Origin of the sequence: Bacillus sp. 166amftsu, from assembly GCF_900107445.1 — a bacterium.
GTDB lineage: Bacteria > Bacillota > Bacilli > Bacillales > Bacillaceae_G > Bacillus_A > Bacillus_A arachidis.
In genome coordinates this window covers 272,210-329,880 of sequence record NZ_FNQA01000001.1, presented here as the reverse complement: position 1 = coordinate 329,880, position 57,671 = coordinate 272,210, and the positions used below count along the sequence as shown (strand labels likewise).

Below are 57,671 nucleotides of genomic sequence, written 5' to 3'. Positions count from 1 at the left end.
AACAAGCAACGATGTCATCAAACTTATCATCAGAAGCATCAAGAATGGCACAGTCTACACAAAATGTTGATAGTAGCCAAAATATAATAAATATCAATAATCCAGTGGTAAGAAATGACCGCGATGTTGATAATATGTTCGAAAAAGCTGATAACTGGCTAGCGCAAAGAGGTAGAAACTTAAACTTAGGCATAGGGAGGGGATAGCATTGCTTGATATAAGAATAGATGATTATTTTGCGAGTGATTTTAATATGTGCATGGTAGAACGTCCTAAAATCCCAACCGCTAAAAGGGAAGTTGAATACATCAAAGTGCCAGGCAGACACGGATCACTCACAAAAAAAGGGGCGTTTGAAGACGTCCCTTTAACTATTAAATTTAACTTACTTGAAGATGAGAATGCCAAACCTTTAATTAGACGTATTAAATCATGGCTTTTAAATGGAAAAGTACTTCACTTTGATGATGATGTTGTTTATAGGAAGATTAAAAACGTAGAAATAGATGATATCGAAAACCAAATTGAAGAATATGGAGGATTTGAAGCAACGTTTACATTTGATCCTTTTGAATATGTGGAAGATGAAACAATTATTTTAACCACTCCAGGTGTTCTATATAATCCAGGAACAGAAAAATCAGATCCGAAAATCGTGATTGCTGGAAGCGGCACAGTGAATATAACTATAAATGATGTCACTTTTCAAGTTAAAGATATTGTAGATTCTGTAATTATTGATTCAGAGTTATTAGAAGCGTATAAAGGGACAACAAACATGAACAATAAAATGATCGGTAACTTCCCTGTCTTTGATGTTGAAAATAATTCGATAACATGGACTGGTACCGTTCAATCATTAACCATTACACCGAGGTGGCGATATATATGATTATTTTATATAAACCAAATGAAACAGATTTTACACATAATGGTATCGGTGTGTTAGATGCAAATATTTATGAAGCTGAAGTTGAAGAAATATTAAATGGTTTATATTCATTGACGTTTAGTTATCCGCTATTCGCTCCACACGGTTTAGAAATACAAGGGATGTGCATTGTTAAAGCACCAACTCCTGATGGTGACCAATTATTTAGGGTTTCTACACCAACAGTTAGCATGGGAGAAATAAAAGTACAATGCTATCACATTTTTTACGATTTAACTGAGAATTTGATTGAGGATATTTATATCAATCTACAGTCTGGAATTGTAGCTATGAGTAAGATTTCAAGTGGTTGCCAATATGCACATCAATTCAATTTCTCATCAGATATTCGAAGTGTTGCCAGTGCGCGACTTGTACGAAAAAATCCCGTTGAGGCTATTTTAGATACAAGCCAGGATAATTCCTTCTTGAATCGTTGGGGAGGAGAATTAAAAAGAGATAATTTCGATGTAAAGATGTTAGTTAATCGTGGGATAGATCGTGGAGTTGTCATTCAACATAAGAAAGACCTATTGGGGTATGAAGGTAATGTTGACTGGAAAAGTCCAGTTACTCGTATTATGCCACAAGGATTTGACGGATTATTTTTACCAGAGAAATATGTGGATAGCCCTCTAATTAATAAGTATCCGCACCCTAAAATTAGAGTTGTGGAATTTAAGCATATAAAGGCAGCTATTGGCGATAATGCAAAGGATCCCGATGCGGTACCGCTTGAAGAAGCGTATAAATTATTACGTCAAGCAGCTAAAGAAATGTTTGATGTACAACATGTGGACCAACCAAAAGGGACATATAAGGTGGAATTTCAAGAGCTTTCACAAACCGAAGAGTATAAAGATTATGCTATTTTGCAACATGTGTGGATGGGTGACATTGTTACTGTTAAACACATTGAAGACGGAATTAATGTTCAAGCGAAAGTTATAGCATATAAATATGATCCAATAAAGAAAGAGTACAAGAATATTACAATAGGAAATTACAAAGCGTCATTTACTGATATAGCAGGTAAAGTTGACCAAATACAAAATGATATATCTGATATGCCCACTTCTATACTTGAAGCAGCAAAAGAACATGCAACGAGCCTTATAAATAGTGGCTTTGGTGGTCATGTACGTAATTATCCAGATCGAATTTTAATCATGGATACAGAAGACGAGATGACAGCAAAAAAAGTATGGCAATGGAACATAAATGGATTGGGTTATTCTTCCACAGGGATTAATGGTCCATACGGAACCGCAATTACTATGGATGGACGTATTGTTGCTGATTTTATTACAGCTGGAACACTTAATGCTAACTTGTTAAACGGACAGTTAATAAAAGGGGTAACGATCCAAACATCAAATTCTAAAACTTTTGTTAGCATCGACGATCAATTTATACGACTTTATGAGGGTGGACTTGTTAGGGCGTTTTTTGGATACCACAAAACATTAGCTGGAAATATAGAAGCTAAATATATTTTTGGTGGGGATAATACAGCTGAAGGTGTGCTAGGTTCTTTATATGTATCACATAGTCACTTTTCTAACAATGATTCATTTGGCAGGTTCGGAATTGTAGATAGCGTTAAATACCAACCAAATGATCCCACTCCATATGTAGTGTATAGTTCGTATTTAGAAATGTATCGAAAGAAAAGAATATGTACATTGCACGGGGACGAATATGCAGTATTACAGTCTAAAACAGGTAAGATTAGGTTTATGAAGGGTGATGAATCAGCAGCTTCTATGTCATTAGGAGTCACTGGTTATGACAATTATACAGATCTTGAGTTACCTACTGTAATATTGAGGAATTCTTTACTTGCTAATCAATCTGGAATCTTTCAAGTGTTAGATAAGGGCGTTGGTTTTGGTTCAGTCCAAGCTCATATAATAAGTCCATCACTAAGAGAATACAAATCGAATATTCGTGATGTTCCATTTTCAGCTTTAGAGAAGATTAGAAATGCAAAAGTGAGAGAGTTTAATTACAAAAGTGATGTAAATGAATTATATGAAATGAGAGAGAATAAAGCTCCTAATGATCCGCCACTTACAAAACGAGATATAAAACAATATTATGGTTTTGTTGTTGATGAATGTGATGATGTGTTTGTAGATAAGGCTGGAACAGGAACTCATTTATATTCCACAGCTTTACTAACCGTAAAGGCTGTACAAGAGCTTGAAGAAAAACATGATGCGGAAATAGAAAAGTTACAAGAAAGAAATGCTGAGCAAGAACGTGTAATCCATGAGCTACAACAAAAAAACAATGATTTAGAAGAGAGAGTACTAGTGTTAGAAAGGATGGTTACACAGTGAGATCAAAAACGTTAACAATTGATATAGCAGATCCTCACTTTACAAAGGTTATTACTTCAAGAATTAATGATAAAAATGGTCTGAAATTAACTGTATCACTTAAAGATAAAGGTTATCCTTATAATCTATCAGGTTATACGATTAAGTACGAAGCCGGAAACAATTTAGGAAGTTTCATCCGTGATGATTGCAAAATTATAGATGCTTCAAACGGTGTTTTTGAATATACATTTTCGGCAGCGGCTGTTTCTGCGAATGTCTGGGTTGCTTATTTTGCTTTTGAAAAAGGTGAAGAGCGTTTTACTACACAAGATATGAAAGTGTTGCTAAGTGTGGATGTAAAGCAAGGAAAAATAAAAATGGAGAATTATATTTCCGATTTTGACAAAGCTCTTGAAGCTGTAGCTGGTTATCGAAAAGAAATTGATGCAACGAATGCGGAGATTATAAAATTGAAACAGCAAATTGCTGCAAATAATGTACAAGTTCCGAAAATCACGCTTGATGATGGCGGACAAACCATTTCAGTTAGTGATGTTTCCAAGAATATTTTAAATGAAATTGTGGTAAAAGGGAAAGGTATGAACACTATTTATTGTGCAACTGGGGTGCAAGGTCAAACACCTAATAATAAATCTTGGAGAGGAGTCTCTTACTTAAATTCTATTAATCATGGATTTGTATGGGCTAAAGATTATCAAGGAAAATTTTTCACAAATTACTTAGATAATGGAAATTGGCTTGGGTGGGTAGAACATGCAACTACTGCACAAGTGGATGCAGGTGATGCGAAACAGGTTTCAAAAACAGGCGATACGATGACGGGTGACTTAAAAACTTCAGGATCGGCAATGTTTGACTCGTTAGGGTCAGGTATCATTCAAGGTGGTGGCGCATCAAGTTTACGTTGGCGAATGTACCAATCTAGTAATGGAGAGTGTACATTTGTACCTAGTGCAACTGTTGGTGGTAGTGATTGGGATTTTACTAAGGCATTTCGAATTAAACCGGACGGTACCATTAAACAAACGTCTGATACAAACTGGGTTCCATTGACTTTGTTAAATGGTGTACAACAGCAGAGTACTCAACCTCAATCAGCTGTGAAGAGATCCGGAGAAGTAGTTTGTATCGAGTGTGCTATTACTGGCTTTAAAAACAAACAGATAATTGCGAATATTCCAGAGTTATTCCGTCCAGGCAGAGAAATGTTCTTTACATGCAGTTACTTTGTAGGACTGGCATTAAAAGAAGGTTATGTGATTGTAAAGCCTAATGGTGATGTCTATATTGAGAATATTGAGGATACGGTTTCGCTATGGAGATTCACACTTACTTACATCATTTAAGATAGGAGGTGATGATTTTTGAAAATTGTACACGTATATGACATAGAAACAGGAGCTTATATAGAAGATAGACTTTTCTACCCTATATACGAAGATGTGGTAAATGGCGATGGTGAAGTTATTGGTTTGAATGAGATATACAAGGATATTCCTGAAAACTCAACAGAGCTACCATTACCGCAACCGAATTGGAAACCTGTTTTTCAAGATGGAAAGTGGGTTGAAACCATAACTCAAGAAGAATTAGATGAATTGAACAAACCGAAACCACAAGAGCCGACTGAACTTGAAAAATTACGAGATCAAGTTGAATTCTTAGCAAAACAAGTAGCTGATCTAGAATTAGGAAAAACAGAATGAGGTGAACGTAATGCCGAGCAAATACTATGAAAAATGGAAGATGTTTTGGTTTTGTGGTGTTACTGTAAATCAAATGTTAAGAGCTGTAAGAGTAAAATATATAACTATTGCTGAGTTTGAAGAGATTACAAAATTAAATTTCTATGAAGAACTCGAAAAAGACGGAACCGTTATTATTGATTGGTTGTAAAGCGTACAGAAGTAGGCTTTTTTATTTTGCCTAAAAGGGGTGGTCAATGTGGAGGGATTACAAGAAATTAAACAAGATGTACTGGAAATGAAGCAAGAAATTAAAGAAATAAAGTTTGATATTAAAAGTTTAGAAATGCGTACAACAGGTAACGAAAAGGACATTGATAATATCAATAAACAACTAGATAAAATCAGTGCTAACACTACCTGGATTCTACGTCTTATTGTGGGTGGAATTATTGGAACAGCTCTCACTTTCTTATTGAAAGGAGGTGGTATGTAATGATTGAAATAAGCGTAATGATTGCCATTGTAGTGGGTCTTTCGCAGATTGCAAAAACAATAGGGTTACAAACAAAATATATTCCGTTATTAAATTTAACGCTTGGCATTGCGCTAGGCGTTTTATTTTTGCCACAAGATTTGAAAATGAATGTATTTCAAGGAATCATCATCGGACTGTCAGCAAGTGGATTATTTGACCACACAAAAATTTTAAAAAAGGATGCTGATGCAAAATGAGAAAAACATTTAAAGGGTTCTCATCAGTTTTATTAGCCATTGTTTTAGTATTATCCATTACAACAAGTGCTTTTGCTGACAGAACGCTTATTATTCCAGATTTACCAAAACAACCTTATCGTTATGGTGTAGGTGCTTATGAGGGTGTTGTGGCACATAGTACAGCAACTCCAGAAGCTCCAGCTATTAATATCCAAAAGTATGAAACTCGTACATGGCGTTCAGCTTTCGTTCATTACGCAGTAGATTGGAATGAAACAATCCAAATTGCTGATACAAAATACATTGCCTATGGTGCTGGACCAGGTGCGAATAAACGTTTTGTACATGTAGAACTATGCGAAACAAAAGACTATGAGAAATTTAAACGCAGCTATGATAAATATGTAAAGCTTCTTGCAAAAATCTTAAAAGATAACAATCTATCTGTAGAAAAAGGATTGTGGACTCACTATGATGTAACGAAATATCTTGGCGGCACAGACCATGAAGATCCACTTAATTATTTACGTAGTCATGGTGTATCAGAAACTCAATTCCGAGCTGATGTGCAACGTGCATACAATAATTCTAGTGTGGATGTTTCTGTTCCTGAAAAACCATCCAAACCAGGCGAACCTGTTGCAAATGTGGAAGGCATTGCATATATTGAGGGTTATAATGTAAATCTTCGTAAAGGACCAGGTGCAAGTTATTCTGTTATTCGTCAGTTAAACAAACCAGAATCCTATAAAGTATGGGGCGAAAAAGATGGTTGGTTAAATCTTGGTGGAAATCAGTGGGTATATAACAATCCTTCTTATATCAAATTTGAAAAGAAAGAGCCAGTTAATCCGATAGTAGGAAAACGCGTTGTTTCTAAAGTGGACAACCTACGTTTCTACGATTCTCCATCTTGGCAAGATAAAAATGTTGCTGGTACTTTAGATGCTGGATTAGGATTTACAATCGATGCAAAGGTAACTGTCAATGGATCATCACAATATAAAGTACACAATAGCAAAGGACAGACATACTATATTACTACAAACGAAGCCTATGTACATGTGAAGTAAAAAATAAGAGCCGTCATTTGACGGCTTTTTTTATTTCTATGTAATTAAAATTTACTTTTAGATAATGTCTTTAATATAGGATTTATGATTTTACTCAATATACGAAATGCGTTAAAAATAGAACGAATAGCTTTCATATTAGTTTTCCCCTTGTTATTTCCACTCGATTAAAGTGTTTTTATTACAGCTATGACATTTAAAATTGCCAATCCCTTTTTTTACTGTCTGTTTTCTATTGCAGTTAGGACAATCCACACGCTGAAAACCCAAAGAACCAACAACAAAAGGTAACCCAAAGATAATTAACGGTATACCAGCGATTGCACCAATTATGGTTAAACATAAGATAATTCCTATAACTAAAAAGAATACTCCTGTTAAAAATGATAATGTTCTTGCTACAATCCCCTTTTTTGAAGCCTTCTTTTTCTCAACTTCAATAATATAAGAATTACCATCCGCAGTTGTTCGCAATTCCATAAAACCGCCCCCTTGAATTAAGTAAATCATACCAATTAATGTAACATTTTAGAAGGGTTATTTCTTATCACTGTACGTGCATGTTTTTTAATCTTCTTCAAACCAAATGTCCTCTATATGTAATTCGAGCACCTTGGAAATACGATATGCAACAGGTAATGTAGGCGTAGCTCCTTTAATTAAGTTTGTCATAGTTGAATTTGAAATTGATGCTTTTTTTGCAATAAAGCTATACTTGAAACCTTTGCTATCTAAAATTTCTTTTAAACGACTTCGCATAATATTTTATCCTCCTAACAAAAAAGTACTAGGTCTTTCTTTTATTTTTTTACTTGGACAGGCAAAATCCTTCTTTCTAGTTCATATACCTATATCAAGACCACGAGGAATACCAAGTGGAACTAAGGACATCAAGAGGGGAGAGGATTACATGCGTTGGCAGTATAACCACTTGAATACAACTCCATATTTACATCCTTCAAAAGAATTACGTCAAATGTATAACGAATCTAAATCAAGATTAGAAACGGAATCAATTATGAATCACATGAAAAATCATGAAGTGTTCAATAACAAGGAGTATAAAAGATATTTCAGTTTATCTCAGGTTATTGAAGAGGATCTATACGGTGAGGAAGAAGACATTCTAAATTGGGAAACTTTAATGGATTGTTATGATGCAGTCCTTACGAAAAAAGGTATTATATTCCGTGAGAAAGAAGAGGAGGAATAGATATGACACTCGCAGGGGAAGCGGTAGTTATTTGGACGGCAACAGGTTTGTCAGTAGTTGCAATGAAGGTAGCAGAAAAAATGGGGAAGAGTGTTCCACATTGGCTTCCACGTATTACTTTGTACACAACGCTCACGGGCTCATTCTTATACCTTCTACGTTATGTTCTCGTTTTGTTTCTATGAAGGAATACGATGTGGAAACTCTCAATCACATATAGTGTAAGGGGATGAGCTTGTATTCACATCTTCTTTTAAACAGGGATATATACCCTCTATTAGAGGGATATAAGGAGTGATTTTATGTTGGAGTTATTATTTGTCCCTACGGTGGCATTAATTTACGCTTTGTATAGTGAGAAGTTCGGAAGTGAAAATGACTATCGGAAGAAAATACAAGTATTCTTTGAAGTGAGTGGAATTGCAATAAAAAGGGAAGATAAACTTCAATATCCAAAATTCCAAAAACAAATTGATGATGATAGAAGTACGACTTATGTATATAAATTACCTGTTGGAATGCCGAGTAAACTCATTCGAAAAGTTGAAGACGTAGTAAGTGAGGGGTTAGGAAAACCTGTACGCATTCAGTACGATAATTATAAGTTGAATATCCGTGTATTTCATAAAGAAATTCCTGAGAAGTGGAATTGGTCTACAGATTTAATACAGCAGGGGAAGTGGTGTGTGCCAATGGGGCAAAGTTTAGAACAGTTAATTTATCATGATTTTGATAAAACTCCTCATATGACACTTGGTGGCCTTACAAGAATGGGGAAAACAGTCTTTTTAAAGAATGTATTTACTTCTCTGATTTTAGCGCAACCAGATCATACTCATCTATATATCATTGACTTGAAAGGCGGTTTAGAATTTGGACCATATAAGAATTTGCGACAAGTGGAATCAATTGCTGAGAAACCAATAGAGGCATTCACAGTATTAAATAACATTCTTGAGAAGATGGAAGAAAAAATGAGTTACATGAAGGATAAACATTATACAAATGTCGTAGAAACAAATATAAAGGAACGGTACTTTATCATCGTGGATGAGGGAGCAGAACTTTGTCCAGAAAAAAATATGAGGAAAGAGAGGCAAAAGTTATTAGGAGCTTGCCAACAAATGCTTTCTCATATTGCACGTATAGGCGGTGCGCTTGGTTTTAGACTGATTTTTTGTACACAATATCCAACTGGTGACACGTTGCCACGTCAAGTCAAACAAAATAGTGATGCTAAGCTAGGATTTAGATTACCTACTCAAACAGCATCAAGTGTAGTTATTGATGAACCAGGGTTGGAATCGATACAAAGCATTCCAGGTCGTGCGATTTTCAAAACAGATAGGCTTACTGAAATTCAAGTACCTTATATAAGTAATGAAATGATGTGGAATCATTTAAAACAATACGAGGTGGAGAAATATGAGAATGCAAACGCACGTACAGATCAACCGTCAAATGATGATACTTGCGACGATTAGGAAGCTTCAATTTGCAACAAGAAGGCATTTAATGTGTGTGCATGATATGGGGGGGATTAGAAATGCAAATCGTATTATGAAAGACTTGTCTAACTATACGAGTAAAGTAATGCATAATAAAGAGTATGTATATTACTTAAATCAATTAGGACATAAGTTATTTGGGGAAGGAAAAGTTGTGCATCATGGAAAAGTGGCGCATGCCATTTTGCGTAATGAAGCATGGTTGCATTTGTATTGTCCTGATGATTGGCAAGTGGAAGCAGAGATTAGATATATAAAAGATGAAAAGAAGAAAAAGATTATTCCAGATGTGAAGTTTCGAGATGAAGAGGGAATACTTCATGTTGTAGAAATAGATCGTACGCAAAAAATGGTAGTAAATAATGAGAAGTTAAAATGTTATGAAGAGTTCACAAAAATTTATAAACAAAAATATAACGGAAAAGTACCAGTGATCCATTTCTTCACGATTACAAAATATAGAGAAAAGAAATTGGAACAACTGGCAGCAAAATATGATGTGTTTGTAAAAGTATATGTAATTCAGGAATTTTAATCACATTCAAATTTAAGGGAATATATATAAGAAGAGAGTGGTTATTTTTAACCGCTCTCTTTTGACCACACGTACCACATTGACCACAGCTTGTACCACATTTATTATTTACTTTATGTCCATTTTGTCTAAAATATAAAATATAGCTAGACAAAAACACTTATTTTATAACATAATGGACACAATGCATCCTTAGGGGTGTAAAGAAAAAACATTGACAAATATAAAATGGCTAGCTATAATTTTGTTTGTTGCCTTGAGGTGATATGATATGAAATGGTCCATCCATCAATTAAACAAATTGAGACATAAAGGATTGACATTGGATGAGATGGTAGATGTAAGTGAGCTAAAAGAAGTCGAGAAAGAAATTCGTAAAATTAGTCCTGTTCATGTAACAGGTAGAGTTGATTTTGGCTCTAGTAAGTTTACGTTTCATCTACATATAACTGGAAGCATGGTGTTACCATGTTCTCGCTCTTTAGTAGATGTAACATTACCATTTGACATTAAAACAACTGAGGTGTTCCAAACTTCAGCAGAAGAGTATGAAACGGAAGCGGAAATCCATTACTTAGAAGGAGAAGTACTTGACTTACTCCCTATAATCAAGGAAAATATACTTTTGGAGATTCCAATGCAAATTTTCAGTGATGATGTTTCCGGTGGAGCACCGACGCAAGGTCAAGACTGGCAAGTGATTTCGGAAGAAAGCAAAGAAAAGCCTGTTGATCCAAGATTGGCAGGACTTGCGAAGTTTTTTGACAAATAATCGGAAGACTGGTTCAGGCCTTCATATGAAAATAACTATTTCTTTTAAGGAGGTGGGAAGAATGGCTGTACCTTTTAGAAGAACTTCTAAAACAGTAAAAAGAAAGCGTCGTACGCATTTCAAATTATCAGTACCTGGTATGGTAGAGTGCCCAAGCTGTGGTGAAGCGAAATTAGCTCACCGTGTATGTAAAGCATGCGGTACTTACAAAGGTAAAGAAGTAATCAGCAAGTAATTGCAGAAATAAACGTAGAAGAATATCTTCTACGTTTATTTTTTTTGTCTTAACTTTACATGTTGGTATTCTATCTTTTCTAGTAACTGCATATGCTTAATAAAAAATGCATAAGGAGGACTAGAGGAATGGCGACAACAAGACAAGATGCATGGACTGATGATGAAGATTTACTTCTGGCAGAAGTGGTACTCCGGCATATTCGTGAAGGTGGAACGCAACTTTCCGCATTTAAAGAGGTAGGAAGGCATTTATCTCGTACACCTGCAGCATGTGGATTTAGATGGAATTCTTACGTTAGAAAGCAATATAAGGAACGTATTGAAGAGGCCAAACAAATTCGTAAGGCAGAAAGTTATGAAGTAAGGCAACCGAAAGTTGTGGACCTTTCTCCTGTATCGATTACGTTAGATGATGTTATTACCTTTTTACAAAAATATAAAGATGAAAAAGAGGTAAAAGAATTACATCAAAAAATTGAATTGCTACAAAAGGAAAAGGAATGGCTTCTTCAGCGTTTATCTGTATATGAAGAAGAGTATCGTACTTTGCTTGATTATATTGATCGAAAAAGAAGTGTGATGGTGTTAGAGACAAAAGAAAGAGATACGATTCATGAGCATGAAACATTAGAAAAGTTGAAAAAATAAAAACAGCTGATAACAGCTGTTTTTATTTATGCGGATTCTTCGTTTGTAACCGCATTCAAATTAGTTTCTGGATGCCAAATATAAAATTCGCCATCAGCCGTTGATACTTGCTCGAAATTTTGTTTATCCCAAAACGCAGCAGAGTGTATACGGGCAGTTGTTTTGATTGGAAATTGTAGTTGTTTTGCATAGTTAACAAGCATTTGACCAAAACCTTGTTTTTGAAAGTTTGGTAACACCTCAAGTTTTGAAAGTTCTACGTAAGGTCCAGCAATCTCAGAGTTGGACTCACCGTTTCTCCTCATGTACAAACTCATACGTGCGATAAGGGATCCGCCGTAATAAATGCCGTAAAAGGGAGATTCGCTATCATTTTCAATAATATTTGCTTGTAATTCTTCAAACATGGAGAGTTCTTGGGCACCACAGCCCTTAAATTTTTTAAATTCGTCTAGCGTTTTATAATTGATGAGCAAGCGCTCAACTTTTGGGAATGTCATTACATCACATCCTCTTCTTAGTTTGTAAAATAAAGAAAAGTATAAATATTTTCAATAATATTATAACTCATTTTTTCATTTTTATGAAGAAAATAGAATATTTCTTTCGGTATTTTTTTGAAGTGTTTGCTACACTAGTCATAGGAAGGGGATTTCTACATATTTATGAAATGTACTTTCGATTGTTGAAATATAAATTAAGATATAATCAATGTTAGGACAAGTATAGAGAGGGGGGAATCAGAAGGCTTCTAGTTGATGGTAGGATATAATTTATTTTGGTACCGGTTAGGAGCTTCTGAAGGATAGAGATGAAAATTGGGATTGTTGGTCCGGGAGCGATTGGTCTGCTTTTTGCATTTTATTTAAAAAAGAACAAACAGGATGTTACATTATTTACAAGAACGGTAGAACAAGCTGAAAAGTTAGTTCAGGAGGGAATAAAGTGTATTCGTAAGGGAGAAATGGAAACGGTATTTATAAATGCTATGCCCTTAGAGAATATTGTAGATGAACAAATGGACTATCTGTTCGTTGCTGTAAAACAATATCATCTAGTGAATATTCTTCCTTTTATAAAAGAACAAAGACGGATTATCTTTTTGCAAAATGGGATGTCTCATTTGCATATCTTGCAAGAAATAAAATGTGAAAATATAGCAGTGGGAATTGTAGAGCATGGAGCAAAAAAAGAAAATAAATATACAGTGAATCATACAGGAGTAGGGGTTACAAAATTTGGGGTGGTAAATGGAGAGTTGTCTCAATTTGATTCACTATTAGATTGTTTTTCTCCAAAATATTTTTCGGTGCAAGTCGAAGAAGATTGGAAACAGACGATGTATTATAAACTTGTAATAAATGTATGCATTAATCCGCTAACAGCTTTATTTGGTATACAAAACGGAGTGTTGCTGTCGAACCCTTATTTTTATAGAGTCATGGAGCAAATATTTCAGGAGGTCGTGTTTCTTGTAGGGGAGGAAAGAAAAGAAGATTTGTGGCTATTGGTTTGTCGTGTATGTGAAACCACAGCCAGTAATACATCATCTATGTTAGCTGATATAAGAGCGGGCCGGGAAACGGAAATTGACGCTATTATTGGTTATGTGATGGAGGAAGCAAGAAAACAGCAAAAACAAGTTCCAGTACTGCAATTTGTATACAATTCCATAAAGGGATTAGAAGTATAAGAGATATTCTTTGCTTTTACATGAAACATTGACTACAATTTGGATTGGTGAGAGAACAGGATAGGAAAGGAAGAATTATATGGAGATAAAAGAGATCTCTGTTCCACTACAAGGTGTTGTGGCGGACTATATGAAGGGTAAGAAAGAAGCGCAGGCATACTTTGATTATCCGTTGACAGAAGAAGGATTCGGGCAACGTCTGCATGATTTGCGTAATAAGAAGTTTTTCCGTCAAGATTTAGTGGCACATTTATTAGAGTATAATACTAATTTACATGCTGGAGAGCATACTCTTCAGAATATAAAGGCGCTAGCGGATGAAAATACATATGTTGTTGTTGGAGGACAGCAAGCGGGACTATTAACAGGCCCTCTTTATACAGTGCATAAAATTATTTCGATTTTACAGCTTGCAAAAGAAAAAGAGGCGAGTTTAGGAGTACGTGTCGTTCCTGTTTTTTGGATTGCTGGTGAAGATCATGATATCGATGAAATTAATCATGTGTTTGTAACGAAAAATAAAAAAATAAAAAAGACGATTTTTCATGATCGTCTTCTAAAAAAAGCGAGTGCATCTGAGTCTGAGCTTTCAAAAGAAGATTGTAGAAAGTGGATTGAAGAAATTTTTAAAACATATCCAGAAACGAATTTTACAAAGGACGTATTACAGTTTGTTGAAGATGCCTTGCAGAATTCGCGTACTTATGTGGATTTCTTTGCGCATCTTATTATGAAATTATTTGTAGATTCAGGCTTGATTCTTGTTGATTCACATCATCCAGCGTTAAGAAAATTGGAAGTCTCTTTTTTTAAACAAATATTAAGTCGATATCAAGAAGTGCAAATGAGTCTTCATAAACAACAGCAATTAATAAGAGAACAAGGATATAAACCGATTATTGAAACAAAATCAAATGCGGTACACATATTTATGCAAATTGATGAAGAACGTGTGTTGTTAGAAGAAGAGAATGGGCAATTTGTTGGGAAAGATGGTGCTTATTCATTTTCGTATGAAGAATTGATAGCGGAAATGGAAAGAAGTCCGGAACGATTTAGTAATAATGTTGTAACGAGACCACTTATGCAAGAATATATATTTCCGACATTAGCATTTATTGGAGGGCCTGGTGAAATTGCTTACTGGAGTGAATTGCAACGAGTATTTCATGTGTTCGGATTTCAGGTACCTCCGGTTATTCCAAGGCTCACAATTAGTTATGTGGAACGTGATATTTCAACAGATTTACACGATTTGCAATTACAAGAGAGTGATCTGTTTGTAAAGAGTATAGATATGTTACGTGAAGAGTGGCTTTCTAATCAAATAGAAGAGCCGATTGGTGAACGATTTATAGAAGCGACAGAGAAAATGATCGATATTCATACTTCTTTACAACAGTTTGTAACAAAAATAGACCCAGGAATGCAGAAATTTGCTGAGAAAAATGAGCGGAAAATTAAAGAGCAAATTGAATTGTTAGAAAGAATGTTAAAGCGGAATGTTGAGAAAAAAAATGAAGTAGAGCTGAATAAATTCAGGCGTGTACAATACGCTCTCCGTCCGTTAGGCGCACCGCAGGAGCGTGTATGGAATATATGTTATTATTTAAATCAGTTTGGATTAGATTTTGTTGAACGGGTAACGAAACAATCGTACTCTTGGGACGGGAAACATCATATTATAAAACTATAAAATCTTGCTCTTAGGAGCAGGATTTTATTTTTGATTTGTGGAATTAAATGTAAAGCGAAAAACTGAATTATCAAACTATACAAACAAGAGTGTGATATGGAGAACAAAACGCATGTATATGACAAAATAGAACAAAATGTAAACGCATTATTGTGTTTTTCGACATGTTTTTATTTAATTTCCCGCAAAAGATGATAAAATTTAGTATATAATAAAGTGAAACTGCGATTAGTGGACATTAGATTTCCACTAACGCCAAGTTGGATGTGACATGTTTTCATAGCGTTAATTTCCCAACATATTGTGTATGGTATTAAAAGGGAACAAGTGATACATTCAACGTAATTATTTTGCAAAAAGTAGGTGCAACAATGTTTAAACACGTAACAGTTCTTTTAAAAGAAACAGTAGATGGTTTGGATATAAAGCCAGGTGGTACATATGTAGATTGTACGCTAGGTGGTGGAGGACATAGTTCCTATTTATTATCCCAACTAACGGAAGGGGGAAAATTAATTGCATTTGACCAAGATGAAGTTGCGATTCAAAATGCGAAAGAAAAATTTTCTTCTTATGGTAATCAATTTATAACAGTGAAGAGTAATTTTCGCTATTTGTCAGAAAAACTTCATGAACTAGGAATAACAGAAGTAGATGGAATTTTATTTGATTTAGGTGTTTCATCCCCACAATTAGATACACCAGAACGTGGCTTTAGTTATCATCATGATGCACCCTTAGATATGAGGATGGATCAAGATGCCTCATTAACAGCATATGATGTTGTGAACAACTGGTCATATGAACAACTCGTAAGAATCTTTTTCCAATATGGTGAAGAAAAATTTTCAAAGCAGATTGCAAGGAAAATTGAAGCGTATCGCGAGAATAAGGCGATTGAAACGACAGCAGAGTTAGTGGAGTTAATTAAAGAAGGAATTCCTGCTCCAGCTCGTAGAACGGGGGGACACCCTGCAAAACGAGTATTTCAAGCGATTCGTATTGCTGTAAATGATGAATTGAAAGTATTTGAGGAAGCGTTGGAATCTGCAATTGAAATGGTCAAGCCGGGTGGAAGAATAAGTGTTATTACGTTCCACTCATTAGAAGATCGTATTTGTAAAACAACATTTAAACGAAATAGTACAACGCCACAGCTTCCGCCAGGCTTACCAATTATTCCTGATGAGTTTAAGCCAAAACTAAAGCTTGTCACAAGAAAACCAATCTTACCTTCTGATGAAGAGTTAGAAGAGAATAATCGAGCGCGTTCTGCGAAGTTAAGGATCGCTGAAAAACGATAAAAAGGAGAGAGAGGTATGACAAATTTAGCTGTAAAGTATAAACAACAACAAGTACAAGAACAAGTACAAGTACAATCTCAAGCTCCGCAGCAAAAAGTACAACCAAAGGTGAAAACAAAAATTACAAGAATTGAGAAATTACTATATGTGGCTTTTGTTGGCTTTTTATTATATGCTTGCGTTGCTTTTATTGGAAATAAAGCGGGACTGTACCAAGTTGATGCGGAAGCAGCAAAAATAGAGAGTACAATTGTGAAAAAACAAAAAGAAAATCAAGAATTACAAGCTGAAGTAGAAAAATTAAGTCGCTATGAGCGTATCGCAGAGATTGCAAAAAAACACGGGCTAGAAATTAATGCGAATAATGTGAAAGGTTTACATTAATATAGTAGGTGTGAAGAAAAATGAAGACGAATATGAACAAAATTCATACCAATAAAGGAGCAGGTTACTTTATGATATTTTTCCTCCTGCTCTTTTTGGTGTTGTTAGCCCGATTCTTTTATATTCAAGCAACAGGAACAGTACATGGTCAGGATTTAAAGAAACTTGCACAAGAAAAGCATAATAAAAATGGTGTACTTGAAGCGAATCGTGGAACGATTTATGATCAAAATGGACATGTGTTAGCGCAAGATGCGAACTCATACAAGATTGTTGCGCAGCTGAAAGGTGAAAAACCTGTAAAAGATAAAGAGGATGCTGCAAAAAAAATTGCAGGTGTACTTGGGTCAGGTGAAGAAGAAATTTTAGCCGCTTTAAACAAAGATAAGAGTCAGGTGGAGTTCGGAACGCTAGGAAAGAACTTGACGAAAGAGAAGAAAGAACAAATAGAAAGTCTTAATATACAAGGTATTTCATTTGTTACAGAAAAAGCTAGGGTGTATCCAAATGGAGATTTTGCATCTTATGTGTTAGGTTTTGCAAAACCTGATGATAAAGGAATTGCAGAGGGGAAATTCGGATTAGAAAAGAGCTTAGATAAGTACTTGCGTGCTTCGAACGGGAGTGTAGCATATACAGGAGATCGTAATGGGGTTTCCCTTGATGGAGGAAAACAAAATGTAAAGCCGCCGAAAAATGGGGAAAATGTGTATTTAACAATTGATCAACGTATTCAAGGCTTTTTAGAGGATGCCATGAAAGCGGCTGAGCAGCATTATGAACCTTCTATGCTAATTGGAGTGGTTGCGGATCCGAAAACTGGAAAAATACTTGGGATGTCTAGTCGGCCTAGTTATGATCCGAATAAGCGTAATATTGAATACTATTTAAATGATCCAATCGCAAATGCATATGAGCCAGGATCTACTATGAAAATTTTCACATTAGCTGCGGCGATTAATGAAGGTGTATATAACGGTCAAGAATATTACCAATCAGGTACATATCCAGTTGGGAATCGTAAAATAAAAGATCATAACGGTGGTGCAGGTTGGGGATCTATTACATTCGATGAAGGTGTTGAGCGTTCCTCTAACGTTGCATTTGCTATTTTAGGGGATCAAAAACTTGGTCCGGATCGTTTCCGTCAATATATTCACAAATTTGGATTGGATGAAAAAACGCATATTGATTTACCTGGTGAAGGAGAAAATACGATTATATTTGATCAGCAAATTCAACAGGTAACAACGGCCTTTGGGCAAGGGTCTACTGTAACGCCGATACAGCTTGTACAAGCTGCGACTGCAATTGCAAATGATGGAAAAATGATGAAACCTTATGCAATTGATCGAATTGTAGACCCAATAACAAATAAAGTGGACTTACAGCATAAACCAGAAGAAGTAGGACAACCAGTTACAAAGGAAACAGCAGCACAAGTAAGGCAATTATTAGAACGTGTTGTTACATCACCAAAAGGAACAGGGAATGCGTATAAAATCGATGGATACTCTGTTGGTGGTAAAACAGGAACAGCACAAATTCCGGATGGAAAAGGTGGATATATGACTGGAAGAGAAAATTATATTTTCTCATTCCTTGGTATGGCACCAATGGACGACCCACAGTTAATTGTTTACTTTGCAATAAAGCAACCGAAATTAAAAGATAATGAATACGGAGCACAACCTCTTGCAGAAATGTTTAAATCTGTAACGAAAAATAGCTTAGAGTATTTGAAAATTAAACCGAATGAAGTAAAAGATGCGAAGAAATATGTGAAAGAACAGCAGACGGTTGTTCCAGATGTAACTGGGAAAACAATGGAAGAGGCAAAGGCAGTGTTAGAAAAAGCCAAATTCCGACCGATTATACTAGGTGAAGGAAAAGTAAAACAACAGGTACCAAAAGCAACTGAAAAAACATTGAAGGGCGATCGAGTCTTCTTAGTAGGAGATAAGCCGTTGATGCCGAATGTACAAGGATGGGCACTTCGTGATGTAATGAATTTAGCGAAAACGTTAAATCTTAATTTGAAACCATCTGGTACAGGATATGTGACAGACCAAAGTGTGGCGGAAGGAACGCCGTTACAAGCAGGTACGGAATTAGCTGTAACACTGGTACCACCGCTTGAACCACAACAAGAGGCAGAAAAACCATAATGTTTTAGGTGTAAGAAATGCGAGAGGTTCTATTCGAACAGGTACAAGCATATATTGGAACAAGCTAGGCGTAAAGGAGGTTTGTTCCAATATGCGTGTATCAAATGTAACTGTTAGAAAAAGACTCATTTTTATACTTATATCGGGTATACTCATTTTTACAATTATTGATATTCGTCTTGGATATGTACAGTTTTTTCTCGGAAATATGTTAACAGATCGTGCGAAAGATTCGTGGAGTCGTAATATTACTTTTGAACCTGAACGAGGGAAAATTTTAGATCGAAATGGTGTGGAGCTTGCAACAAATAAAAGTGCCCCAACAGTCTTTGTTGTACCAAGACAAATTGAAAAACCAGCAGAGACTGCAGAGAAGTTAGCTGCAGTTTTAGGTGTGCAAAAAGAGGAAATCTATAAACGGATTACAAAAAAAGAGTCTATTGTGAGATTGGATAAAGGTGGAAGGAAAATTTCTCATGATAAAGCAAAGGAAGTACGTACTTTAAGTTTAAAAGGTGTTTATATTGCTGAAGATTCCATTCGGTATTATCCGTTTGGAAAATATTTATCTCATGTACTAGGATTTGCTGGAATTGATAACCAAGGGCTAATGGGATTAGAAGCATATTATGATAAAGAATTAAATGGTGATAAAGGTCATGTGCGATTTTTTGCGGATGCAAAAGGACAAAGAATGCCGAATGTTGGAGATGATTTCAAAAAACCAGAGGCTGGCTTAGATTTAAAATTAACAATCGATTCTCGAATCAATACAATTATAGAAAGAGAAATGAATATCGCAGATTCTACTTATAATCCAGATGGTATGATAGCAATTGCGATGAACCCGAAAAATGGTGAGATTTTAGGTATGTCAAGTCGCCCAAGTTTTGATCCAGCAGATTTTCAGAGCGTTTCACCAGAAGTATTTAATCGGAATTTGCCCGTTTGGAGTACATATGAGCCGGGATCAACTTTTAAAATCATTACATTGGCAGCTGCTTTGAATGAAAAATTAGTAGACTTGGAGAAAGATACGTTTTATGATGATGGAGCAGCTGAAGTTGGTGGAGCTAGACTACGTTGTTGGAAAGCTGGCGGTCATGGTAGCCAATCGTTTTTAGAAGTTGTTCAAAATTCTTGTAACCCAGGTTTTATTGAGCTTGGGGATCGCCTGGGAAAAGAAAAGTTATTCCAATACATTCGTGATTTTGGTTTTGGACAGAAGACAGGGATTGACTTACAAGGAGAAGGAAAAGGAATTTTATTTAATCTAGATAAGGTTGGACCGGTTGAACAAGCGACGACTTCCTTCGGGCAAGGGGTTTCTGTCACACCAATTCAACAAGTTGCTGCAGTAGCAGCAGCTGTAAATGGCGGGACATTATACCAACCATATATTGCGAAAGAATTTGTTGATCCATCGAATAATCAAGTTGTCAGAAAGAAAACACCGGTTGAGAAAAGAAAAGTTATTTCCAAGGAAACATCGGAAAAAGTTCGTTATGCGTTAGAAAATGTTGTAGCGAAAGGTTCTGGTAAAGGTGCATATATTGATGGTTATCGTGTTGGCGGGAAAACAGGAACTGCCCAAAAAGTAAAAGACGGAAAATACTTAGATAATAACTATATTGTATCTTTTATAGGATTTGCTCCAGCAGATGATCCGCAAATCGTTGTGTATGTTGCGGTTGATAATCCAAAGGGGGTTACTCAATTTGGTGGTGTAGTTGCTGCGCCGATTGTGGGGAATATTCTTCGTGATGTGCTTCCTGTTATGGGAGTAGAGCCACGCAAGGAGCAAGTTGAGAAGGAATATAAATGGGGCGATACCCCTACAATAGAAGTTCCGGATTTAATCGGGATGAAGAAGAAAGATTTACAAACGCAACTTGTAGACTTACAGCTTGATATAAGTGGTGAGGGAGACAAAGTAATTAAACAATCACCAGAAGCTGGTGCGAAAGTAAAAGAAGGTTCGAAAATTCGAATTTACTTTGGGAATTAAAGGTCAGAGATTGTGTTTTATGATACAATTGGTGGAAGTTGAGTTAATATAAATATCTGTTTTCATAGAAATTTATTTCTATGAAAACAGATTATATTGCTCTTAGACATAAGTAATAAAGTAAACACTTTGTCAGCTTAACTATTATATGCTGCACTGATAAACGAGTCTGATTTCTCGGACTCTTAGCAAATGCTTCCTTCCTCAATTTTTAGCGAATGAAGGATGGCGAGAACTGCTTATTAAGTAAGAGATAAATAAACAATGTAGAGAGGGTTTAGTGAAATGAAGTTGCACACACTTGTATCATGTTTGCATGATTTTCCAGTTGTTCCAAAAGAAAATCCAGAAATTACATCCATTGAAGCGGATTCGCGTAAAGTGACAAATGGAAGCTTATTTGTATGTATGAAGGGGTATACGGTTGATAGCCATGATTTTGCTAAGCAAGCAGCCGCGCAAGGTGCGGCTGCTATTGTTGCGGAAAGACCGATTGATGTTGACGTTCCAGTTGTACTTGTGAAAAATACCTATCGTTCTTTAGCGGTTTTAGCTGATTATTTTTACGAACAGCCAACGCATAAGTTACACTTGATTGGAATTACAGGTACAAATGGAAAGACAACAACATCGCATATTATGGATGAAATTATGCGAGCGCATGGTCATAAAACAGGGCTAATCGGAACAATTAATATGAAAATCGGTGATGAAACATTCGAGGTGAAAAATACAACGCCAGATGCACTGACACTTCAGCAAACGTTTCACCGTATGGTTGAGAAAAATGTAAATAGCGCTGTAATGGAAGTTTCTTCACATGCGTTAAGCCTTGGTCGTGTACACGGTTGTGATTATGATGTGGCCGTATTTACAAATTTAACACAAGATCATTTAGATTATCATAAAACGATGGAAGAATATAAGCATGCAAAAGGTTTGTTGTTCGCTCAACTAGGCAATAGTTACCATAATAATCGTGAAAAGTACGCTGTGTTAAATAGTGATGATCCAGTAGCGGAAGAGTATATGAGAAGTACAGCAGCTACGGTTATTACGTATGGAATTGATACACATAGTGATATTATGGCGAAAGATATTGTGATGACGAGTGGTGGAACAACATTTACCCTTGTTACGCCAAGTGAAAGTATAGATGTTACGATGAAGTTAATTGGAAAGTTTAACGTATACAATGTTTTAGCGGCGATAGCGGCTACTCTTGTTTCAGGTGTATCTTTACAAACGATTGTTGAGGTTGTTAAGAAACTTACTGGAGTTCCAGGTCGTTTTGAAGTTGTGGATGGAGGACAAGATTATACAGTTATTGTCGATTATGCGCATACTCCAGACAGTTTAGAAAATGTGTTAACAACAGCAAAACAATTTGCGAAAGGAAACGTTTATTGCATTGTTGGTTGCGGCGGTGATCGTGATCGGACGAAAAGGCCAATTATGGCTGGCGTTGCTACAGAATATGCAACGCATGCAATTTTGACTTCAGACAATCCAAGAAGTGAAGATCCAAAATCAATTTTAGATGATATGTTAACAGGTGCAAAAGGAAATAATTATGAAGTAATCATTGATCGAAAAGAAGCAATCTTCCATGCGGTTTCAGAAGCGAAAGCAGAAGATATTATTATTATTGCTGGAAAAGGGCATGAAACGTATCAAATTATTGGAAAAGACGTACATCATTTTGATGATCGTGAAATTGCAAAAGAAGCAATCAATGAACGTCTAAACAACAAAGAGTGACAACATGAGAGGAGGACTACATGTGCTTGAACAAGGTTTATTAGTAACGGCTGGGGTAGCTTTCTTAATTTCAGTTGCCCTTTCGCCATTGTTTATCCCATTTTTACGTAAGTTAAAGTTTGGGCAGAGTATTCGTGATGAAGGACCGAAATCACATCAAAAGAAATCAGGAACACCAACGATGGGTGGTATTGTGATTTATGTGTCTATGATGGTGACAACACTTATCATGGCAATTAAATTTAAACATTTAGGTACGGAAGTATCATTATTATTATTAGTTACATTTGGTTATGGATTGATTGGCTTTTTAGATGACTATATAAAAGTTGTTAAAAAAAGAAATCTTGGTTTAACATCAAAACAAAAATTAATCGGTCAGTTAGTTATTGCAATTGCATTCTTTGTAATCGCAAAAGGACAGGGATTTGATACGCATTTAATGATCCCAGGAACTGAAATTAAATTTGATTTACACTGGGCATATTTTATCCTTGTGCTATTTATGCTTATTGGTGGATCTAATGCAGTCAATTTAACAGATGGTCTAGATGGATTATTATCAGGAACAGCTGCAATCGCATTTGGAGCATTTGGTATTATTGCAGTTGCGCAAGGTCAATATGCAGTAGCTATTTTCTGTATGGCAGTCGTAGGAGCAGTACTTGGATTTTTAGTATTTAATGCAAATCCAGCTAAGGTGTTTATGGGGGATACAGGATCGCTCGCTTTAGGTGGCGCAATAGCCGCAGTAGCTATTTTATTAAAACAAGAACTATTACTTGTTGTAATCGGCGGCGTATTTGTAATGGAAACATTATCTGTTATCATTCAAGTTATTTCATTTAAAACAACAGGAAAACGTGTCTTTAAAATGAGTCCACTGCATCATCATTACGAATTATGCGGCTGGTCAGAATGGCGTGTTGTTGTAACATTCTGGTCTGTAGGATTTTTATTGGCAGTATTAGGAATCTATATCGGGGTGTGGATGTAATTGAAAACTGTAATTGACTATCAAAATAAAAATATTCTTGTATTGGGTATTGCAAAAAGTGGTTATGCAGCAGCAACTTTATTAAAAAGCTTAGGTGCAAATGTGATTGTAAATGACGGGAAACCATTTGCTGATAATGTATTAGCTGCAGAATTGCAAGCAAAAGGAATGGACGTTGTATGCGGCGGTCATCCACTAGAGTTGTTAGAAAGAAATATTTCACTTGTTGTAAAAAATCCAGGGATTCCATACTCTAACCCATTACTAGTTGCTGCGAAAGAAAAACAAATTCCGATTGTGACAGAAATAGAGCTTGCGTATCGTGTTTCAGAGGCGCCGTTTGTTGGAATTACTGGATCAAATGGAAAAACAACAACGACAATGCTAACATTCGAGATGTTGAAAGAAGGACAAAAACATCCTGTTATTGCTGGAAACATAGGTACAGTAGCATGTGAAGTGGCACAATTTGCGAAAGAAAATGAAGTAGTTGTTACAGAACTTTCATCATTCCAGTTAATGGGAGTGGAAACATTCCAGCCTAAAATTGCAGTATTCTTAAATTTATTTGAAGCGCATTTAGATTACCATGGTACAAAGGCAGAGTATGGTTTAGCGAAAGCGAATATTTTTAAAAGCCAAACTGAGACTGACTATAGTGTAATGAATGCTGATGATACAGATGTAATGGCTTTATCAGCAAATAGTAAAGGACAAAAAGTATTATTTTCAGCTACTAAGGTAATTGAAGATGGTGCGTGTATTAAAGATGGTGCTCTTTATTTTAAAGGTGAGAAAGTTGTGGAAATTAAGGACATCGTTTTACCAGGTAAACATAATTTAGAAAACATTTTAGCTGCTATGAGTATTGCTAAATTGTTAGGTGTAGCAAATGAGGCAATTGTTCTAGTATTAAAACGCTTTACAGGTGTAAAACATCGTTTAGAATATGTAACAACAATTAATAATCGTAAGTTTTATAATGATTCAAAAGCAACAAATATGTTAGCAACGGAAAAGGCGTTATCAGCATTTACGCAGCCTGTTATTTTGCTAGCAGGTGGGCTTGATCGTGGGAATGAATTTGACGATTTAATTCCATATTTTGAACATGTAAAAGCGATTGTGACATATGGACAAACTGCACCAAAATTAGTAAAGGCAGCTGAAAAAGCAGGATTAGATATCATTGAAACTGTCGATAATTTAGAAGAGGCAGTAGAAAGAGCTTATGCTCATTCTGCAGATGGAGATGTTATTCTTCTTTCACCAGCATGTGCAAGCTGGGATCAATTTAAAACATTTGAAGAAAGAGGAGACATTTTTATACAAGCTGTGCATAAACTTATATAAAGTAGACAAAGCATCAGTAGGTTAACACCTACTGATGTTTTGTTACATAGATTAAAAAAAGCTTCTTTAAAAGAGGTGGTGCTCATTGCCAATGAAGAAAACACCTGATTTTATTTTAATTATCGTTACACTTTTGTTGTTAACAATTGGAATGGTAATGGTCTACAGTGCAAGTGCTGTCTGGGCTTCTTATAAGATGGGTGATTCATTCTTTTTTGCAAAACGACAGCTGTTATTTGCGGGAATTGGTGTAGCTGCCATGTTTTTTATTATGAGAATTGACTATTGGACATGGCGAACTTATTCGAAGGTGATTTTACTGGTTTGCTTTATTCTCCTTATCCTTGTCCTGATTCCTGGAGTTGGACTTGTTCGGGGGGGAGCACGAAGCTGGATTGGAATTGGAGCATTTTCGATTCAACCGTCAGAATTTATGAAATTTGCGATGATTATTTTTTTGGCTAAATTTTTAGCAGAAAGGCAAAAGTTAATTACTTCTTTTAAACGAGGACTACTTCCCGCACTTGGTTTTGTATTTGTTGCATTTGGCATGATTATGTTACAACCGGATCTTGGAACAGGAACAGTAATGGTTGGGACATGTATCGTAATGATTTTTATTTCAGGAGCACGTGTTTTTCATTTTTCGATGTTAGGGCTAATAGGGATAGCGGGGTTTGTCGGATTAATTGCATCGGCACCATATCGAATGAAACGAATTACTTCTTATTTGGATCCATGGTCAGATCCACTTGGGAGTGGATTTCAGATTATTCAATCGTTACTTGCAATCGGGCCTGGTGGTTTGTTTGGGCTTGGGCTTGGGCAAAGTAGACAAAAATTTCTTTATTTACCTGAGCCACAGACTGACTTTATTTTTGCAATTTTATCCGAAGAATTAGGTTTTATTGGTGGATCGTTTGTGTTATTATTATTTAGTCTATTATTATGGCGTGGAGTTCGTATAGCATTAGGAGCGCCTGATTTATATGGTACGTTTTTAGCAGTAGGTATTGTGGCGATGATTGCGATTCAAGTAATGATTAATGTTGGTGTTGTAACAGGACTAATGCCTGTTACAGGAATTACTTTGCCATTTTTAAGTTATGGTGGGTCGAGTCTGACCTTAATGTTAATGGCAGTTGGCGTATTATTGAATATAAGTCGTCATTCTCGCTATTAAACCCTGTTTATAAGACAGGGTTTTTCGTATGTATATAAATCTAAACCCTTTCTTTTTAAGGGGGAAGAGACAAGTGCAAGTCACTTTCTCTTCTTCACAGCAGCGACCTATGTGTAGAGAAATCAAACTTTATATAGAAAGCGGAAAAACAGATTATAGATATACGAATACATAAAATGGAATGTAGAATAGAGAAGCGGAGGAATTTGTAGTGCGAGTATTAGTTAGTGGTGGTGGCACAGGAGGACATATATATCCAGCTCTTGCTTTAATTAGAGAAATAAAAAAATTACATCCTGAAGCAAGATTTTTATACATTGGTACAGAAAATGGATTAGAAAGTACAATTGTTCCAAAGGCAGGAATACCATTTCAATCAATTGTCATTAGTGGATTTAAACGAAAAATATCTCTTGATAATGTGAAAACAGTGATGCGTTTTCTAACAGGTGTACAAGATAGTAAAAGGTATATTCGCCGTTTCAATCCGGATGTTGTAATTGGTACAGGTGGCTATGTATGTGGTCCAGTCGTATATGCGGCAGCGAAACTAGGAATTCCAACAATTGTACACGAACAAAATAGTGTACCTGGTGTAACGAATAAATTTTTAAGTCGATATGTCGATAAGGTAGCTGTTTGTTTTGAAGCGGCATCTGAACATTTTCCAAAGTCGAAAGTTGTCATGACAGGAAATCCACGTGCATCAGAAGTGATGAACCAAAACGGCATGATAGGGAAGCGCTCTGTTGGATTATCTCTTCCTAAAAAGTCTGTGCTTATTTTTGGTGGAAGCCGCGGGGCAAGGCCGATTAATGATGCATTTGTGGCAGCAATTGAACAATTTGGTAATAAAAACTATGAAGTATTGTATATAACAGGTGAAGTGCATTATGATAAAGTCATGGAGGCTGTGAAACAAAAAGGGAATCCGAATAATGTAATTATTAAACCATTTATTCATAATATGCCAGAGGTACTTACTGGTGTGGATCTTGTTGTTTCACGTGCTGGTGCTACAACATTAGCGGAATTGACAGCGCTAGGAAAGCCAAGTATTTTAATTCCAAGTCCTTATGTGACAAATAATCATCAAGAGAAAAACGCGAGATCAGTTGTCGATAAAGGGGCGGCAAAAATGCTTCTTGAAAAAGATTTAACTGCTGAAACTCTTCTTCATGATATTGATGAAATTCTATTAAATACACAAACATTACAAAATATGAAACTAGCTGCTACGCAATTAGGAATGCCTGATGCAGCAAATAAATTATTTGAAGTGATGAAACAACTTGTACAAAATAACGTTAGGTGAATGCCCTGCATACTACTGTAATACGGAGATTTCATATGGGGGAGATCATCATGAAACGATTAGCAAAGGAACTTGTCGAAGCGGAAGTTGGTAAAGTGCTAGAAAATGAAGCGTTAGCTCGTTATACAACTATGAAAATAGGTGGGCCGGCTGACATTCTAATTTTGCCAAGTAGTGTTGTTGGTGTGGAAAAGACTTTAGATTTAGTAAAGAAACATAACACAAAGTGGACAGCGATTGGACGTGGTTCTAATCTTCTCGTATCTGATAAGGGAATTGAAGGTGTTGTAATTCGTTTAGGAGAAGGATTAGATCACCTAGAGGTAGAAGGAACTACTGTACGAGTAGGAGGAGGATATCCTCTTATTAAGTTGTCAACATTACTTAGTCGCCAAGGTTTAGCTGGATTAGAGTTTGCTAGTGGTATTCCAGGAAGTGTCGGTGGAGCAGTATATATGAATGCTGGTGCACACAAATCAGATATGTCAGAAATTTTGATGAGCGCGCGTGTTATGTTTGACGATGGTACAATGAAGTGGCTAACAAAAGAAGAGATGGAATTTTCTTATCGCACTTCTGTTTTGCAAACAAAACGTCCGGGCATTGTAGTAGAAGCGGAATTGCAACTGAAAGCAGGAAATCGTGAAGAAATAGTTGGTATAATGCAAAAGAATAAGGAGTATCGTCGTGAAACTCAGCCGTGGAATCACCACTGTGCGGGGAGTATATTTAGAAATCCACTACCCAATTTCGCTGGGAATCTAGTTGAAAAGGCAGATCTACGTGGTTATCAAATCGGCGGTGCAAAAATTTCTGAAATGCATGGGAATTTTATTGTTAATACAGGATCTGCATCAGCAAAAGATGTGCTGGATTTAATTGCATTTGTCAAAAAAACAATTAAAGAAAAATTTGGTGTAGATATGCATACGGAAGTAGAAATCATTGGAAGATAGCTGTTATTTGTTCCGCTCGTTATCATTTATGGTATAATAAGAAGATAAGAACGGCATGCGTAACATGCCGTTCTTTATGTTACATAGGGGGATCGTACATGAAAAATAGTAAAGTGATTAAACTACAAGATCGTGTACCAAAACTAAAGAACCAAAAGAAGAAGAAGAAAAAACCTGTCAATCAGAGATTAATTTTATATGTGTCGATTTTATTTTTATTAGTACTTTTTTTAATTTATTTTCGATCTCCGCTTAGTAATATAAAAAAGATAAGTGTTTTAGGAAATCATTATATGACAGATGAACAGGTTATGAAGGAATCTGGAGTTACATATGAAACGAGTTATTTTCGAGTGACGGCACATAGGGCTGAAGAAAATTTGACAAAACGAAATGAAATCAAGAAAGTAATTGTCAAAAAGCGTTTTCCTAACAAAATTGATATTCACATTGAAGAGTATGTAACGATAGGTTATATAAACAAAGGTGGGAAGTTACAACCACTTCTAGAAAATGGTAAAACACTTGACGTGTTACCGAACGGAAAATTACCTGTCGCAGCTCCGATTTTTGAACCATTTAAGGAAGAGAAAATGAAAGAGTTAATTGAAGAGCTAGAAAAGTTAACTCCGACTACTCTCAGGTCTATTTCTGAAATTCATTATGCTCCAACGAATTCAAATGAAGATCATCTTACTTTATATATGAATGAAGGTTATGAAGTGAGTACAACTATACAAGATTTTGCCAAGCGTATGGAAGTATATCCACTTATTATAAAAAATATAGAATCAGGTAGAAAAGCTCTAATTGATTTAGAAGTTGGCGCGTATTTCAAATATTTAGATAACGAAGAAAAAAAGCAGTAGAATAGTAGATTTATTTCTTTTTAAATACAATAACGACAATTGTGTTCTTCTATATGTAAAATTTATTACAATTATGATTAATTTGTTGAAAAATAACTAGATTTTCTTCGATTCATGCTAGGATTGGTACAAGTTTAGCTTTTCTATGAGTACATCTTAGTGTAGACTTATATTTGGCGGTAATCTTTGCATTTGAAATACAGTTATTTCAAAGATAAAGTAGTCATTCACAGATTACGGTGATATCAATAAGTGAATGTTAAATAAAAATAAGAAAAATACCGGGTTAAAAAAGGGAAACGCATAAAGACGTTGAATATTTTTCTTATAAATAGTAAAGCTGCGATTGTTGTTCCATATATTGACTTGTATGGTATAAATAAAGAAGGAGGTGCCAAAGAATGAACAGCAATGAAATATATGTTAGTCTTGACATCGGTACATCCAATGTTAAAGTCATCATTGGTGAAATGGTTAATGACGGCTTAAACATTATTGGTGTTGGAAATGTAAAATCAAATGGTTTGAAAAAGGGCTCCATAGTTGACATAGACGAAACTGTTCGATCAATTAAAAAAGCAATTGAACAAGCTGAGCGTATGGTGGGAATTCACATTGAACAAGTTGTTGTAGGTGTGAATGCAAATCAGGTACAGCTTCTTCCTTGTCATGGAGTTGTCGCTGTTTCAAATGAAGATCGTGAAATTGGAAATGAAGATGTCTTACGCGTTCTGGATGCAGCACAAGTTGTATCAATTGCTCCTGAGCGTGAATTTATTGATGTGGTGCCTCGACAGTTCATTGTAGACGGTCTTGATGAGATTAACGATCCACGCGGGATGATTGGTGTAAGATTAGAAATGGAAGGCACATTAATTACAGGTTCAAGAACGTTACTACATAATTTACTACGTTGTGTAGAAAAAGCGGGCCTTGAAATTGTTGATATTTGTCTGCAACCTTTAGCTGCTGCGACGGTTGCTTTATCTTCTGATGAAAAAAATAGAGGTGTAGCTCTTGTTGATATAGGCGGGGGATCTACAACTTTATCAATCTTTCAAGATGGAGAATTACAAGCAACAAGTGTACTGCCTTTAGGTGGAGATCATATAACGAAGGATATTGCTATAGGATTTAAAACTTCAACTGAAAATGCAGATCAAATTAAGCTGAAATATGGACATGCTTTTTATGATACAGCATCTGAAGAAGAAGTGTTTACGGTTCCTATTATGGGAAACGATCAAACAGAACAATATTCACAATTAGAGTTATCTGATATTATTGAGGCACGTGTAGAGGAAATCTTGATGTTTGTTCAAGAAGAGGTCCGAAAGCTAGGAGTAAAACAAGTAGCGTCTGGCTACGTACTTACTGGTGGGATTGCTGCTATGCCAGGTGTTCTTGATCTTGCATATGATATTTTACATGAAAATGTTCGTATAGCAACTCCCGATTATATTGGTGTTCGTGAACCACAGTATACAATTGGGGTTGGATTAATTAAACATTCTTATCAAAAAGCGAAATTGCGCGGAAAAAATGTTCAGGAAAAGGAAGAACTTTTTGAACCAGTACCAGCACCAATGCCGGTACAGCAACAACCTGCAAAACAAACAACTCGTAAGCAAAGTAAAAATAATGAAGATAATGAGCGAATGATGTCAAAAGTAAAACGTGTATTCCGCTATTTATGGGATTAAAATTGCACACGAAAAATGAGGTTCTAGGGGGATTTCGACATGTTAGAGTTTGATACTACTCAAGATCAATTAGCGAGCATAAAAGTTATCGGTGTCGGCGGCGGTGGAAATAATGCCGTAAACCGTATGATTGAGCATGGTGTACAAGGTGTGGATTTCATCGCTGTAAACACTGATGCACAAGCATTAAATTTATCAAAAGCTGAAACAAAAATGCAAATTGGCGGAAAATTAACGCGTGGACTTGGTGCCGGCGCAAACCCTGAAGTAGGGAAAAAAGCCGCTGAAGAAAGTAAAGAACAAATCCAAGAAGCACTTCGCGGTGCAGATATGGTCTTTGTAACAGCTGGTATGGGCGGTGGAACTGGTACGGGAGCAGCTCCAGTTATCGCGCAAATCGCAAAGGAATTAGGCGCGTTAACAGTTGGCGTTGTAACACGTCCATTTACATTTGAAGGTCGCAAGCGTGCGACACAAGCTATATCTGGGATTACAGCATTTAAAGATAATGTAGATACAATCATTGTTATACCGAATGATCGTATTTTAGAAATCGTTGATAAAAATACACCAATGCTTGAAGCGTTCCGTGAAGCGGATAACGTATTGCGACAAGGTGTACAAGGTATTTCAGATTTAATTGCTACACCTGGTCTCATTAATTTAGACTTTGCAGACGTAAAAACAATTATGTCTAATAAAGGTTCTGCGTTAATGGGTATTGGTGTTGGAACTGGTGAAAATCGTGCAGCAGAAGCAGCAAAACGTGCAATTTCTAGTCCGTTATTAGAAACATCTATCGATGGTGCGCAAGGTGTTCTTATGAATATTACTGGGGGCACGAACTTAAGTTTATATGAAGTACAAGAAGCGGCAGATATCGTTGCTTCAGCTTCAGATCCGGAAGTAAATATGATTTTCGGTTCTGTAATTAATGAGAGTTTGAAAGATGAAATTGTTGTTACTGTAATTGCAACTGGTTTTGATGATAGTGTTTCAGTTCAGCCACCAAAACCATTTGTACGTTCGGCAACAACTACAAATCATGCGCAACAACAACCAGTAGCTCAACCACCAAAACAACGTGAAGTAAAACGCGAAGTGAAGCGTGAAGAGCCTGTTGTACACGAACGTAATACCGATTCAGACGATATCGATATTCCAGCATTTTTACGTAATCGTCGTAGACGATAAAAAAGAAAGGAGCTCAGCTCCTTTCTTTTTTATTACATAAACTTAAATATTTTCACATGAAAAACTTATCGCACTATTTGTAAATATGTAAATTCATTTTGATTTTTCAACATATAGGTCACGGCTATGAAAACAAAAGAACATCCCTACTCATTTTCTTACTTTATTTTCATATGGTATGAGGCTAAAATAGGTCCTGACCGTTTCTATGCATGGCCGGGCGCTCTCACCCTAAAAAGAGTGATTTTATGCTGATTTTTCAATTTGTATTTATATAGTAAGATCATCATCTAAGTTATAGAAAGTTTGCAATATATTCCTCACGACAGATTATGTCTAGAAACCACAAAATAACAAAAAAACCCCTCCGTAAATTGACACACTTTCCTATTGGATATGCTTTATACTAGTCTCAACTAAAAAAAAGAGGTGAATTGTTTGGTTGTTTACGCCGATGTTGTTTGGTTGTTAAACGCCTGCATTGATTTTCTTTTACTTTTATTAACAGCAACTGTGTTGAAAAAGAGGATCAAAAAATGGAGGCTTGTGCTAGGAGCATTCATTGGTTCTACAATTGTTATTTTTGCCTTTACTCCTTTTGCTTCTATGATGACACATCCAATTATGAAACTAGTATACTCATTACTTATTGTGTATACAGCGTTTGGATTTTCTACTTTTAGAGATTATACACAAACTGTTTTTACCTTTTATTTTGTAACATTTATGGTAGGAGGAGGGTTAATAGGGACTCATTTTTTCCTACAAACAAATGAAATGGTAGGTGGATTAGTCCAGTCAAAATCAATTTCTTATGGTGATCCTGTAAGCTGGATGTTTGTAATCTTTGGATTCCCGATCATTTATTACTTTTCAAAAAAACGTATTGAAAATGTGGAAGTCACTAAGATTCACTATGACCAAATTGTACAGGTGAATATTAAACTTGTTGAAAATGAAATTACATTAGATGGTTTAATTGATAGTGGAAATCAGCTTTATGATCCGTTAACAAAAACACCGGTTATGATTATGCATATTTCATCATTAGAGCATTGTTTACCAACATGGTTAACACAGCAGATTTATTCCAAGACAGAGATTCCGCAAATACCAGAAAATGATTCTGGCTGGGCAACGAGGCTTCGCTTAATTCCTTTTCGAGCAGTAGGAATTGATCATCAATTTTTATGGGCAATTAAGCCTGATATTGTTCAAATTCATCATGAAGGAAGTGATATGGTCGTAAACAAAGTACTAATTGGCTTAAATACACAGCAATTGTCTACAAATGGAGAGTACCAATGTATTATACATCCGAAAATGTTGATATCTCAGAAAATTACAATTGCTTAATTATGAGAGGTGGGAGAGTATGGCGAAATTAAAATTTTATTTCATATATATTTGGTATAAAGTATTATTGAAACTTGGAATTAAGACCGATGAAATTTACTATATAGGTGGAAGTGAGGCATTGCCACCACCTTTGACAAAAGAGGAGGAAGAAGTACTTCTTAATAAGTTGCCAAAAGGTGATCAAGCGGCACGGTCATTACTTATTGAGCGTAACTTGCGACTTGTTGTGTATATAGCGCGAAAATTTGAAAATACAGGAATTAATATTGAGGATTTAATTAGTATTGGAACCATTGGGCTTATTAAAGCTGTGAATACATTTAATCCTGAAAAAAAAATCAAACTCGCAACTTATGCATCACGTTGTATAGAAAATGAAATTTTAATGCATTTACGTAGAAATAATAAAAATCGTTCAGAAGTGTCATTTGATGAACCATTAAATATTGATTGGGATGGGAATGAATTGTTATTATCAGATGTTCTTGGTACGGATGATGATATTATTACAAAAGACTTAGAGGCCACTGTAGACAGGCACCTTCTTATGAAAGCCCTACATCAATTGAATGATCGTGAAAAACAAATTATGGAGCTCCGCTTTGGACTTGCAGGAGGAGAGGAAAAAACACAAAAAGATGTGGCGGATATGCTAGGGATTTCACAGTCTTATATATCTCGACTTGAAAAGAGAATTATAAAAAGGCTTCGAAAAGAATTTAATAAAATGGTATAAAGTGATGTTTTTGAAAAGCTGTATTATCAAGGGGAGTGTATAAAACCAATCGGTATTCCGATTGGTTTTGTCATGTTTTCTTGTAAAGTGCGAATGAAATTTTAATCAAAGGCAACAAAAAAACGGTATGCATAAAATTCCCTCCAAAGGAGATACTTTACACTGTACAGCAACTCCCGATAGGAGGGAACACTTTGACGAGAAACAAAGTAGAAATTTGCGGTGTTGATACAGCTAAACTTCCAGTACTAAAAAATGAAGAGATGCGTAAATTATTTCGAGAAATGCAAAGTGGAGAGATAAGCGCAAGAGAGAAATTAGTAAATGGAAACTTACGTCTTGTACTGAGCGTCATTCAGCGATTTAACAACAGAGGAGAATTTGTTGATGATTTATTCCAAGTCGGCTGCATTGGACTTATGAAATCCATTGATAACTTTGATTTAAGCCAAAATGTTAAATTTTCAACATATGCTGTGCCAATGATTATTGGGGAAATCCGGAGATATTTACGTGATAACAATCCAATTCGAGTCTCTCGTTCATTACGAGATATCGCGTATAAAGCATTGCAGGTAAGAGAAAAGCTAATTGCTGAAAATTCAAAAGAGCCAACGGCAATGGATATTGCAAAAGTGCTTGAAGTGACACATGAAGAAATTGTTTTTGCGCTTGATGCCATTCAAGATCCAGTATCATTATTTGAGCCGATTTATAATGATGGGGGCGATCCTATTTTTGTAATGGATCAACTAAGTGATGATAAACAAAGGGACGAGCAATGGGTGGAAGAATTGGCGTTGAAAGAAGGAATGAAGCGATTAAATGATCGCGAAAAAATGATTATTCGAAAACGTTTTTTTCAAGGGAAAACACAAATGGAAGTTGCCGAAGAGATTGGGATTTCTCAAGCACAAGTATCACGCCTTGAAAAATCAGCAATTAAACAAATGAATAAAACAATTCAAGGATAAGGTCTCATCATTTAAGATGAGACCTTTTTAAGTTGTGAGTCTCAAGATTCTGTTCATAGGAAAGATTACGTGTTCATATAATGGCAATAAAGTGAAACTGCTGGCAGGAGGAGAATAATAATGATACGGATTTCAGAGTTTCAAATTAAGGATGTTGTAAATGTCTCTGACGGAAAAAAACTTGGAAACATTAGCGATATAGATATTGATATGAACACTGGAAAGATTCAAGCTGTCATTATTTCAAAGCAAGCGCGTATGCTAGGGATATTTGGGAAAGAGGCGGAGTTTGTTATTCCGTGGAAGCAAATTGTAAAAATTGGAGAGGATGTAATATTAGTAAGAGCTGATCATGTCAATCCTGTAACAGAATCAATACAAACACCGACAATTTCTTAAAGAATATTACAAATTCCTCTTTTTTTTATGTTGTCATTATGGAAAAATAAAAGTATGGTAAAATAGACAGGAAGTACCATGCTTTTTATGTTATTTTATTAAAAGGAGCCGCTTTATGAGAGAACCATTTATATATGAGGACGGTATATTGTATTTACAAGCGTGGAAAGAACTTGGAAACATTACAGCAGGATTTACTACAAAAGATGGTGGAGTAAGTACAGGCTCCTTTCATGCGATGAATTTAGGATTACATGTAAATGATATGATGGAGAATGTTCATGAAAATAGACGTATTTTAGCGAACAAGTTACAAAAACCATTAGAAAATTGGATTTGTTCAGAGCAGGTTCATGATCATCACGTTGAAAAAGTAGGACACGGAGAAAAAGGACGGGGAATCTATTTATATGAAGATGGTATCCCAAATACAGATGGTATTTATACGACTGATAGAGATGTATGTTTAACGTCGTGTTATGCTGATTGTGTTCCACTCTATTTCTATGCACCATCACATGGTATGGTAGGACTTGCACATGCTGGATGGAAGGGAACTGTAAAAGAAATTGCAAAAGAAATGATTCAAAAGTGGAATGCAGAAGGGGTACCAGTTCATGAGATGTATGTTGCAATTGGACCAGCCATTGGGTCCTGCTGTTATGTAGTTGATGATCGTGTATTATCAGCAGCAAAACAAGCCGTAAACGGACCTGTTCCATATAAATTGATTTCAGACGGACAATATGCAATTGATTTAAAAGAAATCAATCGTATATTATGCATTCAAGCTGGCATAAAAGAAGAGCATATTGTGATGTCGTCTCTTTGTACAAGCTGTGAAGAACAATTGTTTTTCTCGCATCGCCGTGATCAAGGGAAAACAGGAAGAATGTTGAGTTTCATAGGCTTTAAGGAGGATTGAAAACAGTGGCAGTACAAGAGAAATTAGCATTTGTAAATGAGGAAATCAAAAAAGCATGTGAACGAGCAGGGCGCTCGGCACAAGAGATTAAGCTCGTTGCAGTAACAAAAACAGTAGGAATTGAAAAAACAAATGAAGTAATAGAAGCTGGACTTACTGATTTAGGTGAGAATCGTAATGAAGGTCTTTTACAAAAGTATGAGCATTTCGGTTCAAAAGTAAGCTGGCATTTCATTGGTTCGTTACAAACGAGAAAAGTAAAAGAAATTATTGATAAAGTTGATTATTTGCATTCATTGGATCGCATTTCGCTAGCAAAAGAAATCCAAAAGCGTGCTACAAAGCAGGTTCGATGTTTTGTACAAGTGAAAACATCGTCTGAAGAATCGAAGCAGGGGATAGCAGCTGAGGAAACGATTGCGTTTATTCGTGCTTTGCAAGAGTTTGATAAAATTGAAGTGGTTGGATTAATGACAATGGCACCATTTACTGAGGAAGAAGCAGAAATCCGTCATTGTTTTAAGGTGTTACGTGGGGTGCAAAAACAAGTGCAGGAACTAGAGTTATCAAATGCTCCGTGTGAAGAGTTATCTATGGGAATGTCAAATGATTATACAATTGCAATTGAAGAAGGCGCTACATATATTCGTTTGGGAACGATTTTAGTAGGAAAAGCGTAAAAGGAAGGAGAATGTTATTATGAGTTGGTCAAAAGTAAAGTACTTCTTTTTTGACACACCAGAAGAGCGGGAAGCTTACGAAAAGGAAAAGGAGCAAGTTGAAATGAAAAAACAGGAACCTCAGCAGCAGGATATCCCGGTTACGAAAGCACAGCCAAAACAAAATATTGTAAGTATTGAAACAGCAAAGCAGTCTTCTAAAGTTGTTTTGCTAGAACCGCGTACATATTCGGAAGCACAAGGTATTGCGGATCATTTGAAAGGAAGAAGAGCTGTTGTCATTAATTTGCAAAGAATGTCCACAGATCAAGCTGTACGTATCGTTGACTTTTTAAGTGGTACTGTATACGCTATAGGCGGGGATATTCAAAAATTAGGACCGAAAACATTTATTTGTACACCTGAGACTGTCGATATTGTTGGGGCCATTTCTGAGTTGTTCGGTGAAGAGGAAGAGACAAATATAAAGAGGTGGTAATACGCCATGATAACTATTTTACAAGCATTGCTTTGGATCATCCAGATTTATTCCTGGGCGCTTATTATCTATATTCTTCTATCTTGGTTTCCAGGGGCTAGAGAATCGACATTTGGTGATTTTCTAGCGCGTATTTGTGAACCATATTTAGAGCCGTTTCGGAGATTTATCCCACCTTTTGGTATGATTGATATTTCTCCAATTGTCGCAATTATTGCGTTGAAATTGGCTAGTAGTGGTTTAGTAAGTCTGTTTCGTTATTTCTTGTAACAAGAGGTTGCATGAATGAGCATCTATGAGCATTTTAGACCTGAAGAAGTGGTCTTTGTTGATAAAGCATTAGAATGGAAACAGATGGCTGAAGAATATCATCAAGTGAAACTAACGGATTTTCTTGATCCACGTCAGCAGCAAATTGTTGCTACGATAGTGGGGAATCAAGGAGATGCTACTTTACGACTTTATGGTGCTACGCCAAAAGCGGAAAGGAAAAGAGCTCTTATTTATCCGAGTTACCTTAATTTAAATGAAGAAGATTTTCAAGTTGAAGTATTAGAAATTGACTATCCTTCCAAATTTTATGCGCTTGAACATAGGCAAATATTAGGTGCATTTATGTCTCTTGGTCTCACAAGAGAAAAGTGTGGTGATATTTTGCTTCGAGAAAATCGTGCCCAAATTATAGTTGCAAAAGAGATTGTTTCGTACATTGAAATGAATTTACAATCGATAGGGAAAATGAAGGTCTCACTTTCCTCTGTACAAGCAGATAAAGTATTACAATTACAAGAAGAGTGGAGAGAACAGTCTGGAACTGTTTCATCACTTCGATTAGATGTCCTGTTAGCTGAAATGCTCCATATATCACGGCAAAAAGCACAGCCGCTTATAAAGAATGGTCTTGTGAAAGTAAATTGGAAAACGGTTGAACAAACTGCATACGAGTGTTTTCCAGGTGATGTTTTTTCAGTTAGAGGATATGGACGTGGGAAATTATTTTCTGTAGAAGGAAAAACGAAACGCGACAAATGGAGAGTTTTGTATGGTATACTAAAATGATTGGTTTTTTAGAAGGAAAATCTCTTATTTTGTCGAAGAAAAGATATAATTAAAAAGAGGAAAATTTAGATAACTACTTGGAGGTGGCGTTTGTGCCGTTAACACCATTAGATATTCATAACAAAGAATTTGGTCGCGGATTCCGTGGCTATGATGAGGATCAAGTAAATGAGTTTCTTGATCAGATCATCAAAGATTATGAATTGGTCATTCGTGAGAAGAAAGCATTAGAAGAAAAAGTTGCTCAGCTAGAAGGGAAATTGGATCATTTCTCTAACATTGAAGATACACTAAATAAATCTATCGTTGTTGCACAAGAAGCAGCGGAAGAAGTAAAGCGTAATGCACAAAAAGAAGCAAAATTAATTGTACGTGAAGCTGAAAAAAATGCAGACCGTATTATTAATGAAGCTTTAGTGAAATCAAGAAAAGTTGCATTTGATATTGAAGAACTAAAGAAACAAGCGAAAGTATTCCGCACACGTTTCCGTATGTTATTAGAAGCGCAGCTTGAAATGTTAAACAACGATGATTGGGACAAATTAATTGAGCTAGAAGAAGAAGTGGACGAGCTGTTAAAGAAAGAAGAAACAGTGTAAGCTTGACGTTTTTCTCATTATTACATATAATTTTAAACAACATATTTATTAAGAAAAACGAAGATAGGGATAAGTACCTTTTTTATACCTTATATAGCGAACTGAGGATGGTGTAAGCTCAGGATAAGGAGATAATGGGAAAATCACCCTGGAGTTCCGCGCTGAACAAAAAAGTAAGCGTAGGCGTATATTCGCGTTAAGAATACAAAGAGGACCAGTGCATATATGTATGGTCTACTAGGGTGGTACCGCGGGAGACTTTCTCGTCCCTTTTTGGGATGAGAAAGTCTCTTTTTTATTCCATTTTTTAGGGTCTTTCTTTTATACATTCGAGGAGGAATTGAGCATGGAGTATAAAAATACATTACTAATGCCGAAAACAGAATTCCCAATGCGTGGGAATTTACCAAAACGTGAGCCTGCAATGCAAGAAAAATGGGCTGAAATGAATATTTACGAAAAAGTACAAGAACATACAAAAGGCCGTCCTTTATTTGTATTACATGATGGTCCTCCATATGCGAATGGTGACATTCATATGGGACATGCATTAAATAAAGTATTAAAAGATTTTATTGTTCGTTACAAATCGATGACGGGATACTGTGCACCATATGTACCAGGATGGGATACACACGGTTTACCAATTGAACAAGCTTTAACAAATAAAGGTGTAAAACGTAAAGAAATGACGGTTGCAGAATTTCGTAAATTATGTGCAGAGTATGCATATGAACAAGTAAATCGTCAACGTGAGCAATTTAAACGCCTTGGTGTACGCGCAGATTGGGATAATCCATATATCACTCTAGAGCCAGCGTATGAAGCACAACAAATTAAAGTGTTTGGTGAAATGGCGAAAAAAGGTTACATCTATAAAGGACAAAAGCCTGTTTATTGGTCTCCGACGAGTGAATCTGCTTTAGCTGAAGCTGAAATTGAATATCAAGATAAAAAATCAGCATCTATTTACGTAGCATTCCCAGTAAAAGACGGGAAAAACGTATTAGAAGGTGATGAGAAATTTATCATTTGGACAACAACACCTTGGACATTACCAGCAAACTTAGGTATTTCTGTTCATCCAGAGCTTCAATATAGCATTGTCAAAGTAAATGGTGAAAAATATATTATTGCTTCTGAACTATTTGACACAGTTTCTAAAACGTTAGAATGGGAAAATGCTGAAGTTGTGAAAACAGTTAAAGGTAGCGAACTTGAGTATACAGTTGCGAAACATCCATTCTATGATCGGGATTCTTTAGTTATGCTTGGAGAACATGTTACAACGGATGCTGGTACAGGTTGTGTACATACAGCACCAGGACATGGGGAAGACGATTTCATTGTTGGGAAACAATATGGATTAGAGGTTCTTTGCCCAGTTGATGATAAAGGTGTATTAACAAATGAAGCGCCTGGATTTGAAGGTTTATTCTACGATAAAGCAAATAAGCCAATTACGGAAAAATTAGAAGAAGTGGGTGCGTTATTAAAATTAACATTTATCACGCATTCTTATCCACATGACTGGAGAACGAAAAAACCGATTATCTTCCGTGCGACAGCGCAATGGTTTGCATCTATTGAAGCATTCCGTAAAGAGTTATTACAAGCCGTTGAAGAAACGAAATGGGTGCCAGCATGGGGTGAAACACGTCTTCATAATATGGTTCGTGACCGTGGTGACTGGTGTATTTCTCGTCAACGTGCGTGGGGTGTACCAATTCCTGTCTTCTATGCAGAGAATAACGATCCAATTATTACAGATGAAACAATCAATCACGTAGCAGATCTATTCCGTGAGAACGGTTCTAACGTATGGTTTGAACGTGAAGCGAAAGATTTATTACCAGAAGGATTTACACATCCATCTAGTCCAAATGGTGAGTTCCGTAAAGAAACAGACATTATGGACGTATGGTTTGATTCAGGTTCTTCTCATCAAGCTGTTCTAGAAGAGCGCGAAGACTTACAACGTCCAGCTGATTTGTATTTAGAAGGATCTGACCAATACCGTGGTTGGTTTAACTCTTCGTTATCAACAGCAGTTGCAGTAACAGGTAAAGCACCATATAAAGGTGTTTTAAGCCATGGATTCGTCTTAGACGGTGAAGGTCGTAAAATGAGTAAATCTATCGGGAATATTGTTGTACCGAAGAAAATTATGGACCAATTAGGTGGAGATATTTTACGTCTGTGGGTATCTTCTGTTGATTATCAATCTGATGTACGTATTTCAGATGATATTTTAAAACAAGTAGCAGAAGTATATCGTAAAATCCGTAATACTTTCCGTTTCTTATTAGGAAATTTAGCTGACTTTAATCCAAGTCAAGATGCAGTAGCAAAAGCTGAACTACGCGAAGTAGATCGTTACATGCTGGTGAAACTAAATGACTTAATTACAAAAGTAAAAGAAGCATATGAAACATATGATTTTGCGGCAGTATATCATGCAATTCATAACTTCTGTACAATCGACTTAAGTTCATTCTATTTAGACTTTGCAAAAGACATTTTATACATCGAGGCTGCAAATCATCATGACCGTCGTGCAATTCAAACGGTGCTTTATGATGTTCTTGTTGCATTAACAAAACTTGTAACACCAATCTTACCGCATACAGCTGATGAAGTATGGCCATATGTTCCTGGTGTGGTTGAAGAAAGCGTTCAGCTAACTAATATGCCAGAAGCTGTTGAAATAGAAGGTGCGGAAGCGTTAAAAGCGAAATGGGATGCATTCATGACTCTTCGCGATGACGTATTAAAAGCGTTAGAAGTGGCTCGTAATGAAAAAGTAATCGGTAAGTCATTAAATGCGAGCATTACCCTTTATCCAACTGCAGAAATGAAACAAATGTTAGAGTCTATTAGTGAAGATTTAAAACAATTGTTTATTGTCTCTGAGTATAAACTTGGTGGAACAATTGAGGAAGCTCCAGCAGATGCTCCGAAATATGAGCATACAGCTGTTGTTGTGGTACAAGCAACTGGTGAAACATGTGAACGTTGTTGGATTGTTTCTGAAACAATTGGCAAAGACGTTGAGCACGAAACATTATGTGAGCGTTGTGCGACAGTTGTAAAAGAAAATTATGTAAAATAATAATGAAAAACTGACTGCTAATTATTGCAGTCAGTTTTTTATATGCATTACATGATTCACAGGTGGTAAAACCTTGTTTATGACATTATTATTTTATCAGTGATTCATCTCTTTCCTAGGAAGGAAAAATGTGTGAGCGGTAAGTGAGAAATTTTCGGACACACTAACGGTACATTGCAGCCGGGAGGAATGTACACGTGAATGAAATCTACATGGAAATCAAAGAAGAATTACAATTGATGAGAAAAGAATTACAGGAGCGACTGGCAAAAGAAGCGATGCACACATATCATATGGAATTCGGACAAGAACTAGGGTATGACATGAAGGAAGATGCGAAAAAGAAGTTATTTTTACATGATATAAGAGAAGATTTAAAAGATGTGGAACGAGCATTATTTAAAATGGAAATTGATATGTATGGAATTTGTGAAGAAACTGGAAAATATATTCCTGTAAAGCAAATGCAAATCATGCCAACAGCTCGTACAATTCATGAATTTTTATATGAGAAAGTAAATGTCTGATAGTACAATGATATTATATTACCTTTTTCCATTTTATTTTATTCTTCCGTAAAGGTTCATTGTGAAAAGACCGTAGCTATGCTAAAATTTTGAGGTACACTGTCTTTGTGGGGGAAATGAAAATGATATATTATTTAATAGCCTTATTTGTCATTGCCATCGATCAAATATCGAAATGGTTAATTGTAAAGAACATGGAATTAGGTACAAGTATCCCGATTATCGATAATGTATTATACATAACATCACATCGGAATAGAGGAGCTGCCTGGGGGATTTTAGAAGGTAAAATGTGGTTCTTCTATGTTATTACAGTTGTTTTTGTAGGGTTTATCGTATTTTATATGAAAAAGTATGCGAAAACAGATAAACTCCTAGGAGTTTCATTAGGCCTTATTTTAGGCGGAGCAATTGGCAATTTTATTGATCGTGTATTTAGACAAGAAGTGGTGGATTTCATTCACGTGTATATTTTTTCATACAACTATCCGGTATTTAACATAGCTGACTCAGCTTTATGTATTGGAGTTGTATTAATTATTATCCAAACATTATTAGAAGGAAAGAAAATGAAGGAGTAATTGAATGAGCGAAGTAGTACAAGTAACAGTTGCAGAAGAACAAAAAAATGAACGGATTGATAAGTTTGTTGCAGGTGTAAATAATGAATGGTCACGTACACAGGTGCAGCAATGGATTAAAGATGGTGTTGTAACCGTAAACGGAAATACCATTAAAGGAAATTATAAAGTAAAAGAAAAAGATGAAATTGCGGTAGCAATTCCAGAGCCAGAAGAACTAGATATTCGTGCAGAAGATATGAACTTAGAAATTTATTATGAGGATGCAGATGTATTAGTTGTCAATAAACCACGCGGTATGGTTGTACATCCAGCTCCTGGACATACAAGTGGTACCCTTGTAAATGGATTAATGTATCATTGTACAGATCTATCAGGTATTAACGGTGTAATGCGTCCTGGTATTGTGCATCGTATTGATAAAGACACATCTGGTTTATTGATGGTTGCTAAAAATGATATGGCACATGAATCTCTTGTAAATCAGCTTGTAGAAAAAACAGTAACAAGACGATATAAAGCAATCGTCCATGGTGTAATTCCACATGATAAAGGGACAATTGATGCTCCAATTGGCCGTGATAAAAAGGAACGCCAAAGTATGACGGTTGATGAAAATGGGAAGAATGCTGTTACGCATTTCCAGGTGTTAGAACGATTTAAAGATTTTACACTTGTAGAATGTCGTTTAGAAACCGGCCGTACGCACCAAATTCGTGTTCATATGAAATATATTGGATACCCGATTGCGGGAGATCCGAAATATGGTCCGAAAAAGACGTTAGATATAAATGGACAGGCGCTTCATGCAGGAATCTTAGGATTTGATCACCCTCGTACAGGAGAATATATCGAGTTTGAGGCACCAGTTCCAGCAGTGTTTGAAGAAGTCTTAAATGTTTTACGGAAATAGTATTGACAAAACAAATGGAATTTGCGATACTAACAACAGTTAAATAATGATCCTTTAACACAGCCCCGTGAGGTTGAGAAGGTAACGGTTTGAAATACTTAGGGTATAATTATACCCTTTTTTCAAAAGTCCTCTCGCACACGCTGAGAGGACTTTTTTTATACCATTCCTCTCACGCAAGAAAAAAGCTTGGAGGTGTAGAACATGCAAGAAAAAGCAGTCGTTTTAGATGACCAAATGATTCGCCGCGCTTTAACACGCATCAGTCATGAAATTGTGGAACGTAATAAAGGTGTTGATAATTGTGTTCTTGTCGGGATTAAAACACGTGGTATCTTTATTGCACAGCGTTTAGCAGAACGCATTGGTCAAATTGAAGGGAAAGAAATAGAAGTAGGGGAGTTAGACATTACATTGTATCGTGATGATTTAACACTACAATCTAAAAATAAAGAGCCACTTGTAAAAGGTTCTGATATTCCTGTGGACATTACGAAAAAGAAAGTTATTCTAGTGGATGATGTACTATATACAGGAAGAACGGTTCGAGCAGCAATGGATGCTCTGATGGATTTAGGTAGACCGTCACAAATCCAGCTTGCGGTTCTTGTAGACAGAGGTCATCGTGAATTACCAATTCGCGCTGATTATGTAGGGAAAAATATTCCAACATCAAGTGAAGAGCGTATTGAAGTTGATTTGCAAGAGACAGATCAACAAGATCGAGTAAGTATATACGATAAGTAAAGCCCTTTTAAATGTAGTCCTGTGAGGCTGCCAAAGGGTCTTGACTTTCGTATGTCAAATTTGACATACGAAAGTATAGGACTCTTTGTGCACAGTCACAAAGAGTTTTTTTATTGCAAAGTTTTAAACTGAAGGAGGATATAACAATGGAGCAAAAGCCAGTGTTAGACGTTCAGGAAGTACCGAAACCCGGGAAATGGTTATTTTTAAGTATACAGCATTTGTTCGCTATGTTTGGATCAACAGTGCTTGTTCCATTTTTAACAGGACTGAACCCATCAGTAGCTTTAATATCAAGTGGATTAGGAACACTAGCGTTCCTTCTTATAACAAAAGGTCAAGTACCAGCATATCTAGGATCATCATTTGCGTTTATCGCACCAATCATTACAGCAAAAACAGCAGGTGGGCCAGGAGCAGCAATGCTTGGTGGCTTACTAGCAGGACTTGTTTACATCTTAATTTCACTGGGAATTAAGAAGTCAGGATCAGAGTGGATCATGAAGTTACTCCCACCAATCGTAGTTGGTCCAGTCGTAATGGTTATCGGTTTAGCTTTAGCACATACAGCAGTTGATATGGCGATGAATGGTGCGGATGGCAAGTATAGCTTTACTCACTTTTCAGTAGCATTAGTAACATTAGCAATTACAATCATTTGCTCCATATTCGGAAGAGGATTTTTCAGCATCATACCAGTTTTACTTGGAATCGTCGGGGGATATATCTTCGCTTACTTCCAAGGGCTTGTAGATTTAAAACCGGTAGCTGAGGCAAAATGGTTTGACGTACCAGACTTCACAATACCATTTGTAACATATACTCCAGAGTTTTCATGGAAGATTGTACTCTTAATGGTACCAGTTGCACTCGTAACAATCTCAGAACATATCGGGCACCAAATTGTACTTGGAAATGTCATTAAAAGAGATCTAATTGAAAAACCAGGTCTACATCGCTCGATCTTCGGGGATGGGGTAGCAACATTAATTGCATCATTAATAGGTGGACCACCGAATACGACATACGGTGAAAACATCGGTGTACTAGCAATTACAAGAGCATACAGTGTATACCTATTCATTGGATCAGCGGTGTTCGCGATTATGTTCGGATTTATCGGTAAGATTTCAGCACTGATTCACTCGATTCCAACACCAGTTATGGGCGGAGTATCGATCTTACTTTTCGGTGTAATCGCATCAAGTGGTTTACGCATGATGGTAGATGATAAAACAGACCTAAGTGATAAACGAAACTTAATGATTGCATCAGTAATCCTGGTAATCGGTATTGGCGGCGCAGTACTACGCGTTGGAGAATCTTTCCAAGTAGAAGGCATGGCACTTGCAGCAATTGTAGGTGTACTATTAAATCTACTATTACCTGAAATGAAACAAAAACAACAATCTAAGCAGATTGCTTCATAAAAACAACCTTTTAATTCAGTCCTGTGAGACGAAAAAGGGGAGCTTCTTTCTTGCACCCTAGTCTCACATGACTAGGGTATTTTTATGCAGTTATTGTTATATAAATACAAAGGTGTTATCATAAAAATCAGAAAGATGAGGGATGACAATGAGCCATTTGTTAACGATGAGTGAATTATCGAAAGAAGAGATTTCAGAAATCCTAAAAGACGCAGAAGATTTTGCGAATGGAAAAGAGAGAAAATCAACAGAGCAAACATTTGTAGCAAACTTATTCTTCGAAAACAGTACAAGAACAAAGTTTAGCTTCGAAGTTGCCGAGAAGAAATTAGGACTTGATGTGCTAAATTTCGAAGTAGATTCCTCTAGCGTACAAAAAGGAGAAACGTTATACGATACGATAAGAACACTAGAATCAATCGGAACAAGAGCGGTAGTCATCCGCCATCAGCAAGATCGCTACTTCGATGAACTAAAAGATAAAGTAAGTATTCCAATCCTAAATGCTGGAGATGGATGTGGAAATCATCCAACGCAATGCCTGCTAGATCTTCTAACAATTAAACAAGAGTTTGGAAGCTTTGAAGGATTAAAGATTGCGATTGTTGGAGACATTCGTCATAGCCGAGTAGCTCGTTCCAATGCGGAAGCATTAACGAAATTAGGAGCAACAATTTACTTTGCTAGCCCAGAAGAGTGGAAAGGTGAAACAAACACATTCGGAACATACAAAGAATTAGATGAACTTGTTCCAGAAGTTGATGTGATGATGTTACTTCGTGTGCAACATGAGCGTCATGACCATTATGAAACAGACATCATGAAGGAGTATCATGAGCAGCACGGTTTAACAATTGAACGAGAAAAACGTATGAAACAAGGAAGCATTATTATGCATCCAGCTCCTGTAAATCGCGATGTAGAAATTGCGAGTGAACTTGTTGAGTGTGAGCGTTCCCGTATTTTCAAACAGATGGAAAATGGAGTTTACGTAAGAATGGCTGTACTAAAACGCGCGTTACCAAATGTATTAGGAGGAATGAAACATGAATTATTTGTTTAAAAATGGACGCTATCTAAATGAAGAAGGAAACATTGTAGTAACAGATCTTCTCGTACAAGACGGTAAAATTGCGAAAGTAGCAGAAAATATTACGGCAGATAATGCTGAAGTAATCGATGTAAACGGAAAATTAATCTCACCTGGATTAGTAGATGTACACGTTCATCTTCGCGAACCAGGTGGTGAACATAAAGAAACAATTGAAACAGGTACACTTGCAGCAGCAAAGGGTGGCTTTACAACAATTTGTGCAATGCCAAATACACGCCCAGTACCAGACAGCAAAGAACATATGGAAGATTTGCAAAAGCGAATTAAAGAAAAAGCGCATGTAAATGTATTACCATATGGTGCAATTACAGTACGCCAAGCAGGTTCTGAAATGACAGACTTTGAAACATTAAAAGAACTCGGTGCATTCGCGTTTACTGACGATGGAGTAGGCGTACAAGATGCAAGCATGATGCTAGCTGCTATGAAACGTGCAGCAAAATTAAATATGGCAGTCGTTGCACACTGTGAAGAAAATACATTGATTAATAAAGGTTGTGTACATGAAGGGAAGTTTTCTAAGAAACACGGATTAAACGGTATCCCATCAGTATGCGAATCCGTACATATTGCCCGGGACATATTACTTGCGGAAGCAGCAGATTGTCACTATCACGTATGTCACGTAAGTACAAAAGGATCTGTACGTGTAATCCGTGATGCAAAACGTGCTGGAATTAAAGTAACAGCAGAAGTAACACCGCATCACTTAGTATTATGTGAAGATGATATCCCATCAGTTGATCCAAACTTTAAAATGAATCCGCCGCTTCGAGGAAAAGAAGACCATGAAGCTTTAATTGAAGGATTATTAGATGGAACAATCGATATGATTGCAACTGACCATGCACCGCACGCTGCGGAAGAGAAAGCACAAGGGATTGAAAGAGCACCATTCGGAATTACTGGTTTTGAAACAGCATTCCCACTCTTATATACAAACCTTGTGAAAAAAGGGATTATCACATTAGAACAGCTAATTCAATTCTTAACAGAAAAGCCGGCTGATACATTTGGTTTAGAAGCAGGTCGCCTGAAAGAAGGTAGAGCAGCTGATATCACAATTATCGATTTAGAACAAGAAGACGAAATTGATCCAACAACATTCTTATCAAAAGGAAAGAATACACCATTCGCAGGTTGGAAATGCCAAGGTTGGCCGGTTATGACAATCGTTGGTGGTAAGATCGCATGGCAAAAGGAGAGTGCATTAGTATGAAAAGACAACTTATCTTAGAAGATGGAACAGTATTAATTGGAAAAGGTTTCGGAGGAGAAATCGAAAAGTCAGGTGAGGTTGTATTTACAACAGGAATGACAGGATATCAAGAAACATTATCTGATCCATCATATTGCGGTCAAATTGTAACATTTACGTATCCGTTAATCGGAAACTACGGAATTAATCGTGATGACTTTGAATCTATTCATCCATCTGTAAATGGTTTAATTGTAAACGAAATTTGTGATCATCCATCTAACTTCCGAAGTGAAATTTCGTTAGATGCATATTTAAAAGAAAGAAATATTCCTGGATTAGCAGGAATTGATACAAGAAAATTAACGCGAAAAATTCGTCAATATGGAACATTACGCGGACGTCTTTGCAACATGGATGCGGATGTAGAATACATCGTTAGCCAATTAAAAGCGACAGTCTTTACAGATCATGTAAAACGCGTATCAACAAAAGATCCATACCCAAGCCCAGGCCGTGGTCATCGTGTTGTACTTGTTGACTTCGGAATGAAACATGGTATTTTACGAGAATTAAATAAGCGCGACTGTGATGTAATTGTTGTACCTTACAATACAACAGCTGAAGAAATTTTACGCCTAAGCCCAGATGGAATTATGTTAAGTAATGGACCTGGGGATCCAAAAGATGTACCGGAAGCGATTGAAATGTTAAAAGAAATCATTGGAAAAGTACCTTTATTTGGGATCTGTCTTGGACATCAATTATTCGCTTTAGCATCTGGTGCAAATACAAGTAAGTTAAAATTCGGTCACCGTGGTTTAAACCATCCAGTAAAACACCTTGCAACTGGAAAAGTAGCAATTACTTCTCAAAATCATGGTTATGCAGTAGAAGAAGCATCAGTTGAAAATACAGAGCTTGAAATTACACATGTAGCTTTAAATGATGGAACAGTAGAAGGTCTTCGTCATAAGAAATTCCCAGCATTTACAGTACAATACCATCCAGAAGCTTCAGCAGGACCAGAAGATGCAAATGATTTATTCGAAGATTTCTTAACAATGATTGAAAACTTCAAGAAAGAAGGGGAAGAGTTATGCCAAAACGCCTAGACATTAACACAATTTTAGTAATCGGATCAGGACCAATTGTAATTGGGCAAGCAGCGGAGTTTGATTATTCTGGTACACAAGCTTGTCAATCTCTTAAAGAGGAAGGTTACAAAGTAATCCTTGTTAACTCAAACCCAGCAACAATTATGACGGATACTGCAACAGCAGATAAAGTATACATTGAGCCATTAACATTAGAATTCGTAAGCCGTATTATTCGCAAAGAACGTCCAGATGCGATCTTACCAACATTAGGTGGTCAAACAGGTTTAAACATGGCTGTTGAACTTGCAAAATCAGGCGTACTTGACGAGTGCGGAGTTGAAATTTTAGGCACAAAATTATCAGCAATCGAGCAGGCGGAAGATCGTGATTTATTCCGTACATTAATGAGAGATTTAAACGAACCAGTACCGCCTAGTGAAATTATTCATAACCTTGATGAAGCGTATGAATTTGTAAATGAAATTGGTTATCCAGTAATCGTTCGTCCTGCATTTACGCTAGGCGGAACTGGCGGCGGGATTTGCCATGATGAAAAAGAGCTAATTGAAACTGTAACAAGCGGTTTAAAACATAGCCCAGTAACGCAATGCTTATTGGAAAAAAGTATCGCTGGTTTTAAAGAGATTGAATATGAAGTAATGCGCGACGCGAACGATAATGCGATTGTAGTATGTAATATGGAAAATATTGACCCAGTTGGTGTGCATACAGGAGATTCCATCGTTATAGCGCCAAGCCAAACATTAAGTGACCGTGAATATCAAATGTTACGTAATACTTCATTAAGAATTATTCGTGCATTAGGAATTGAAGGTGGATGTAACGTTCAGCTTGCACTTGATCCATATAGCTTCCAATACTATGTAATCGAAGTAAATCCACGTGTAAGTCGTTCATCTGCGCTAGCATCTAAAGCAACTGGATATCCAATTGCAAAATTAGCGGCGAAAATTGCAGTCGGTTTAACATTAGATGAAATTGTAAACCCAGTAACACAAAAAACATATGCTTGCTTCGAGCCAGCATTAGATTATGTTGTTTCAAAAATTCCACGCTGGCCATTTGATAAGTTTGAATCAGCGAACAGAACGCTTGGAACACAGATGAAGGCAACTGGTGAAGTTATGTCAATTGGACGTAACTTAGAGGAATCATTATTAAAAGCGGTTCGCTCTCTAGAACTTGGCATTTATCACTTAGAGTTAGATCACTTAAAAGAACTTGATAAAGAAACGATGAAAAAGCGCATTATTAAAGCGGATGATGAGCGCCTGTTTATTGTAGCAGAAGCAATTCGTCAAGGTGTAACGAAAGAAGAAATCAACTCATGGTGTGAAATGGACTTCTTCTTCTTACAAAAAGTTGAAAACATCGTAAACATGGAACGCGAAGTAAAAGCGAATGTAGGAAATATGGAAGTATTACAATCTGCGAAAGAAATGGGATTCAGTGACCACTACATCGCAGCAGCTTGGAATAAAACTGAGCGTGAAATTTACGATATGCGCAAAGAAAATAATATGACGCCAGTATTCAAAATGGTTGATACTTGTGCGGCAGAATTCGAATCTGCAACGCCTTACTACTACAGCACATATGGCGATGAAAATGAATCAATCGTTACAGATCGTAAAAGCGTAGTTGTACTTGGATCTGGTCCAATCCGCATCGGTCAAGGTGTTGAATTTGACTATGCAACAGTTCACTCTGTATGGGCAATTAAAGAAGCTGGATATGAAGCGATTATTATTAATAATAATCCAGAAACAGTTTCAACAGACTTCAGTATTTCTGATAAGTTATACTTTGAGCCATTAACAATCGAAGATGTAATGCACATCATCGATTTAGAGAAACCAGAAGGTGTTATCGTTCAGTTCGGTGGACAAACGGCAATTAACTTAGCTGCAAAATTGGAAGCGCATGGTGTGAAAATTTTAGGAACATCTCTTGAAGATTTAGACCGTGCAGAAGATCGTGATAAATTTGAAGCAGCCTTAACACAGCTTGGTATTCCGCAACCAGTTGGTAAAACAGCAACGACTGTAGAACAAGCGGTAGCAATCGCTGAAGAAATTGGTTACCCAGTATTAGTAAGACCATCTTACGTACTAGGTGGGCGTGCGATGGAAATCGTATATCGTCAAGAAGAACTACTGCACTACATGAAAAATGCGGTTAAGGTTCATGCGGATCATCCGGTATTAATTGACCGCTATATGGTTGGTAAAGAAATTGAAGTAGATGCAATTTCAGACGGTGAAAATGTATTCATTCCAGGTATCATGGAACATATTGAACGCGCTGGAGTTCACTCTGGTGACTCAATTGGAGTATATCCACCGCAAAGCTTATCTGCAAAACTGAAAGAACAAATCATTGAAAATACAATTGCACTTGGAAAAGGATTAAACATTGTTGGATTACTGAATATCCAGTTTGTAGTATTCAAAGACGAAGTGTATGTAATTGAAGTAAACCCACGTGCGAGCCGTACAGTACCATTCTTAAGCAAAATTACAGGTGTACCAATGGCGAATATCGCAACGAAAGTTATTTTAGGTCAAAACCTTGTAGAACAAGGATATGAAACTGGCTATCGCCCAGAAGAGAATGAAGTGTATGTAAAAGCCCCAGTATTCTCATTTGCGAAACTACGTTCAGTTGATACAACATTAGGGCCTGAAATGAAATCAACAGGGGAAGTAATGGGTAAAGACTTAACGCTTGAAAAAGCACTATATAAAGGACTTGTTGCTTCTGGAATTAACATTCCAACGCACGGATCAGTAATCATTACTGTAGCGGATAAAGATAAAGAAGAAGCAATGGAAATTGCAAAACGCTTCCATGAAATCGGCTATAACTTATTAGCAACAGCTGGAACAGCAAAATCGTTAACAGAGCAAAATATTCCGGTGCAAGTTGTAAACAAAATTGATTCTGAAGACTACAACTTACTTGATATTATCCGTCAAGGGAAAGCACAGTTTGTAATCAATACATTAACAAAAGGAAAACAACCAGCGCGTGATGGTTTCCGCATTCGCCGTGAATCAGTAGAAAATGGTGTGGCTTGCTTAACATCACTTGATACAACAAGAGCAATTTTAAGAGTACTAGAATCAATGACATTCTCGGCTCACGCAATGAAAGAAATCGCGCCAACAAAGCGTCACGAGGTGGTACATGCATGATGCAAAAGCAAAATATGATCGTCGTTAACCAAAAAGAAATCGCAAAAAACATTTACGAATTAGTGCTTCAGGGGGATCTTGTGCAGCAAATGAACGATCCAGGGCAGTTTGTACACATTAAGGTAGCAGAGGGCATTACGCCTCTTCTGCGCCGCCCAATTAGTATTTGTAATGTCGATCAAGACAAGAATGAATTTACAATGCTATATCGTGCGGAAGGACAAGGAACGAAAACATTAGCAAAAAGAAAACAAGGTGAACTTGTTGATGTATTAGGCCCACTTGGACATGGTTTTCCTGTAGCAGAAGCGGAAGCTGGACAAACGGCTTTATTAGTAGGCGGTGGAATTGGTGTACCACCACTATATGAATTGTCACGACGTTTAGCAGCAAAGGGAGTACGTGTTATTCATATCTTAGGTTTTCAAACGAAAGATGTTGTCTTCTATGAAGAGAAATTCGCAGAGCTTGGTGATACGTATGTTGCAACGGTTGATGGTACACACGGTACAAAAGGGTTTGTAACAGATGTAATTGATAGCTATGGAATTGACTTTGACATTCTATATTCATGTGGACCTTTAGCGATGCTTCGAGCATTAGAAGGGCGCTATAAAGAGAAAAAAGCCTACATTTCATTAGAAGAACGCATGGGCTGTGGCATCGGAGCATGTTTCGCATGCGTATGTCACTTACAAGAAGATCCGAGTGGACATTCTTACAAGAAGGTGTGTAGCGACGGACCAGTATTTCCAATCGGGGAGGTTGTACTATGAACAGATTGCAAGTTGAATTACCAGGATTATCATTAAAGAATCCAATCATCCCAGCATCTGGTTGCTTCGGATTTGGTCGTGAGTATGCACAGTTTTATGACTTAAGTGTACTTGGATCCATTATGATTAAAGCGACGACAGAACAACCTCGTTATGGAAACCCAACGCCTCGTGTTGCTGAAACACCGGGCGGAATGCTAAATGCAATCGGACTTCAAAATCCTGGATTAGAAAAGGTAATGAATTCTGAATTACCGTGGCTCGAGCAATTTGATCTTCCGATTATTGCAAACGTTGCTGGTTCACAGGCTGAGGATTATGTAGCGGTTGCGAAAGAAATTTCAAAAGCACCAAATGTTCATGCGCTAGAATTAAATATTTCTTGTCCAAACGTAAAGACGGGTGGTATCGCTTTTGGTACGAACCCTGAAGTTGCTGCTGATTTAACGAAGCGAGTAAAAGAGGTTTCTGAAGTGCCGGTATATGTGAAATTGTCACCGAACGTGGCAAACATTGTGGAAATTGCAAAAGCAATTGAAAATGCAGGTGCGGACGGCTTAACGATGATTAATACATTGCTTGGTATGCGTCTAGATTTAAAAACAGCAAAACCAATTTTAGCAAACCGTACAGGTGGACTATCAGGCCCTGCGATTAAGCCGGTAGCAATTCGTATGGTACATGAAGTAAGTCAAGCTGTTAACATTCCGATTATCGGAATGGGTGGTATTGAATCAGCGGAAGATGTAATTGAATTCTTCTATGCTGGAGCAAGCGCGGTTGCAGTAGGGACGGCGAACTTTATCGATCCTTTCATATGTCCAACAATTATTGAAGAGTTACCAGCATTACTAGATGAATTAGGATTTGATCATATTTCGGAATGTCAAGGAAGGAGCTGGAAGCAAGTATGTCACAGTCGTTAATTGTTGCGCTAGATTTTCCAGGAAAACAAGAGGTAGAACAATTCTTACAACACTTTGAAGGGGAAGAGTTATTTGTCAAAGTTGGTATGGAGTTGTTTTACAAAGAAGGACCAGCAATTATTACGTACTTAAAAGAAAAAGGACATAAGATTTTTCTAGATTTAAAGCTTCATGATATTCCAAATACAGTAAAGAGCGCTATGCGTAGCCTAGCTAGTCTAGATGTTGATATGGTGAACGTTCATGCTGCTGGGGGAAGCAGTATGATGAAAGCTGCGATTGAGGGATTAGAGGAAGGTAAGCAAGAAGGAAAAGAGAGACCGATTTGTATTGCAGTTACACAACTAACAAGCACTTCGGAAGCTATGATGAAAAAAGAGATCGGCATTGAGAAAACGTTAGAAGAAGCGGTTGCGCATTATGCAAAATTAACGAAAGAAAGTGGACTTGATGGAGTTGTTTGTTCAACACTTGAAGTTCCGAAATTACGTGAAGTATGTGGAGATGAATTTGTAACAGTCACACCGGGTATTCGTCTTGCAAGTGATGATATAAATGACCAAGTGCGCGTTGCAACACCGAAACGTGCGAGGGAACTTGCTTCAAGTTACATTGTGGTTGGACGTAGTATTACAAAAGCAGAAAATCCGCTTGAAGCGTATGAAACAGTAAAACAACAGTGGGAAGGTGTAACAGTATGAAAAAAGAAATCGCATCACATTTATTAGAAATTGGAGCAGTATTTTTACAACCGAATGATCCATTTACTTGGTCTTCTGGTATGAAATCACCAATTTATTGTGATAATCGTTTAACTTTATCTTATCCAAAAGTACGCCAAGCGATCGCATCTGGATTAGAAGAGTTAATTAAAGAGCACTTCGGGGCTGTAGAAGTTATTGCAGGAACAGCAACTGCTGGTATCGCGCACGCTGCATGGGTAAGCGATCGTATGGATTTACCAATGTGCTACGTACGCAGCAAAGCAAAAGGACACGGTAAAGGGAACCAAATCGAAGGAAAAGCTGAAAAAGGTCAAAAAGTAGTAGTAGTAGAAGACTTAATTTCAACTGGCGGTAGTGCAATTACATGTGTAGAAGCACTTCGCGAGGCTGGTTGTGAAGTATTAGGAATCGTATCAATCTTCACATACGAGCTTGAGGCAGGAAAAGAGAAACTAGAAGCAGCAAACGTAGCATCATATTCTTTAAGTGATTACAGTGCATTAACTGAAGTTGCAGCAGAAAAAGGTATGATCGGACAAGCTGAAACGAAAAAATTACAAGAGTGGCGTAAAAATCCAGCTGACGAGGCTTGGATTACAGCGTAACAAAGAAAACACGACCGTGGGGGAAACTCGGTCGTGTTTTTTAATCTATTTAACAAGAATGGATACAGCACTAAATACCAACAAAATTGCCATAACTATATTAAACTGCTGTCTATATTGTAATAAGAGCTTTTGAAAAATAGAGCCAAATAGACTCCAACTAAATGTACTCATTAAGCCAACCATTCCTAAAAATAATGAGTAAATAAGGAAGCTGGAATAGGAATGGTAATAGGGGAGAATAAAGGTTGCTACTACTGTAAGCCCAAAAAGGATACCTTTTGGATTCACAAATTGTAACAAGATACCTATTAAGAAAAGATTTCGATTCTCTTCATCATTTCCCCCCGTATTTCCTTTACTAGTAAGTGTTTTAAAAGCCAAATATAGCATATAAGCTACACCAAAAATGGTTAAAGGAAATTCAATGATTGGCAGAGCACTTGTAAGTATGATGTTAAAAAAACTACACAATAATGTGAGAACAAAAAATCCAAAACTGACTCCTAAACAAAATGTAAAGGTTTTCTTTAATCCATGTTTATTCGCAAACGTCATTGCCATGATGTTATTGGGACCTGGAGTAAAACTGCTAATAAAAACAAATAACAAAAATGAAAATAAAGGCATTTTTGGACCTCCCTTTCACGGGTGTATGTTATAATGTCCGAAATGAACAATATAACGTCGTGTGTTTTATTATACAAATCGGTCGTTATAATGTATATAGATAGGAGTGATTTTATGGAAGAAATTCATCTTATTCTTGCAAGAAATTTAAAAGCGATCAGAGAGAAGGAGAAATTGAGTTTAGAAAAGGTCTCTCAATTAAGTGGAGTAAGTAAAACGATGATAGGGCAAATTGAAAGAGGCGAATCTAGTCCAACTCTTACAACAATTTGGAAAATAGCGAATGGATTGAAGGTTTCCTTTACTGCTTTAATAAATAATCCGCAGCCTGATACTACAGTGGTATTAAGAAATGAAATTCAAGTATTGTCTGAAGACAATGGAAGATATAGAGTCTATCCTTCTTTTCCATTCCAAGAGGATAGACGATTTGAAGTGTACGCTGTTGAAATTGAAAAAGACGGAGTATTAAGTTCCGAATTCCATAAAGAGGGAACTGAGGAATTTATTACTGTTTTTGATGGAGAAGTAACGATTCGTGTTAGTGAATGCAACTATACATTAAAAAGTGGTGATTCAATCAGGTTTAAGGCTGATAGACCACATACA

60 protein-coding genes, 1 pseudogene and 1 other annotated feature (2 of these 62 running past the window's edge) are annotated in these 57,671 nt (G+C 36.5%); of the genes and pseudogenes, 57 read left to right on the top strand and 4 right to left on the bottom strand.

The window, feature by feature from the left end; all coding sequences use genetic code 11:
• The 9 genes in view from BLV40_RS01770 to BLV40_RS01725 are tightly spaced (at most 48 nt apart) and all read left to right on the top strand, a layout consistent with a single transcriptional unit that may run on beyond the window.
• Nucleotides 1–206, top strand: the final stretch of a protein-coding gene (locus BLV40_RS01770; RefSeq protein WP_090687196.1) for a hypothetical protein. The gene continues 4,033 nt to the left of window position 1, outside the view; 206 of the gene's 4,239 nt are visible here — the last part of the coding sequence; its start codon lies beyond the left edge, outside the window; it ends in the stop codon at nucleotides 204–206.
• Between the two features lie 2 nt (nucleotides 207–208).
• Entirely contained in the window at nucleotides 209–892 is a 684-nt protein-coding gene (locus BLV40_RS01765) for a phage tail protein (protein WP_090687195.1), read from the top strand.
• Nucleotides 889–3,276, top strand: coding sequence for a phage tail spike protein (locus tag BLV40_RS01760; RefSeq protein ID WP_090687194.1), 2,388 nt, complete (start codon nucleotides 889–891; stop codon nucleotides 3,274–3,276). The genes BLV40_RS01765 and BLV40_RS01760 overlap by 4 nt, the downstream gene beginning before the upstream one ends.
• Nucleotides 3,273–4,625 (top strand): BppU family phage baseplate upper protein, encoded by a 1,353-nt coding sequence (locus tag BLV40_RS29030; RefSeq protein WP_244525328.1) that lies wholly within the window; start codon nucleotides 3,273–3,275, stop codon nucleotides 4,623–4,625. Before BLV40_RS01760 ends, BLV40_RS29030 begins: the two co-directional genes overlap by 4 nt.
• An 18-nt stretch (nucleotides 4,626–4,643) precedes the next feature.
• A complete protein-coding gene (locus tag BLV40_RS01745) occupies nucleotides 4,644–4,985 on the top strand; it encodes a hypothetical protein (RefSeq protein WP_090687192.1) in 342 nt (113 codons plus the stop codon).
• A 10-nt stretch (nucleotides 4,986–4,995) separates the two neighbouring features.
• Entirely contained in the window at nucleotides 4,996–5,175 is a 180-nt protein-coding gene (locus BLV40_RS01740; protein WP_090687190.1) for a hypothetical protein, read from the top strand.
• 48 nt (nucleotides 5,176–5,223) lie between these two features.
• A complete protein-coding gene (locus BLV40_RS01735; RefSeq protein WP_090687189.1) occupies nucleotides 5,224–5,460 on the top strand; it encodes a hemolysin XhlA family protein in 237 nt (78 codons plus the stop codon).
• The gene (locus BLV40_RS01730; RefSeq protein WP_090687188.1) at nucleotides 5,460–5,699 is read left to right on the top strand and encodes a holin; all 240 of its coding nucleotides are present in this window, start codon (nucleotides 5,460–5,462) and stop codon (nucleotides 5,697–5,699) included. The genes BLV40_RS01735 and BLV40_RS01730 overlap by 1 nt, the downstream gene beginning before the upstream one ends.
• Entirely contained in the window at nucleotides 5,696–6,754 is a 1,059-nt protein-coding gene (locus BLV40_RS01725; RefSeq protein ID WP_090687186.1) for an N-acetylmuramoyl-L-alanine amidase, read from the top strand. The genes BLV40_RS01730 and BLV40_RS01725 overlap by 4 nt, the downstream gene beginning before the upstream one ends.
• 153 nt (nucleotides 6,755–6,907) lie before the next feature.
• On the opposite strand, the gene BLV40_RS01720 is transcribed toward BLV40_RS01725, so the two are convergent.
• Together BLV40_RS01720 and BLV40_RS01715 are read right to left on the bottom strand one after the other, a co-directional pair.
• On the bottom strand, nucleotides 6,908–7,234 hold the full coding sequence (locus tag BLV40_RS01720) for a DUF5362 family protein (RefSeq protein ID WP_090687185.1): 327 nt from the start codon (nucleotides 7,232–7,234) through the stop codon (nucleotides 6,908–6,910).
• A gap of 87 nt (nucleotides 7,235–7,321) precedes the next feature.
• Entirely contained in the window at nucleotides 7,322–7,513 is a 192-nt protein-coding gene (locus BLV40_RS01715; RefSeq protein WP_001257714.1) for a helix-turn-helix transcriptional regulator, read from the bottom strand.
• A 151-nt stretch (nucleotides 7,514–7,664) separates the two neighbouring features.
• Here BLV40_RS01715 and BLV40_RS01710 point away from each other — a divergent pair, with 151 nt between their 5' ends.
• The 7 genes from BLV40_RS01710 (at nucleotide 7,665) to BLV40_RS01675 (ending at nucleotide 11,667) form a co-directional block, all read left to right on the top strand.
• Nucleotides 7,665–7,967, top strand: coding sequence for a hypothetical protein (locus BLV40_RS01710; RefSeq protein ID WP_090687183.1), 303 nt, complete (start codon nucleotides 7,665–7,667; stop codon nucleotides 7,965–7,967).
• A 2-nt stretch (nucleotides 7,968–7,969) separates the two neighbouring features.
• The gene (locus tag BLV40_RS01705) at nucleotides 7,970–8,152 is read left to right on the top strand and encodes a hypothetical protein (protein WP_090687182.1); all 183 of its coding nucleotides are present in this window, start codon (nucleotides 7,970–7,972) and stop codon (nucleotides 8,150–8,152) included.
• 117 nt (nucleotides 8,153–8,269) lie between these two features.
• Nucleotides 8,270–9,451 carry an FtsK/SpoIIIE domain-containing protein gene (locus tag BLV40_RS01700; RefSeq protein ID WP_090687180.1) on the top strand — a complete coding sequence of 394 codons (1,182 nt, stop codon included), beginning with the start codon at nucleotides 8,270–8,272 and terminating at the stop codon, nucleotides 9,449–9,451.
• Nucleotides 9,393–10,010 (top strand): replication-relaxation family protein, encoded by a 618-nt coding sequence (locus BLV40_RS01695; protein WP_090687178.1) that lies wholly within the window; start codon nucleotides 9,393–9,395, stop codon nucleotides 10,008–10,010. The genes BLV40_RS01700 and BLV40_RS01695 overlap by 59 nt, the downstream gene beginning before the upstream one ends.
• A 271-nt stretch (nucleotides 10,011–10,281) precedes the next feature.
• Complete coding sequence (locus BLV40_RS01685; protein ID WP_026590234.1) at nucleotides 10,282–10,782, top strand: YceD family protein; 501 nt, start codon at nucleotides 10,282–10,284, stop codon at nucleotides 10,780–10,782.
• Between the two features lie 61 nt (nucleotides 10,783–10,843).
• Nucleotides 10,844–11,017, top strand: coding sequence for a 50S ribosomal protein L32 (gene rpmF / locus BLV40_RS01680; RefSeq protein WP_001984764.1), 174 nt, complete (start codon nucleotides 10,844–10,846; stop codon nucleotides 11,015–11,017).
• Nucleotides 11,018–11,145: 128 nt separating this feature from the next.
• Entirely contained in the window at nucleotides 11,146–11,667 is a 522-nt protein-coding gene (locus BLV40_RS01675) for an RsfA family transcriptional regulator (protein WP_090687174.1), read from the top strand.
• 26 nt (nucleotides 11,668–11,693) lie between these two features.
• Here the strand turns inward: BLV40_RS01675 and BLV40_RS01670 are convergent, their stop codons facing one another.
• On the bottom strand, nucleotides 11,694–12,167 hold the full coding sequence (locus BLV40_RS01670; protein ID WP_090687172.1) for an N-acetyltransferase: 474 nt from the start codon (nucleotides 12,165–12,167) through the stop codon (nucleotides 11,694–11,696).
• Between the two features lie 305 nt (nucleotides 12,168–12,472).
• On the opposite strand from BLV40_RS01670, the gene BLV40_RS01665 reads away from it, so the two are divergent.
• From BLV40_RS01665 to pyrE, 40 genes and pseudogenes are all read left to right on the top strand, one after another.
• Nucleotides 12,473–13,360, top strand: coding sequence for a 2-dehydropantoate 2-reductase (locus BLV40_RS01665; protein ID WP_139265441.1), 888 nt, complete (start codon nucleotides 12,473–12,475; stop codon nucleotides 13,358–13,360).
• 79 nt (nucleotides 13,361–13,439) lie between these two features.
• Nucleotides 13,440–15,056 carry a bacillithiol biosynthesis cysteine-adding enzyme BshC gene (gene bshC / locus BLV40_RS01660; RefSeq protein WP_026590238.1) on the top strand — a complete coding sequence of 539 codons (1,617 nt, stop codon included), beginning with the start codon at nucleotides 13,440–13,442 and terminating at the stop codon, nucleotides 15,054–15,056.
• A 371-nt stretch (nucleotides 15,057–15,427) separates the two neighbouring features.
• Nucleotides 15,428–16,360 (top strand): 16S rRNA (cytosine(1402)-N(4))-methyltransferase RsmH, encoded by a 933-nt coding sequence (gene rsmH / locus BLV40_RS01655; RefSeq protein WP_026590239.1) that lies wholly within the window; start codon nucleotides 15,428–15,430, stop codon nucleotides 16,358–16,360.
• Between the two features lie 15 nt (nucleotides 16,361–16,375).
• Entirely contained in the window at nucleotides 16,376–16,744 is a 369-nt protein-coding gene (gene ftsL, locus BLV40_RS01650) for a cell division protein FtsL (RefSeq protein ID WP_026590240.1), read from the top strand.
• A gap of 20 nt (nucleotides 16,745–16,764) precedes the next feature.
• Nucleotides 16,765–18,912: a PASTA domain-containing penicillin-binding protein gene (locus tag BLV40_RS01645; protein ID WP_090687169.1), complete on the top strand. Its 2,148-nt coding sequence runs from the start codon at nucleotides 16,765–16,767 to the stop codon at nucleotides 18,910–18,912.
• Between the two features lie 91 nt (nucleotides 18,913–19,003).
• Nucleotides 19,004–20,920 carry a stage V sporulation protein D gene (locus BLV40_RS01640; RefSeq protein ID WP_090687167.1) on the top strand — a complete coding sequence of 639 codons (1,917 nt, stop codon included), beginning with the start codon at nucleotides 19,004–19,006 and terminating at the stop codon, nucleotides 20,918–20,920.
• 285 nt (nucleotides 20,921–21,205) lie between these two features.
• Nucleotides 21,206–22,681, top strand: a complete 1,476-nt coding sequence (locus BLV40_RS01635; RefSeq protein WP_090687165.1) for a UDP-N-acetylmuramoyl-L-alanyl-D-glutamate--2,6-diaminopimelate ligase — start codon at nucleotides 21,206–21,208, stop codon at nucleotides 22,679–22,681.
• A 22-nt stretch (nucleotides 22,682–22,703) separates the two neighbouring features.
• Complete coding sequence (gene mraY, locus BLV40_RS01630) at nucleotides 22,704–23,678, top strand: phospho-N-acetylmuramoyl-pentapeptide-transferase (RefSeq protein WP_026590244.1); 975 nt, start codon at nucleotides 22,704–22,706, stop codon at nucleotides 23,676–23,678.
• Entirely contained in the window at nucleotides 23,679–25,031 is a 1,353-nt protein-coding gene (gene murD, locus BLV40_RS01625) for a UDP-N-acetylmuramoyl-L-alanine--D-glutamate ligase (RefSeq protein WP_090687164.1), read from the top strand.
• 91 nt (nucleotides 25,032–25,122) lie between these two features.
• On the top strand, nucleotides 25,123–26,214 hold the full coding sequence (gene spoVE / locus BLV40_RS01620; RefSeq protein ID WP_090688267.1) for a stage V sporulation protein E: 1,092 nt from the start codon (nucleotides 25,123–25,125) through the stop codon (nucleotides 26,212–26,214).
• 211 nt (nucleotides 26,215–26,425) lie between these two features.
• A complete protein-coding gene (murG, locus tag BLV40_RS01615; RefSeq protein WP_090687162.1) occupies nucleotides 26,426–27,529 on the top strand; it encodes an undecaprenyldiphospho-muramoylpentapeptide beta-N-acetylglucosaminyltransferase in 1,104 nt (367 codons plus the stop codon).
• A gap of 50 nt (nucleotides 27,530–27,579) precedes the next feature.
• A complete protein-coding gene (gene murB, locus BLV40_RS01610; RefSeq protein ID WP_090687160.1) occupies nucleotides 27,580–28,485 on the top strand; it encodes a UDP-N-acetylmuramate dehydrogenase in 906 nt (301 codons plus the stop codon).
• A 98-nt stretch (nucleotides 28,486–28,583) separates the two neighbouring features.
• Nucleotides 28,584–29,354, top strand: a complete 771-nt coding sequence (locus tag BLV40_RS01605) for a cell division protein FtsQ/DivIB (RefSeq protein ID WP_090687157.1) — start codon at nucleotides 28,584–28,586, stop codon at nucleotides 29,352–29,354.
• A 131-nt stretch (nucleotides 29,355–29,485) separates the two neighbouring features.
• Nucleotides 29,486–29,572, top strand: a pseudogene (locus BLV40_RS29025) (small basic protein); the annotation flags it as partial.
• 183 nt (nucleotides 29,573–29,755) lie between these two features.
• Entirely contained in the window at nucleotides 29,756–31,057 is a 1,302-nt protein-coding gene (gene ftsA, locus BLV40_RS01600) for a cell division protein FtsA (protein ID WP_026590250.1), read from the top strand.
• A gap of 39 nt (nucleotides 31,058–31,096) precedes the next feature.
• Nucleotides 31,097–32,251, top strand: a complete 1,155-nt coding sequence (ftsZ, locus tag BLV40_RS01595; RefSeq protein WP_026590251.1) for a cell division protein FtsZ — start codon at nucleotides 31,097–31,099, stop codon at nucleotides 32,249–32,251.
• Nucleotides 32,252–32,689: 438 nt separating this feature from the next.
• Nucleotides 32,690–33,607, top strand: a complete 918-nt coding sequence (gene spoIIGA, locus BLV40_RS01590; protein WP_139265439.1) for a sigma-E processing peptidase SpoIIGA — start codon at nucleotides 32,690–32,692, stop codon at nucleotides 33,605–33,607.
• Between the two features lie 19 nt (nucleotides 33,608–33,626).
• The gene (sigE, locus tag BLV40_RS01585; protein ID WP_026590253.1) at nucleotides 33,627–34,346 is read left to right on the top strand and encodes an RNA polymerase sporulation sigma factor SigE; all 720 of its coding nucleotides are present in this window, start codon (nucleotides 33,627–33,629) and stop codon (nucleotides 34,344–34,346) included.
• Between the two features lie 194 nt (nucleotides 34,347–34,540).
• The gene (gene sigG, locus BLV40_RS01580; protein WP_003199794.1) at nucleotides 34,541–35,320 is read left to right on the top strand and encodes an RNA polymerase sporulation sigma factor SigG; all 780 of its coding nucleotides are present in this window, start codon (nucleotides 34,541–34,543) and stop codon (nucleotides 35,318–35,320) included.
• A gap of 120 nt (nucleotides 35,321–35,440) precedes the next feature.
• A complete protein-coding gene (locus BLV40_RS01575) occupies nucleotides 35,441–35,719 on the top strand; it encodes a YlmC/YmxH family sporulation protein (protein ID WP_026590254.1) in 279 nt (92 codons plus the stop codon).
• A 115-nt stretch (nucleotides 35,720–35,834) separates the two neighbouring features.
• The gene (pgeF, locus tag BLV40_RS01570) at nucleotides 35,835–36,644 is read left to right on the top strand and encodes a peptidoglycan editing factor PgeF (protein WP_090687151.1); all 810 of its coding nucleotides are present in this window, start codon (nucleotides 35,835–35,837) and stop codon (nucleotides 36,642–36,644) included.
• 5 nt (nucleotides 36,645–36,649) lie between these two features.
• Nucleotides 36,650–37,324, top strand: a complete 675-nt coding sequence (locus BLV40_RS01565; RefSeq protein ID WP_090687150.1) for a YggS family pyridoxal phosphate-dependent enzyme — start codon at nucleotides 36,650–36,652, stop codon at nucleotides 37,322–37,324.
• 19 nt (nucleotides 37,325–37,343) lie between these two features.
• Nucleotides 37,344–37,802, top strand: a complete 459-nt coding sequence (locus BLV40_RS01560; RefSeq protein ID WP_026590257.1) for a cell division protein SepF — start codon at nucleotides 37,344–37,346, stop codon at nucleotides 37,800–37,802.
• 6 nt (nucleotides 37,803–37,808) lie between these two features.
• Entirely contained in the window at nucleotides 37,809–38,072 is a 264-nt protein-coding gene (locus BLV40_RS01555) for a YggT family protein (protein ID WP_026590258.1), read from the top strand.
• A gap of 15 nt (nucleotides 38,073–38,087) precedes the next feature.
• Nucleotides 38,088–38,861: a YlmH family RNA-binding protein gene (locus tag BLV40_RS01550; protein ID WP_026590259.1), complete on the top strand. Its 774-nt coding sequence runs from the start codon at nucleotides 38,088–38,090 to the stop codon at nucleotides 38,859–38,861.
• Nucleotides 38,862–38,953: 92 nt separating this feature from the next.
• Entirely contained in the window at nucleotides 38,954–39,460 is a 507-nt protein-coding gene (divIVA, locus tag BLV40_RS01545; RefSeq protein ID WP_016116021.1) for a septum site-determining protein DivIVA, read from the top strand.
• Between the two features lie 51 nt (nucleotides 39,461–39,511).
• Nucleotides 39,512–39,734: a binding site (T-box leader), on the top strand.
• Between the two features lie 72 nt (nucleotides 39,735–39,806).
• Entirely contained in the window at nucleotides 39,807–42,572 is a 2,766-nt protein-coding gene (ileS2, locus tag BLV40_RS01540) for an isoleucine--tRNA ligase (RefSeq protein WP_026590260.1), read from the top strand.
• A 197-nt stretch (nucleotides 42,573–42,769) separates the two neighbouring features.
• Nucleotides 42,770–43,099 carry a TraR/DksA C4-type zinc finger protein gene (locus tag BLV40_RS01535; RefSeq protein ID WP_026590261.1) on the top strand — a complete coding sequence of 110 codons (330 nt, stop codon included), beginning with the start codon at nucleotides 42,770–42,772 and terminating at the stop codon, nucleotides 43,097–43,099.
• A 122-nt stretch (nucleotides 43,100–43,221) separates the two neighbouring features.
• Nucleotides 43,222–43,680, top strand: coding sequence for a lipoprotein signal peptidase LspA (gene lspA / locus BLV40_RS01530; protein WP_026590262.1), 459 nt, complete (start codon nucleotides 43,222–43,224; stop codon nucleotides 43,678–43,680).
• 4 nt (nucleotides 43,681–43,684) lie between these two features.
• Entirely contained in the window at nucleotides 43,685–44,593 is a 909-nt protein-coding gene (locus tag BLV40_RS01525) for an RluA family pseudouridine synthase (protein ID WP_026590263.1), read from the top strand.
• A 204-nt stretch (nucleotides 44,594–44,797) separates the two neighbouring features.
• Nucleotides 44,798–45,340: a bifunctional pyrimidine operon transcriptional regulator/uracil phosphoribosyltransferase gene (gene pyrR, locus BLV40_RS01520; protein ID WP_001156487.1), complete on the top strand. Its 543-nt coding sequence runs from the start codon at nucleotides 44,798–44,800 to the stop codon at nucleotides 45,338–45,340.
• A 146-nt stretch (nucleotides 45,341–45,486) separates the two neighbouring features.
• On the top strand, nucleotides 45,487–46,770 hold the full coding sequence (uraA, locus tag BLV40_RS01515; RefSeq protein ID WP_026590264.1) for a uracil permease: 1,284 nt from the start codon (nucleotides 45,487–45,489) through the stop codon (nucleotides 46,768–46,770).
• Between the two features lie 148 nt (nucleotides 46,771–46,918).
• The gene (locus BLV40_RS01510) at nucleotides 46,919–47,833 is read left to right on the top strand and encodes an aspartate carbamoyltransferase catalytic subunit (protein WP_090687146.1); all 915 of its coding nucleotides are present in this window, start codon (nucleotides 46,919–46,921) and stop codon (nucleotides 47,831–47,833) included.
• A complete protein-coding gene (gene pyrC, locus BLV40_RS01505) occupies nucleotides 47,817–49,103 on the top strand; it encodes a dihydroorotase (protein ID WP_090687144.1) in 1,287 nt (428 codons plus the stop codon). The genes BLV40_RS01510 and pyrC overlap by 17 nt, the downstream gene beginning before the upstream one ends.
• A complete protein-coding gene (locus BLV40_RS01500) occupies nucleotides 49,100–50,197 on the top strand; it encodes a carbamoyl phosphate synthase small subunit (RefSeq protein ID WP_026590267.1) in 1,098 nt (365 codons plus the stop codon). Before pyrC ends, BLV40_RS01500 begins: the two co-directional genes overlap by 4 nt.
• Nucleotides 50,182–53,400 carry a carbamoyl-phosphate synthase large subunit gene (carB, locus tag BLV40_RS01495; protein ID WP_026590268.1) on the top strand — a complete coding sequence of 1,073 codons (3,219 nt, stop codon included), beginning with the start codon at nucleotides 50,182–50,184 and terminating at the stop codon, nucleotides 53,398–53,400. The genes BLV40_RS01500 and carB overlap by 16 nt, the downstream gene beginning before the upstream one ends.
• Nucleotides 53,397–54,176, top strand: coding sequence for a dihydroorotate oxidase B electron transfer subunit (gene pyrK / locus BLV40_RS01490; RefSeq protein ID WP_090687143.1), 780 nt, complete (start codon nucleotides 53,397–53,399; stop codon nucleotides 54,174–54,176). Before carB ends, pyrK begins: the two co-directional genes overlap by 4 nt.
• On the top strand, nucleotides 54,173–55,102 hold the full coding sequence (pyrD, locus tag BLV40_RS01485; RefSeq protein ID WP_026590270.1) for a dihydroorotate oxidase B catalytic subunit: 930 nt from the start codon (nucleotides 54,173–54,175) through the stop codon (nucleotides 55,100–55,102). The genes pyrK and pyrD overlap by 4 nt, the downstream gene beginning before the upstream one ends.
• Entirely contained in the window at nucleotides 55,087–55,803 is a 717-nt protein-coding gene (gene pyrF / locus BLV40_RS01480; RefSeq protein WP_090687141.1) for an orotidine-5'-phosphate decarboxylase, read from the top strand. Before pyrD ends, pyrF begins: the two co-directional genes overlap by 16 nt.
• Nucleotides 55,800–56,432 carry an orotate phosphoribosyltransferase gene (pyrE, locus tag BLV40_RS01475; protein WP_026590272.1) on the top strand — a complete coding sequence of 211 codons (633 nt, stop codon included), beginning with the start codon at nucleotides 55,800–55,802 and terminating at the stop codon, nucleotides 56,430–56,432. The genes pyrF and pyrE overlap by 4 nt, the downstream gene beginning before the upstream one ends.
• 45 nt (nucleotides 56,433–56,477) lie before the next feature.
• Here pyrE and BLV40_RS01470 read toward each other — a convergent pair whose 3' ends face one another.
• Nucleotides 56,478–57,062: a LysE family transporter gene (locus BLV40_RS01470; protein ID WP_090687139.1), complete on the bottom strand. Its 585-nt coding sequence runs from the start codon at nucleotides 57,060–57,062 to the stop codon at nucleotides 56,478–56,480.
• Nucleotides 57,063–57,176: 114 nt separating this feature from the next.
• Between BLV40_RS01470 and BLV40_RS01465 the strand changes: the two genes are divergently transcribed.
• A protein-coding gene (locus tag BLV40_RS01465) for a helix-turn-helix domain-containing protein (RefSeq protein WP_090687138.1) crosses the window boundary here: on the top strand, nucleotides 57,177–57,671 show its 5' portion. The gene runs 60 nt beyond the window's last position; the window shows 495 of its 555 coding nt (coding positions 1–495); it begins with the start codon at nucleotides 57,177–57,179; its stop codon lies beyond the right edge, outside the window.

Bases quoted from the DNA above. Each gene is read 5' to 3' on its own strand.
- BLV40_RS01525 (WP_026590263.1), top strand. From the start codon at position 43,685: ATGAGCGAAGTAGTACAAGTAACAGTTGCAGAAGAACAAAAAAATGAA.
- spoVE (WP_090688267.1), top strand. From the start codon at position 25,123: ATGAAGAAAACACCTGATTTTATTTTAATTATCGTTACACTTTTGTTG.
- pyrC (WP_090687144.1), top strand. From the start codon at position 47,817: ATGAATTATTTGTTTAAAAATGGACGCTATCTAAATGAAGAAGGAAAC.
- BLV40_RS01695 (WP_090687178.1), top strand. From the start codon at position 9,393: ATGAGAATGCAAACGCACGTACAGATCAACCGTCAAATGATGATACTT.
- pyrK (WP_090687143.1), top strand. From the start codon at position 53,397: ATGATGCAAAAGCAAAATATGATCGTCGTTAACCAAAAAGAAATCGCA.
- BLV40_RS01710 (WP_090687183.1), top strand. From the start codon at position 7,665: ATGCGTTGGCAGTATAACCACTTGAATACAACTCCATATTTACATCCT.
- BLV40_RS01510 (WP_090687146.1), top strand. From the start codon at position 46,919: ATGAGCCATTTGTTAACGATGAGTGAATTATCGAAAGAAGAGATTTCA.
- BLV40_RS01760 (WP_090687194.1), top strand. From the start codon at position 889: ATGATTATTTTATATAAACCAAATGAAACAGATTTTACACATAATGGT.
- BLV40_RS01560 (WP_026590257.1), top strand. From the start codon at position 37,344: ATGAGTTGGTCAAAAGTAAAGTACTTCTTTTTTGACACACCAGAAGAG.
- BLV40_RS01550 (WP_026590259.1), top strand. From the start codon at position 38,088: ATGAGCATCTATGAGCATTTTAGACCTGAAGAAGTGGTCTTTGTTGAT.
- murB (WP_090687160.1), top strand. From the start codon at position 27,580: ATGAAACGATTAGCAAAGGAACTTGTCGAAGCGGAAGTTGGTAAAGTG.
- BLV40_RS01740 (WP_090687190.1), top strand. From the start codon at position 4,996: ATGCCGAGCAAATACTATGAAAAATGGAAGATGTTTTGGTTTTGTGGT.
- rpmF (WP_001984764.1), top strand. From the start codon at position 10,844: ATGGCTGTACCTTTTAGAAGAACTTCTAAAACAGTAAAAAGAAAGCGT.
- BLV40_RS01730 (WP_090687188.1), top strand. From the start codon at position 5,460: ATGATTGAAATAAGCGTAATGATTGCCATTGTAGTGGGTCTTTCGCAG.
- BLV40_RS01470 (WP_090687139.1), bottom strand. From the start codon at position 57,062: ATGCCTTTATTTTCATTTTTGTTATTTGTTTTTATTAGCAGTTTTACT.
- bshC (WP_026590238.1), top strand. From the start codon at position 13,440: ATGGAGATAAAAGAGATCTCTGTTCCACTACAAGGTGTTGTGGCGGAC.
- ftsL (WP_026590240.1), top strand. From the start codon at position 16,376: ATGACAAATTTAGCTGTAAAGTATAAACAACAACAAGTACAAGAACAA.
- BLV40_RS01725 (WP_090687186.1), top strand. From the start codon at position 5,696: ATGAGAAAAACATTTAAAGGGTTCTCATCAGTTTTATTAGCCATTGTT.
- BLV40_RS01635 (WP_090687165.1), top strand. From the start codon at position 21,206: ATGAAGTTGCACACACTTGTATCATGTTTGCATGATTTTCCAGTTGTT.
- BLV40_RS01640 (WP_090687167.1), top strand. From the start codon at position 19,004: ATGCGTGTATCAAATGTAACTGTTAGAAAAAGACTCATTTTTATACTT.
- BLV40_RS01715 (WP_001257714.1), bottom strand. From the start codon at position 7,513: ATGCGAAGTCGTTTAAAAGAAATTTTAGATAGCAAAGGTTTCAAGTAT.
- BLV40_RS01605 (WP_090687157.1), top strand. From the start codon at position 28,584: ATGAAAAATAGTAAAGTGATTAAACTACAAGATCGTGTACCAAAACTA.
- lspA (WP_026590262.1), top strand. From the start codon at position 43,222: ATGATATATTATTTAATAGCCTTATTTGTCATTGCCATCGATCAAATA.
- BLV40_RS01705 (WP_090687182.1), top strand. From the start codon at position 7,970: ATGACACTCGCAGGGGAAGCGGTAGTTATTTGGACGGCAACAGGTTTG.
- uraA (WP_026590264.1), top strand. From the start codon at position 45,487: ATGGAGCAAAAGCCAGTGTTAGACGTTCAGGAAGTACCGAAACCCGGG.
- BLV40_RS01555 (WP_026590258.1), top strand. From the start codon at position 37,809: ATGATAACTATTTTACAAGCATTGCTTTGGATCATCCAGATTTATTCC.
- pyrR (WP_001156487.1), top strand. From the start codon at position 44,798: ATGCAAGAAAAAGCAGTCGTTTTAGATGACCAAATGATTCGCCGCGCT.
- pgeF (WP_090687151.1), top strand. From the start codon at position 35,835: ATGAGAGAACCATTTATATATGAGGACGGTATATTGTATTTACAAGCG.
- BLV40_RS01645 (WP_090687169.1), top strand. From the start codon at position 16,765: ATGAAGACGAATATGAACAAAATTCATACCAATAAAGGAGCAGGTTAC.
- sigE (WP_026590253.1), top strand. From the start codon at position 33,627: ATGGCGAAATTAAAATTTTATTTCATATATATTTGGTATAAAGTATTA.
- pyrE (WP_026590272.1), top strand. From the start codon at position 55,800: ATGAAAAAAGAAATCGCATCACATTTATTAGAAATTGGAGCAGTATTT.
- ftsZ (WP_026590251.1), top strand. From the start codon at position 31,097: ATGTTAGAGTTTGATACTACTCAAGATCAATTAGCGAGCATAAAAGTT.
- ftsA (WP_026590250.1), top strand. From the start codon at position 29,756: ATGAACAGCAATGAAATATATGTTAGTCTTGACATCGGTACATCCAAT.
- pyrF (WP_090687141.1), top strand. From the start codon at position 55,087: ATGTCACAGTCGTTAATTGTTGCGCTAGATTTTCCAGGAAAACAAGAG.
- BLV40_RS01500 (WP_026590267.1), top strand. From the start codon at position 49,100: ATGAAAAGACAACTTATCTTAGAAGATGGAACAGTATTAATTGGAAAA.
- carB (WP_026590268.1), top strand. From the start codon at position 50,182: ATGCCAAAACGCCTAGACATTAACACAATTTTAGTAATCGGATCAGGA.
- BLV40_RS01685 (WP_026590234.1), top strand. From the start codon at position 10,282: ATGAAATGGTCCATCCATCAATTAAACAAATTGAGACATAAAGGATTG.
- BLV40_RS01670 (WP_090687172.1), bottom strand. From the start codon at position 12,167: ATGACATTCCCAAAAGTTGAGCGCTTGCTCATCAATTATAAAACGCTA.
- BLV40_RS01675 (WP_090687174.1), top strand. From the start codon at position 11,146: ATGGCGACAACAAGACAAGATGCATGGACTGATGATGAAGATTTACTT.
- BLV40_RS01575 (WP_026590254.1), top strand. From the start codon at position 35,441: ATGATACGGATTTCAGAGTTTCAAATTAAGGATGTTGTAAATGTCTCT.
- ileS2 (WP_026590260.1), top strand. From the start codon at position 39,807: ATGGAGTATAAAAATACATTACTAATGCCGAAAACAGAATTCCCAATG.
- pyrD (WP_026590270.1), top strand. From the start codon at position 54,173: ATGAACAGATTGCAAGTTGAATTACCAGGATTATCATTAAAGAATCCA.
- BLV40_RS01720 (WP_090687185.1), bottom strand. From the start codon at position 7,234: ATGGAATTGCGAACAACTGCGGATGGTAATTCTTATATTATTGAAGTT.
- BLV40_RS01700 (WP_090687180.1), top strand. From the start codon at position 8,270: ATGTTGGAGTTATTATTTGTCCCTACGGTGGCATTAATTTACGCTTTG.
- rsmH (WP_026590239.1), top strand. From the start codon at position 15,428: ATGTTTAAACACGTAACAGTTCTTTTAAAAGAAACAGTAGATGGTTTG.